Below are 47,933 nucleotides of genomic sequence, written 5' to 3'. Positions count from 1 at the left end.
ACTTCATTCAGACCAAGGCTGGCAATACCAAATGAATCATTACCAACTTTTATTAAAACAAAAAGGAATCAAACAAAGCATGTCAAGAAAAGGAAACTGCCTAGATAATGCAATTATTGAAAACTTCTTTGGAATATTAAAATCTGAAATGTTTTATACCCAAAAATTTAAATCAATAGAACAATTAAAAAAAGAAATTAATAAGTATATAATATATTACAATAACGAAAGAATTAAATCAAATTTAAACAAAATGAGCCCGATAAAATATCGAGCTCATTATTATCAAACTTAATTATAAATTTGTCTAAACTTTTGGGTGCAGTCTAATCGTTAAATCAGGCTTTTAAATTTTATGTAAATCGAGAATTAATAATCAACAATCTATAACTAACAATTATAATTTAGTCATATTAGTTGCTAAAGTCTCGATGAATTTGCTGATTGGTCCTTTGATCATCATTGCCATCATCGCGTTAAATTCACCTTCAAATTGCAATTGAACAGCACTTTCGGCATCTGAGATACTATCAATATTCGAAACCAAAGTAAAAGGAAGTTTATCGCTTGCAGCTCCCAAAACAATTTTGTTTGGTGCTACTTTTTCCTTCATTTTAAGTTTTATTTCCGGCATACCTTTCAATCCAAAAATAAAAGCATCTTCGCCAATTACTTCGAATTTAGCGATATTCTCCGGCATTAATTTTTCAAAATTCTTAACATCAGTCAATAAATCAAATAAATCTTGAGCTGATTTCTGAACAGTAACTTTTGGACTTTCTAAGTTCATATTTTATTTTTTTATAATATCTAAAATTATTTAACCGCAAAGGGCGCTAGTTTTTTTTCTAATCTTAAAACTTTGTAAAACCGCAAAGTTCGCAAAGCTTTCTTAAAATAAATTTTACAATTTTTAAATTCCAAAAAAAGAGCAAAGCGATTTTTGAGTAAAATCTAAAATCAGTCTTGTCCCCAAGTCGATGGAATTGCGTTCCATTCCTGCAAAGTTGATTGTTGCTCTTCGGTAATATATTGTTTTTGAACCGCTAATTCCAATAAGTTTTCGTAATTACTTAAGGTATACAAATCGATATTAGCATTTTTAAAGTTTTCTTCGGCCACACCAAAACCGTAAGTGAAAATCGCTGCCATACCTTTTATATTAGCACCTTCATTGCGTAAAGCTTCCACAGCCATTAAACTGCTGTTTCCAGTACTAATTAAATCTTCAACGACAACTACGTTTTGACCTTTTTGTAAAAAACCTTCAACTTGGTTCTGTCTTCCGTGTTTTTTTGCTTCAGGACGCACATATACAAATGGCAATCCAAGGCTTTCGGCAACAAGTATTCCAATACCAATGGCACCTGTAGCAACACCGGCAATGACATCTGGTTTTCCAAATTGTTTCTCAATATTTTTCGCAAATTCATCACGAACGTAATTTCGGATGATCGGAAATGAAAGAATTAACCTATTATCACAGTAAATAGGAGATTTCCAACCAGAAGCCCATGTAAAAGGATTTTCGGGATTCAATTTAATTGCATTTATTTGCAAAAGCAATTCGGCTGTTTTTTCGGCAGTATCTTTATTAAAAATCATAGTACAAATGTATAAAGTTTTTGTGAACGACAAACCACTTTTTTTGACAAATGAAATCTCAAGAGAGACTAATTTTCAATTATTCCTATTAGAGAGTATTGATATCGAGCAGCTTATAGTGAAAATATTCCAAAATAAAATTCAAAAGGCTTATTTATATCATCCTGACGAAAAGGAAATAATGAAAACATTAAAAGCTAAAATTCCTGTACAGAAAGCGGGAGGAGGCTTTGTGTACAATAAAAATGGCGAAGTTTTATTTATCTTCAGAAACGGAAAATGGGACTTACCAAAGGGAGGAATCGAGAAAGGTGAGGAGATTGAAGCCACTGCAATGCGTGAAGTCGAAGAAGAAACCGGTGTAAACAAACTCAGAATCACTAATAAACTTCAAAAGACCTACCATATTTTTAAACGCAACGGAAAATACAAACTCAAAATCACACATTGGTTTGAAATGTTTTCAGATTTTGAAGGAACTCCAGAAGGTCAAGCTGAGGAAGGTATCGAAAAAGTAGCCTGGCTAAACCCTGAACAAATCAAAGAAGCACTAAAAAACTCTTACGAAAACATTAAATTATTGTTTGAAGAAGAGAATGAGGTTAAAGTTGAGTAAAAGTTAGGACTATAAAAATAAGAACCTCAGGACTTAAAGATTATAAATTTGCTATTTTTGTTAATCTTTTAAAATTTAACAATTGTATTTTTCGTCCTTCTATCCCAATAAGATTATCTTCTTTAAAATCGTGAAGAACCCTTGCTAATGTTTCATTTACGGTACCAGCCATGTTTGCTAAATCTGCTCGGGATAACATAATAAAAACAATTTTTTCAGAATCGCGTATTTTGTATTTATTATGCAATATCAATAAACTAAGAGCAACTCGTTCTCTAACGGTTCTTTGTGATAAAACAGCCAAAAGATTGACCATTACACTAAATTCGTGGCTTAAGCTTTTTAATAATAATCTGGAGAATACAATAGAAATATTAAGTATATCCAAAAAATCCTCCTTAGAAATAAATGATACTAAGGTGTTTTCTATCGCAACTGTTGTGTCGCCATAAGCTTCTTCACTTAAAATAGCTGCATATCCAAAAAACTCGCCTGAATTGTAGAGATATACAATTTGTTCTCTACCGTCATTATCTGCTTTGTACTTTTTGACTTTACCATTTTTAACAAAAAAAATACCGGTAGGTAAGGTACCTTCCGTAAATATCGCTTCATTTTTTCGATATTTTTTATTTTTCATTACTTTCTCGAGCAAGTCCTTATCGCGTTTAGGAAGCTCATCTAGAAGATATTGATTGTTAAAAGTAAATTTTGAAATCATAAATTAATCAAAAATACATTATTTTTTTCATAGTGTTTAATACTTGATTTAAATCAAGTTTAAAGCGTGTTTTAATCGTTATATATTGTTTTCGAATAACTTAATTTTACTGAAAAACGATATATGTTTATACCTAAAAGCCTTTATTATACAGAAAATCACCTATGGTTACGACAAATAGGATTATGGGATTTTTATATTGGGATAACAGATTATGCGCAATATAAAATTGGTGAAATCCAGTTAATAGAACTAGAATTGAAAAACATTGCGATGCAAAAAGATATAATGCTTGGTATTATTCATGGAATAAACCAAAAAATAACTTTTATAGCTCCATTAGATTGTGAGATTCTGGCAATTAATCCTATATTGCAGGAAAATACATCAGTAATTAATAAAAAGCCTTATGAACATTGGTTTTTAAAGGTCAGAGTTAATATACATAAAGATTATTTTTTATCTAATCAAGAATACAAATATCTAATCAAGAATGATTTTTAAATCCTTAAAACAAAATATAGACATAGAAGACGATAAGTTTAATGAATTGTATCCTGTTCGGATTAAGAGATTATCAAAACGGCACTGGACACCAGTTGTCATTGCTAAAATTGCTGCAGATTATTTAGTTGATAAACCAAATCAAAAAATATTAGACATTGGAGCCGGAGTAGGTAAATTTTGTTTAGTGGGAGCAGCCACCACAAAAGGCATTTTTTACGGTGTTGAGCAAAGAGCATCTCTTACAAAATTATCGAAAAAAATAGCCGAAAAACATAATATTAATAATGTTGAATTTATTCATTCAAATATTACTGAAATTTCCTTTTCTGATTACGATGCATTTTACTTTTATAATTCTTTTTTTGAAAATATAGATACTTCATGTCCAATCGATAAAAAGATACTTCCTAAAAATGAATTGTTTCTTACCTATTCTAATTATGTCAGAGATCAACTCAATAAAACACCTAAAAACACTAGACTTGTTACCTATTGGAGTACCTGGGAAGAAATACCGGAAAGTTTTGATTTAAAATATACAGCTTGTGACGGGCTATTAAATTTCTGGAAAAAAAGATAATAAAGATCAAAGATGAGTTATTGATAATTTAATTAGAAATGATAATAAAACCTAATTCGTAATTTTCAGATTTGCATCTTTGCCACGGTTAAGGTTTTTGCAAAGGTCGGGCATCATTTTTTATTTTTAAAACACAGATCGTAAGCCTTGAAAATTTAAAATAATCTGGGCGTGCCACCATCCCGATAAGAGGGCAAATACTTTATGCATATACGCTCTCTTATCGGGATGCTGTCGGGCTATACGCACTACTTCGGTAGCTAGTTTCTATCCCAATGTTATTAAGTTAAGGGAAAATCCAATGGAACAATTTGTTAAGGACAATATCTCATCACTTTGTTTTTGTTCTATTGGAACATTTCATTGATAGGTACAATTAATACGGCGTTTTTTCACGTTCCGTAGGAACGTTTGATTTTATAAATAATAATTGGTAAAAACAGATACAGATTACATATACAATTTCTCAAACGTCCCAATGGGACGATGTTTCTCACGATGCATTTTTTTTTCTACTACCGATGAGATGTTCCAATGGAACACAATCTAAAATATCTTAACTTGATGACATTGGCTTCTATCCCTCACGCAAGCTACACTTTGTAGTTATTTTGTTTCAGGTAAATTTTTAATTATTCTTTTAAGCTCCTCAAATGCTTAATATAATTATCCAGTAAACTTTGAATTTGCTGAGCAGCAACAGGATTTGCCGAATGAACATTAAACCTTAGATTCACTAAATCAAGTCCCGATTGATAAACCAACCATTTTGCGGCAGCATATCCATCTTCGGCGATAACACCATTTTCATCCAATCCTAAATCATTGTCGAAGCTAATTAATTCCGGAAGTCCGTTTTTAAGTATTACGGTTTTAAAATCATGAAAATTCCGAACTATTACAAAATCTTCATCGGTCAGGTTTTTGTAAACCATTTTGACATCCCTAATGTCGTCAAGAAAAAGTTTGTATGTCATTATTTATATTTTCTTTGGAAGTATATTTTTATTTAAATTTATCAAGAGTTTCATCAATTAAAGACTCAACTTCTAAAAAGTTAGTAGAGAGTTCCAAAACATCTTCTTGAAAGTTTCCTAAATTCAATTTTACCCAGCCTTCCATTAATGTCAAAGGACCATGATTTGTGGTTACATTAGGCCAATTACTTTCATAATCTTTAAAGTCATTTCTAAATTCATCAGCAAATTTTCTGCTTTGGATCGTATAACCTTTTAATTTTCTCAATTTCAAAGCATGAATATTGTACATTATCCTTTGTTTTTCTAGTATACTATCATTTATCCACACCGAAAAAAAGATGCGTGATTCGGCAGTTAAAGCTTCTTGATGATTATTTGACCATGACTTCTTGTATAATTTTATAAAAACAGAATCCAGATAAATACCAACCGAAACCTCGATTGATTTCTCCTTCAAAAGCTTTTGATCAAGACGATTTGCCACTTTTTGAAATTCACCCAAATAGAAAGAAGTATCCATTACGTTTTAGTTTTTTGCATTTATTCTAAGTTTTAAATTTATCCAATTATTTCGAAATTATAGTGATAGATAGTTTCTTTTTTTTGATTTTAAGCGGTAGGTTGATGTTAATTGTTTTTATAGTTATTTATCAATGAATTTGCCTTATTTTTTTTACAACTATCTTTTAAAAAAGTTTGTATGAGAAAAATTTTGCGCTATTTTTGGTCAGAATTTTACCTAAAAAAAATAACTAACCAATAATCCGAAAACTACAGCATGAATTCATCATGAAGGAATCGAAAATAAAAATTAATTTACAAAAAGCGAAAAGGTTTAAAATACCAGAATCAAAACAATTCTCATTTTCCATTAGATTATCTTAATAAAAACACCAAAGTATGTTCAAAAAAATACAATTTGCAGCCATGCCAATATTCAAATATGCTGGTATATTGGCATTATTACTAGTAGTTGGTTATTCATGTTCAAATGAAGGCATAAACGAAGGTGATGTTAAACCATCAAGCAGTACCAAAGCAATTACTTCTTTTTCTTTTCTAAGTCCTGCAGTAACAGGAACAATTGATGAAAGTAAACATACCATTTCGCTTACCTTTCCTTCCGGAACAGATTTAACTAATTTGGCAGCTACTTTTACCACAACAGGAGCTAAAGTTACTGTAGGTGATGTTGCTCAAGTAAGTGGTACTACCAAAAACGATTTTAGCAAAGCCATAACTTATACCGTTACTGCAGAAGATGGCAGTAAACAAAATTATACAATAACCCCGCCTAATTCAGCTGATATACTTGGTTTTACTTTTGATGGTTCTAATGATGAAATATATTGGGAATTGTCAGGACTAAAAGAAGGAACAAATACAATTTACAATGCTCCGGAAGGTGTTGATTTTGTTACAGGATTTCCAATTTTGCCTGCTGGTGCAGAAATGACAGAATCAGGAAGCAATGAACAGAGCGACTATAATACAACAGGATTTAGTTTTACGATAACTGCTGCTGACGGAAAGACAAAAAAATCATATGTTATTAAAATACCTGCTTATAACAAAGATACAAATCCATACGGCATCTATACTCCAACACACCTTCTGGCACTAGATTCACATCTTTTGGATAACTTCAAAGTGATGAATGATATTACTATGCCTGCTGTTGATGGTACTGATGTATTGAGTCCGGACTATTCTAGCCAAGGTTGGACTCCTATTGGAGATTTTGAGAGCTTCAAAGGAACGATAGACGGAAATAATCACGTAATTAAGAATTTGACAATCAAACGAGACAGTCATGATGATGTTGCATTTATTTCTACCTTGGGCGCTAAAGGTGTTGTGAAAAATCTGGGTTTAACGGCAGTAAACATACTTGGTGGAGGTAATGTAGGCGCTTTGGTTGCCAATAACGTTGGAGGTACTATCACGCATTGTTATTCTACCGGAACAGTTAGTTCTGCAGGGTTTTCGGCTCAGAGACACGTAGGAGGTTTAGTTGGAATTAACAATGATGCTAGCGGAAAAGGTGGTAAACTTTTAAATAGTTATAGTACGGCTAATGTTTCAGGAAAAGATTCATTTGTTGGTGGTTTAGTGGGTTACAATTACCTTTGCGCAGTACAAAATTGCTACGCTACAGGTTCTGTAACCGGACCATACAAAAACGGAGGAGCTCTTATTGGAAAAAATGCTGATGAAATCACCAATTGTTACGCTACCGGAAAAGTAGACACAGGCGGAGGATTAGTTGGTTTAAATTTTAACTGGAGTTCAGCACCAGATTGTTTTTGGGATATTCAAACTACCGGACAATCGACTTCTGATGATGGTGGTAAAGCAGTTGGAAAAACAACAGCCGAAATGAAAGCAGGAACACCATATAGCAGTACCTGGACTTCTGCCAATTGGACATTTACTTCTGGAAAATACCCAACTTTAGTAGGAGTGGGAGGTCAATAAAAACCGCTTTTCTTTACAAAACAAATATCAAAACCTCGTAATCATTTGAATTACGAGGTTTTTGTTTTTACAGGAAGTACTTTTTAGAATATGTAGGGCGTGCCACCATCCCGACAAGAGGGCAAATTTCTTTGCGCATATACGCCCTCTTATCGGGATGCTGTCGGGCTATCAATACTGCTTCGGCAGTTTACTCCTATCCCTCACGCGAGCTACACTTTATGATTGGATTTTGTTTCAAGTTTCAGGTTTCAAGTTCTTTGCCAGCGCGAACTTCCCGCTCGTGAACGCATTCTAAATCATGATCGTTGAATTTTGAAAGTAGCTTTTTAGTGTTGAATATCAGTAAACTAGTATAAAATCAAGTCTGGAAAATTAAATTTTAATTTGTATTTTCGTTTACCTATTAGATTAATCCACTAAACACCCATTTTATGTCATTTCAAGGATATTTAAAAACTATAAAAGAAAAAACAGGCAATGGTCCCGCCGAATTTCGTGCACTCGCAGAACAAAAAAACTTCACACAAGACGGAAAACTCAAACCCGAAGTAAAAGCAACAGAGATTGTAAACTGGCTTAAAGCAGATTTTGAATTGGGTCAAGGTCACGCAATGGCAATTTATGCATTGCTAAAAGGCATTAAAGACGATAATAGCCAATAAAGATTTCAAGCACAGCTTTGCGATCTCAGCGTTTTCTAACCACATTTAAAATAAAAATCTTAGCGAACTCCGCGGTAAAAAATGCGGTTAAATTCATAAAACCCTATAAACAGGATATTGTAAATGCGCCTTTTCATAATAAACCGAATGTTTGTAAATCCAGTCTAATTGTGCAGCAGGATTTTTAGCAAACTCAGCGTCGTTTTGTTTTTTGGAATCTAATTCGGCTTTTAGAGTCGGATTCTCTTTTAGCAATTTTGCAGCAGTATCTTCAAAAATATATTCAGAGTAATGTTCTTTTTGCTGTAAAATAGGATCAAAGAAATTCCAATTAAAAAATGAATCAACACCTTCAGGTTCAAAAGCTTCAACTAAGTATTTTACGCCTTTTTGATTTGTTGGAACAAGGTAGTCACCTTTGGCGAAAGCCATTTTTACAACTTTAGAATTTATGCTTGTATTGTAGTGCAAATAATGTCCTTCGTAAGCATTTGAAACCGTTTTAAAATCGGCAATTTTATAGCTTTCAACCTCAATAATAGTATCGTTTTTGAGTTGAGAATAAGTAATATTGTTATTCTTCAGGAGCTCAATAATATTCCAATAACCACGCGGAATGATATAAGCAGAAGGTATAACAACCTCTTTTACTGATTTGAATTCTTTAATATAAGGTACGTCTTTTTTGTATGGTTTGCTTCGGTCATAATACAAACGATTTCCTGTCGTGGCTTCACTTTTTTTGTATCCGGCTTCATATCCTAAAAACGAAAACTTAGTTGCTTTTGTACTGTCCAATTCCCATTTTAAGGTATAAGGCTTTTTAGGCTGATATTGTTCCAGGTTTTTAATTCGGAGTTCTTTGATTTTTTGATAGTTAGCATCCGTAAAATCCAAAGTCGATTTGGTGTATTCGTAAGTCATTTTTACACGTTCGGCATATTTTTTCAGCATGTGTGTTTCAACCACAAAACCAATTGTATTAAACAACGAAGTATAACCTGTTGTATATCTTGGACTGTCTACAAACTGCCCAAAACCTTTGTCTGGAGTATCTTTAAAAGAATCTACATAAGGTGTTGTTTCAATTTTCTTTTGCTGTAAATCTTTTACCAAAGCCGGCATCATTTCGGTATTCATAAAATCGCCCAAAACAGTTCCTAATTTATTATGTTGCGTCATAATATAAGTTAGTTTATATTGATAATCAGATCCGTTACTTACGTGATTGTCAATAAAAACATCAGGATTTATTTTCTGAAAAATCTCTACAAAACTCTTTGTATTTCGAGTATCCGATTTCATTAAATCACGATTCAAATCATAGTTTCTGGCGTTTCCTCTAAAACCATAAATTTCCGGACCATCCTGATTTGCTCTCGTAGTCGAATTTCGATTCAAAGCTCCGCCAATATTGTAAACCGGAATCGTAACCAAAACCGTATTTTTAGGTGCTTTTAGTTTTCCAATTGCAAGATCTCTGTAGAATTGCATTGTCGCATCGATTCCGTCAGGTTCTCCGGCGTGGATTCCGTTATTGATAAAAAGTACCGCTTTGTTTTTCTGTATTTTCTCGAAATCAAATTCCTTTTCGGGATTATAAACCACCATATGCAATGGTTCACCGGAATCTGTCAAACCCATTTCCTTAATCTGAATCGTCGGAAAATCATTGGCAAGAAGTTTATAATACTTTATAGTTTCTTCATACGAAGCCGATTGATTTCCGTTTCCTTTCTCAAAAAAAGTGTCGTATTTTTTATTGTTTTGAGCGAAAGTAGCTATAGTGAAAAGTAAAAAGTAAAATGTGAAAAGTTTCATGTAGTTAATTTTAAAGCGAGATTCAAATATAATTATTTTGCGGTAATGCTGATTGAGATTAAAAAGTTTGCCACGAATTTCACGAATTGACTCGAATTAATTGGTGAAAATTAGTGTAATTCGTGGCAAAAAGATTTTATCGCATTTCAACCTGAAACTAGAAACAAAGAAAATCTGAAACAAATTCCTTGTTACAAATGTCTGGCAAGTTCGATAATTCCTTCTTCGAGTTGTTTTTCGTTTAGAGAAGCATATCCAAGTCGGAATCCGGAAATGGGTTTATCAAAACTGAATTTCTCCGGCGTTATTATTTTTATTCCTTTTAGAAGAAGTTTATCTGCAATTTCGAAAATATCTACATCAGAATTTGGAACAATCCAAAAAGCCAAACCGCCTTCTGGTTTAATAAAAGTAGTTTTGTCTTTCAGGTACTTATTGCAAATTGTTTCAAAATAATCTCGTTTCGCTTTATAAATAAGCGTCGTTCTTTTGAGATGTCTTTTTATTTCGCCTTCGTTTATGAGTTGCAAAACGGCTTCTTCCATAATATTATCACCCTGCACATCGATCATTTTTCTATGTTTGCCAACTTTCAAAATAGTTTCGGTATTGCTGACCAAATAACCGATTCGTAAAGCTGGTGCCACAATTTTGCTTAAAGTTCCAATGTAAATCATGTTTTGGGCATTGTTATAACTGGAAATTGGTAAAATTGGTCGCTGTCCAAAATGAAATTCGTTGTCATAATCATCTTCAATAATCGTAAAACCATATTGATTGGATAATTCTATGAGTTTTAATCTGCGTTTTAAACTTAAGGTAACTGTTGTTGGAAATTGATGATGTGGTGTAACATAAATGGCTTTTATATTGCTGAATTTCTTTAAATATACTTCGACCTCATCAATTAATAAACCTTCTTTATCAACATTTATGGGAAGTAATTTTGCTCCCGCATTTTCAAAAGTTTCCCAGGCAGGTTTATATCCGGGATTTTCAACCATTACATAATCATCTTTTGACAATAAACAATTTGAGGTTAAATACATTGCCATTTGACTTCCGCGCGTAATGCAAATTTCATTGGGAGTAATATTCATTCCTCTTTTAAAATTGAGCATTTGTGCGATCGCTTTTCTAAATTCCAGATTTCCAAATTCAGTGCTATACCCCATAATTTGCCAACGCGATTTCCGATTAAAAATCTGTCTGTAAGCTCTTGCCAGTTCATTCATTGGAGCTATTCGGCTATCAGGAATTCCATCATCAAAAACAATCAAAGGTTTTATTTCTTCTTCATGATACTTTGTTTTTTGCGGCTGATTTGTGCCTTTTACCGCAATTGGTAAAATGTCAGCAACAAAAGTTCCTTTTCTTTCCAATGTTATCAGCCAGCCTTCGGCGATAAGCACATCGAGAGCTTCAATGACCGTGTTTCGGTTCACTTTTAATAATTCGGCAAGTTGTCGGCTTCCGGGTAAAGCATTTCCACTATTGAGAATTCCCGTTTTGATAGCGTCAATAATAGCATCGGCAATTTGAAGGTAAATTGCTTTATCAGAGTTATTATTTAGCTGAATTTCTAATTTCCAAGGTCTTAACATCTGGACTATTTGTTTGTATTAAAACTGTATAGGTTTGATAGTCCAAAGTTAGGATAATTTTGGAGGGCAATAATGCAGAAAATTAAAAGATATTAAACTTATAGAAACTAAAAAACAATTTTTATCAAAAGACTTTCCCGAAATTTTTGTCAAACCAACTTTTGTGATGTCGGGAAAATTAATTCACAGAAATGTAGAAGCTGCGGGATTTCACAATCAATTCTCTACTGAAAGAAAGCATCCTGTTTTCTTTATTGATCTTTCAGGTAAAAATGTAAGCATGACTATTGGAGGTTTATTGCCAGATCAAATGATTAATAGACACAGACATACTCATGAAACGGAATTGTATGTTATCGAAGGGCATGGATATACTGAAGTTGAAGATAAAAAAGTAGAGTGGAAGGCGGGTGATGCGGTTTATATCCCGAGTTGGGCCTGGCACAGACATAAAAATTTAAGCAGTGAAGAATCGGCTAAATATATCGCATGCGAAAATACACCTCAACTCCAGAATTTGGGTGTTGCAGTATGAGAAGAAGAAAGAGATTTATAGTTGAAGAAGAAAGACATATGAAAGACACACTATTTAAAGGCATCATTTTTTATTAATTAGGATTCTCTACGTTTGTCAACACATTTAGAGTGAAAAAGTTAGCGTTCTCTGCTGTTGAATTTTAGATACAAGATATCAAACCTGAAAGCTGAAACAAACAAAACCTGAAACAATCAGTATTTTGACTACTTTTGCAAAATGAATAAAAAACACCATTCCAACAACATACTTTCGAATTTAGGAATTGAGACCCTAAACGAAATGCAAGAAGTAGCACAGGATGCTATTTTAAACGATAACAATGTTTTACTGCTTTCTCCAACAGGATCAGGAAAAACATTAGCTTTTTTGTTACCAGTTTTAGAATTATTACAGCCTGAAATACTTTCGGTTCAATGTTTAATTTTAGTGCCTTCGCGCGAATTAGGTTTGCAAATTGAGCAGGTTTGGAAAAAAATGGGAACGCAATACAAAGTAAATATTTGCTACGGAGGTCATTCAATTGATACTGAAATCAAGAATTTAAGTAATCCGCCTGCAGTTTTAATTGGAACTCCTGGAAGAATTGCAGATCATATTGACAGAGATACTTTTCGTACGGATAAAATTCAGACTTTGATTTTGGATGAATTTGACAAATCATTGCAATTGGGGTTCCATGAGCAAATGTCTTATATCATAGGAAAATTAACGAAGCTGAACAAACGTGTTTTGGTTTCGGCAACTTCAGATATTGAGATTCCAAGATATACGAGAGTAGTTAATCCTACTGTTTTGGATTTTATTCCTGAAGAAGAAGAAAAAGCAAATCTTTCGATGAAAATGGTTGTTTCGCCAGCCAAGGATAAACTAGAAAGTTTATTCAATTTGATATGTTCGTTGAAATCACAATCGGCTATTATTTTTTGTAATCACCGTGATGCGGCAGAACGAATCAGTGACACTCTAAACGAAAAAGGAATCTACTCAACTTATTATCACGGCGGAATGGATCAGGATGAACGTGAGCGCGCTTTGATTCAGTTTAGAAACGGAAGTATGAGTTACTTAATCACAACTGATTTGGCTGCTCGTGGTTTGGATATTCCGGAAATGAAACACGTAATACATTATCATTTGCCTCTTAAAGAAGATGAATTTACACATCGTAACGGTCGTACAGCACGTATGCAAGCATCTGGAACGGCTTATATTATTATTCACGAAAGTGAAAAGAAAATGGATTATATCGACTACGGAATGGAAGTTCTAAAGGTTGATAATGTAACGGCTTTACCAAAACCACCCGAATATCAAACCATTTATATTAGTGGCGGAAAGAAAACAAAATTGAATAAAATTGACATTGTTGGATTCTTTTCTCAAAAAGGGAAACTTGAAAAAGGTGACTTGGGTTTAATCGAAGTAAAAGATTTTATTTCGTTTGCTGCTGTCAGATTTAATAAAGTAAAAGACTTGCTTAAAAACATCAAAGACGAAAAAATGAAAGGCAAGAAATTCAAAATTGAAGTTGCCAGAAAAGTGGTGAAGAAAGAGGAGGAAAGATAGTTTTTTGTTTCCCGTTCTCTTTGATTCGCTATTTTTTGATCTGATTTTTTGTCAAAATTTTGATCTTCTACAAGGTTTAGATGCTAAATTTGTAGTAAAATATAGCTAGTTACGGTCCATTTTTAAGCTTTGATAGCGCTAAATTTGCTTCATATTTATAATGGATTTATGTGTTAAAGTTGATTTAATTTATTGTATTTCAGTGATTTGGTGAAGTGTTGTGCAGTGCTTAGGTCGATTTTGAACAACAATCGTGTTATAATGTTAATAAATTAACGATTAAGGTTTTAATTTATCATAATTTCTGCGTTTCTTGTGCTGGTAAATAATAAACCCCAAATTAATTATGAAAAGAATTATTACGATTGCCGTTTTATTGTTGAGTGTTGTCTCTTTCGCACAAATTAAAGTTCTGGAAACTGTTCCGGTGGAGAAGCTAGGAAAAGTAAATAACAACTATATTCAGAAAATTGGAGATGAATATACGGTTTACTACACAAGTATTCAAAACGATGATGAAGAAGGTTCAAGTTTGAGAAAATTTACGTTTAAAAACGTTAATAACGATTACGCAAGTCTTTACAATATTATCATGAATGGTTTTGGTGCAAGCCCATTATATGATATTAAATTAGAATTACCAAACAATTATATCTGGTTGCATTACACAGGAAGTGTTCTTCCAGAAAAAGCGACAGTTCAGTTTATGGTTGCCAGTAAAGAGGCTTCTTCTGCAACAAGTAGTATCTCTGAGCCATTTGTAAAAGATCAGATCAATAAATTATTCCAAAAATAATTTACTTTAAGTATAAAACTAAAAAAGGCTATTCAGATTTTGAATAGCCTTTTTTGTTTTGTTTCAAGTTTGTTTGTTTCAGGTTTCAGGTTTTCTTTTGTGAAGTTAAAAAAAGCTTTGAACCTTTGTCCCTTTGAACCTTTGTAACTTAAAGAAAAACTATATTTTCTTCACGTATTGTGTGATAATTACAATTTGCTGACCATCTACTTTTCCTTCAATATATTCGGCGTTTTCGTGGTCTAAACGGATGTTACGTACTGCCGTTCCTTGTTTGGCAACCATACTTGATCCTTTTACTTTTAGATCTTTGATTAAAACTACAGAATCTCCATGTTCTAAAATTACACCATTACTATCACGATGAATGATTTTGTTTTCGTCATCTTCGCCTTCACCAGTTGCTTGTGCCCAAGCCAATGTATCTTCGTCTAAATACATCATGTCTAGTAATTCCTGAGGCCATCCCGCAGAACGCAAGCGACTTAACATTCTCCAGGCAACCACTTGCACGGCAATATTTTCATTCCACATACTGTCATTCAAACATCTCCAGTGATTTAAATCGACATTGTCCGGGTTTTCAATTTGGTCAACACATGTACTGCATGCCATTACACTTTCGTCAAGACCACCTTTTTGAGTTGGTAATACTTGATATACTTTTAGGTTTTCCTCAGCGCCACAAAGTTCACATTTAGATCCGCTACGTTTGTTTAATTCTCTTTCGATGCTCATTATTTCTGTTTATTTAAAATGCGAAATTACTTATAATTGCTTTCGCTTGCAAGTTTATGTTTTTATGTTTTTTTTGGCCCGCAGATTTTACGGGTTGAACGGATTAGCACTGATTTTTATATAGTAAATAGTGGTCTATTTATAGTCTAATGACAACGATTTTAGAATATTCCGTTTTAGGGAATATTAAAGTACCGCCCAATTTTACATTTTCTTAGGAATCAATAAAATCAATGTTCTTACTATTATATAATTCAGGATGTTCTATTTCTTTTTCGAAATTAGATTTGTTTTGGCTAATTGATTTGTTAAATGAAATTAAAAGAAGAATTAGAATTACTTTTTTTAATGAGAAATGATGGATTTTAGTAAAATGCTTATATCTCATTTTATTTCTTCACCCTTACCGAATCCGGAACCAACATTTCATATTCACCGCCATTTCGCAATACATCACGAACAATACTTGAGCTTATGTAAGATGTTCTTGCAGCGGTTAATAAAAATACTGTTTCGATTTTCGAAAGTCTTCTGTTGGTGTGTGCAATGGCTTTTTCGAATTCGAAATCGGCGGGATTGCGTAAACCTCTTAAAATGAAATTGGCTTTTTGTTTTTTTGCTAAATCTATTGTCAAACCTTCATAAGTTATAACGGAGATTTTTGGTTCGTCTTTGAAGGTTTCTTCAATAAAACGCTTTCTTTCTTCAAGAGAAAACATGTATTTTTTTTCGGCATTTACACCAATTGCAATTACAATTTCATCAAATAGAGAAACTCCTCTTTTGATAATGTCTTCGTGACCTAGGGTAATTGGGTCAAATGATCCAGGGAATATGGCTTTTCGCATTTTTTTTCTTTTTGAGGTTCTAAGTCTCTGAGTTTCTAAGTTCCTAAGGTTTTATTTTTTTTGTCATTTCTGTAAAAGTCACTTATTTCGGTAACAATGTGTTTTCAGATTGCGGGACTTCTCCCGAAGCCTCGGGATCGCTCAGTCTGGCAATTTTTGGGTGTTTAAAAAAATAAGGTTCTGAGATCTTAGTAACTTAGAATCTCAGTCCCGAAACTTCGGGATAGTAGCTTTACAAAAGCGCCAGCTCAATTGCATTTGTGAATAAATCTTCGAGAGATATTCCGGCTGCTTTGGCTTGTTGTGGAATTAAACTTTCGGTTGTTAATCCCGGAATGGTGTTCATTTCCAGCATGTGTGGCTCATTATTTACGATGATGAATTCGCTTCTTGAGAATCCTTTCATTTTTAAAACTTCGTAAGCACGTTTTGCAGTTTCACTCACTTTTTGAGTCAGTTCGTCTGAAATTCTTGCCGGCGTTATTTCTTGTGATTTTCCTTCGTATTTGGCTTCGTAATCAAAGAAATCATTGTCTGAAACAATTTCGGTGATTGGTAAAACTTTGATTTCACCTTTATAATTAATTACCCCAACAGAAACTTCGGTTCCGTCAAGGAAGCTCTCGATGATGATTTCGTTATCTTCTTTATAGGCAACTTCGATTGCGATTGGCAATTCTGCCTCGGTTTTTACTTTTGAGATTCCAAATGAGGAACCTGCTTTGTTTGGTTTCACGAAACATGGCAAACCTACTTTTTTAACAATCTCTGCAGTATTGATAACATCACCTTTGTTTAGGTAATAGGAGATTGCTGTTTTGATTCCGTATGGTTTTAAAACTGATAATAAATCACGTTTATTAAAGGTAAGCGCCGCTTGATAATAATCGCAAGACGATTGTGGAATTCCTAATAATTCAAAATATGCCTGCATTAAACCATCTTCTCCCGGAGTTCCGTGAATGGCATTGAAAACACAATCGAAAGTGATTTTTTCTCCGTTTACCGTAACCGAGAAATCATTTCTGTCGATTGGAAATTCGGCATCATTTGAGTCTACATAAACCCATTTTTCTTTGAAAATATGAATGCGGAATCCGTTGTATTTTGTTTTGTCAAGATATTGGTGAACGACGTTTCCTGAGATAAGAGAAATTTTATATTCACTTGAATACCCGCCCATGATGATGGCTATGTTTTTCATTGATTTGATGTTTAATCGTTTATTTGTGTATTTGTTTAATCGTTTTTTTTTTTTTGCCACGAATTGCACTAATTTTCGCTAATTTCCATTTTACTTGTCATTTCGACGAAGGAGAAATCACATAAAGTAATTACGTTTGCTGCGTCAATTCAGTGCGTTGCTCTCTGAATGTGATTTACTTCGTCTATTCGCTCTTGCTCGAGTCTCCTTCGTCGAAATGACACAAATTGCAGAAATACAATCTTCTTGTGAAAACTAAAAGCCCTAGCCCTGATGGGAGCGACATCCTTTTTCTGGCTTCTTTTGCCAGGAAAAGATACAGCAGACAGCAGGAAATAGCTCCTGAAAATTGCCCATAGACTTCGCTCAGGATAACAATCAGGTTACTTTCTTGTTTAAAACAAAATTATCATTTTTTTTGAAACGAAATAGCTTTATCTTTGCCACAACTAAAAATTAATTTATGAGTTTACGTAAGTATTTAACAAGCCGAGTGTTTTTTCTGCAACTATTAGCAGCGATTGCTATTATTGCTGTTTTGGGTTATTTGTTTATGCATTGGCTGACTTTTACAACTGATCATGGTCATGAAATTGCTGTTCCGAATTTGGCTAAATTGACTGAAGAACAAGTTGAGTCAAAATTGGACGAATTGGACTTGGATTATGTGCTTTTGGATAGTGTTGATTACCGAAGTGAATTCCCTAAATACAGTGTTGTTGAGCAAGATCCGTTGCCGGGAACAATGGTAAAAGTAGGAAGAAAAATATATATTAAAATTAATGCTTCAGGATTTTCATCGGTTAAAATTCCTGATTTAATCGAGAAAACATATCGTGAGGCGGTTCCAACTTTGAAGGCTTTAGGTCTTGAAGCGGGAACAATTACGTATATTCCGAATCTTGGGAAAGATATGGTTTTGGAGATGCGTTATAAAGGTAGAAACTTAAAAGTAGGTGACCGCGTGCTGAAGGCTTCTAAAATCGACTTGGTTTTAGGTGACGGAAAAGCAAGTTATGTAGATGAAAGTCAGGCCACAGATAGTTTAGCTGCACCAGCTACTGAAACCCCAAAAGATGAACAATAATATTGAAAATTTAGATCTGGAAGACGAATTATTCGAACATTTTAGATTTGAAGTCCCTAAAGGTCAAGCGTTTTTGCGTATTGACAAATATTTAATGAATTTGATTCAGAATGCGACGCGAAATAAAATTCAGAACGCCGCTACTGAAGGAAACATTTTTGTAAATGATATTCCGGTAAAATCAAATTATAAAGTAAAACCGTTTGATGTTGTGACGGTTATGTTATCACATCCGCCGTTTGAAAATCATATTCTTCCAGAAGATCTTCCGTTGAATATTGTGTATGAAGATGATGCTCTTTTATTGATTAATAAAGAGCCGGGAATGGTTGTGCATCCTGGTCACGGAAATTATACAGGAACATTGGTGAATGCTTTGGCGCATCATTTTGATAATTTGCCAATGAATAGCAGCGAACGTCCAGGTTTGGTTCATAGAATCGATAAGGATACGTCCGGACTTCTTGTGGTTGCTAAAACGGAAGCGGCAATGACGCATTTGGCGAAACAATTTGAAGCTAAAACTTCTGAACGTGAGTATATTGCTCTTGTTTGGGGAAATGTTGCCGAAGAAGAAGGAACAATCGAAGGAAATCTTGCAAGACACTTAAAAGATCGCATGCAAATGGCGGTTTTTGCTGATCCTGAAATAGGAAAACCTGCTATTACGCATTATAAAGTGTTGGAACGTTTTGGTTATGTGACTTTGATTTCTTGTAAATTAGAAACGGGACGAACACACCAAATTCGTGCACACATGAAACATATTGGTCATCCTTTATTTAATGATGAACGCTACGGTGGGCATTTGATTTTGAAAGGAACGACTTTTACGAAATACAAACAGTTTATAGACAATTGTTTTAAGGCTTTGCCACGTCAGGCTTTGCATGCTAAAACACTTGGTTTTGTGCATCCAACAACGGGCGAAATGATGCGTTTTGATACTGAATTACCTCAGGATTTTCAAGATTGTATCGAGAAATGGCGTAATTATGGCAAGTCTCATAATATGGAAGATGATGAGAGTTAATTAGATAATTTGTCAATTAGAAAATTAGATAATTTCTTATAATTAAAAAGCTCCTTTCGGAGCTTTTTTTGTTTACCAGTAGTTTTTTTTATTTGCCATTAAGAGATTAAATTAGATTAAGGCTTGTGCGCTTAATTTTTCTTAATCTCTTAATGGTTCAAATAGATTTTTATTGAAGCGTTTTAATTGTTAGGTCGATTATTTTGGCTTCGCCGTTGGTCAAGAAACCTAGTTTGCCTTGCTGGCTTAGAGTGCTTTTTTCGAGGGAACATTCTAATGTGGTTTCGTTATTTACTGAAAAATACAATTGATTGTTTGCAACTCTGATTTTTATAGAATACCATTTGTTGTTTTCTAATTTCATTGGTTTGGTAAATAAACTTGGCCCGCCTCGTTTGCCGTATTCGTCGCTGTTTTTGTTGTAAACACCTTTTCCAATCACAATATTCTGATCGATTTGATACAGATAAGTTCTGATGTATTTTTCCTGATCGATGTTGAGCATAACTTCGAATAAGGATTCTTTGGTCATGTTTACTTTAAACTCGATTTCATAGTTTTTAGGAAGTTGTTTTTTAGATTCTATAACTCCCCAATGCATTGGACCTCCGTTTCCTGTTAAGGTATCTTTTTCCAGAAGCCATTCTTTTGAGTCGAAATTCCAATCTGATTTTAGTTTAGAAACTTTAGTTGTTTTGTATTCTTTTTTGGCTGTTGAAATTGTGGATGAACACGAAATCATTATTAGTGATGAAACTACTAATGTGATATATTTAATTTTCATTTTTTTGTTTTAATTTAGCTCAGAGTGGTATTTTATTTTACCGATTGATCCTGTTGGATTTGGTAAAAGTTCAAAAACCGAAGTAGGAGCAAGGCCAGATTCTATGCGATGTGAAACGTACAAAATACTAACGTTTGTTTCTTGTTTAATGGTATTAATAAGCTGAATTACCAAATCTACATTTTCGTCGTCTAAACCTTCTACAGGTTCATCGAGAATTAATAATGGCGGATGTTTTAAAACGGCGCGAACAATCAATGCGACTCTTTGCTGACCAATTGAAAGATCTATAAAACGTTTTTTTCTTAAACTGGTCATCTCAACTACTTCAAGCCATTGCGCTACGCTTTGTTTTTGTAAAGTGGTTGGTTCGTTGTATAATCCGATGGAGTCGAAGAATCCGGATAGAATCATTTGTTCGAGCGTATGACCTTTTTGAAACAAGTCAGTCATAGAAGTGGTGAAAATTCCGATTTGCTTTTTGATATCCCAAACGCTTTCGCCAGTTCCCTTTTTTCTTCCGAATAAAAATAAATCCTGACCAAACCCTTTTGGATTATCGCCTGTAATTAGTGATAGAATCGTACTTTTTCCGGAACCGTTTGGACCAATTAATTGCCAGAATTCGCCTTGTTTTATGGTCCATGAAATTTGATCTACAATTTTCCGATCATCATAACTTACTGACACATTATTCATTTTGATTAATACACTTTCGTGAAAGGTATGCGGTTCCAGAGCTTTTGGAATTGCAGCGGTATTTAGCGTTTTAAAATGATTTTCGGTTTTTGAAATTGGATGTAATTCAAATGAATTGTCTTTGATCTGCGCTTTATTCGGAACAAAATCCAGAACATCAACAACACGATTTACCAATTGAATAATGGCAATATTGTCTGTTAATTTCTCCAGAGATTGTGCCAAAACAATTCGTGAAGCCTGATCTAAATGATCAAACGGATTGTCGAAAATAATAAAATCTGGATTTTGATTGATGCAGTATTTCAGAAATTCTTTTTTGCGTTCGCCAGACGAAAAAGTTCTTAATTGTCTGTGCGATTCCGGAGAGGCTTCTACAATGTCATATTGATATTCTTTTTCGATGAATTTCTCGATTGAAATATCCGAAAACAGAATTCCTTTTTGGTTGTTAAAAATGGCTAATTCTCCTGTGGCTTCACCAGAAAGTAAAGTGTCAATAAAAGCTTTTTTGTTTACCTGATTCGATAAAAGTATATCCCAATGCTGCATTTTGTATTATTTATTTTTAAACTGTTGTCTGTATTCTTAACACATAGAAACATAGCTTTGGTAAATTTAAAAATATGCATTTCACTTATTTAAATGCATATAGCTATGTGTTGTTTTTTTGCCACAAATTGCCCGAATTTGCCCTAATTTTTCGTCAATATTAAGAAAAATAATTTGTGATAATTTGTGCAATTGGTGGCAACTTTTTTTTCACAGATTAAAATGATTAATCCCTTTAATCTGTGGCAAATAAATTTTTAAGATTATCTACGCGTTATTTTTTTAGTTTATTCTATTTTTTTTGTAGCCATTTCACGATCGTTACGTGACCATTCGCTCCAGGAGCCTATATAAAGTTTTGGAATTTCAATTCCGGCATAATCCATTGCTAATAAGGTGTGACAAGCAGTCACGCCTGAACCGCAATGAACGATTACATTTTCTGGTTTTGTATTTTCTAATATCTTACCGTATTTTTTAGATAATTCTTCGGCAGTTTTATAAAATCCATCTTCATTTAGGTTTTCGCTAAACGGAACATTTATTGCGCCCGGAATATGTCCTGCAATTAAATCCAGTGGTTCTGTTAAGCCATCAAAACGATTTTTGTCTCTAACATCAATTACAATGTTTTGATCGTTATTTCGGGCTTTTTCGACTTCTTCAATATTGGCTAGAAGTAATTTCCACTCGGATATTGGATAATTTTCGGTTACATCGAAAATTTCAGTTTCTGAACTTATCGGATAACCTGTTTTTATTGCTGCCTGCAAACCTCCGTTTAAAACCTGAACTTTTTCGTGACCAATTGCTCTTAACATCCACCAAAATCTGGCTGCGGCATTTGATCCGTTTTTATCATCATAAATAATAACATGACTTAAAGGAGAAATTCCGAGTTTTGAAAGTACTCCTGAGAATTTTTCGAAAGAAGGTAAAGGATGCCTTCCGCCATTTGCAGGATCAGTTTCAACGCTTGCCAGATCTTTATTCAAATCGATATAGCGAGCGCTTTTTAAATGCTCGTTTTTATAATTTTCTTCGGCATTGATTCCGGCTCTGGCATCAATTAAAATAAAATCAGAATTATCTTTTAGTTTTAATAACTCTTCGGGACTTATAAGTGGAGTAAGTTTAGTTGACATTTTATTTATCTTTTTATACTTATTATGAATTATTTTAAACTTTATTAATCGGCGAAAGCCTGACCATAAAAAATTAAAAAGGTATTGTTTGTTTTGTTGTATCGTAAACAATCCCAATTGTTGTAAACAGCGCTTGTAGCAAAGCAAAGTGTATTAGCGAGATTTGTTTTTGATGCATTTTTTGCAAAGCATCCGTCTTTTAATATAAAATCTTGGTCTTTTGAGATATCGGTAATTTTAACAGGTTTGTATTCTAAATACGATTCGGTACTTTTTGCAAGATATTCTTCATTACTAACTAAGAATTCATTTGCAAATTGATAATCTAATGTCCCAAAAGAATAGAAATTGCAATCTGCATTTTTTAAGCCGTTAACAACTTTTATATCTTTATATAATTCAGCATATGTATTAGTTGTTCCATTATAAAGCAAAATCGAAATTTTTAGATTCTTTTTGTCATACACTATAAAAACAAAGTCGTTGCTGTTTTCCTGAAATAAACTTCCTTTTGCTGTAGAAAGCAATTCGTAATCAGGATTTGTTTGGAAAAAAGATTGTTGTTCTTTGTTTATTTTTTGAATCAATTTATTATGAATATCTAAAAATATATTTTTTTCTGAAAGACGTTTTAAGCTTTCTTTTTCTTTGCTTATTTGGTCAGCGTCTTCAGGATTATCATAGGTTGAAATTTGATATTGAATTGAATCAACCGGTTTAGTTTTTAAATTGTTGTCTTTTGTAACTTCTTTTTTAGTGTTTTCTGCATGAGTTACTTTATTATCCCCTTGTTTTGAGTTGCAGGAAATTAGTAATAGTGTAAAAATAACTAAGACAATTTTATTTCTCATTGAATTATATTTTCTCGGCATTAGTTTTAAAAGTTCTTTAAGATTTATAATTGGGGGAAGTTTTGACATTTAAATATTTTTATTTTTTAGAATTTCCTAACCAAAGCAATGCATTCAAAATTAATTGGCTTTGTACTTTGTTCTCAAAAGTGTACGAAAGTGTTTTGTTGGTTCCATGTTCATAATCAATATCATTATGTCCCATATTTACGTAAAGCATTTTGTAGTTTTTATTGGTCCAAACCACAGGATAATAACCGCTATACCAGATTTCATGTGCTTTTGGTCCGGTTCCTAGCGGAAAACTGCTTTCGTCGATAGCCAAAAGAATTTTAATATCCGGATTTTTGGTCAAATCATTGCTCCATCTGTACCATTCATTTGGTGCCGAAGAGAATGTTTTGGGGATATTTTTCGTAACCGGATGTTGATTTTCAACTCTTAAAACTGCCGATGTTGGTCGCCAGGTATTGCTTCCATACTCGCCGGAACCTAGAAAAGCATTGTGATACCAATTCCAGTTTTGAGGATAATCAGAATCGTTTAGGGCAAATGCCGAAAAGTGAAATCCGATAAAACCACCGCCATTTTCCATATATTTCTGAAAAGTTTCTCGTTGACTTGGTGTTTCAGGTCTTGTATCTAAGAATAAAACAACTTGATATTTTGCCAGAAACTTAGCGTTTAGATTGTCCCAATTGTTCGTCGAATCGTATTCAAAGTGATTTTCTTCTGCCAGTTTAGGAAACCATTTATTGGCTTCATGAACAAAACTTATATGTGCCTGATCGTTTTTTGCAGTATAAAAAGCAATTACTTTAAATTTGGATTTGCTTTTTTTCGACTGAGAATATCCTCCCAGAACACAACCTGAAAAAAAGATAATTAAAATACCCTTAGTGGTAAATAAACAAGTTTTTTGACTAAAAATCGACATCGAATGTGGTTTGATTAATCAGGAATTTTTTCGATTAATATTTCATCTCCTGATTTGTCATAATAGGTACAAGTCATTTCAATAATATCTACCCTCCATTTTGCTATTCCGCATTGTGCGGCGTGATTACAAAAAGTCAAATAATCAGTTTGTCCATCCTGATGCATAACCAGAAATTCAATAAAACGTTCTTTATTGGCAATTGATTCTACTTTGATTTCATCGTATTTTTCATCAGCAGTAACATTGTAATTGTTTACGCCATAATACTCAACATGTCCATCATGAACAAATGTATCGTAACCTTTTACGCCCAAAATAATTAAGTCTTGTATATAATTTGGAAAATCGGCACCGCTTTTTACTTTTGAATGTGCTTCTTTGATTTGTTCGATTGTAAACATATATTTTAGTTTTAGATTATTAAAAGAGTTTGCCACGAATTTCACCAATTTTCACTAATTTTTTATGCTCGCAAATAATAATTTCTGCTAATTGGTGAAATTCGTGGCGAAAAAAAAATAATTCGTGACAGAAAAAATTACTGTTTCAAAAATACAATTAATGGTTTTATAAATTTCATTTCGGGCAGATTTTGAATTTAAGGATTATAAAATTACCGTTAAGCATCTTTAAATGCAAAAAATACTGTCTTAAAGTTATCAGAAAAAAGAAGAGATAAGATAATAGAGTTATTTCTGACTTTTTATTGTTGAGTTTTTACCTAATAGTGTATTATATTTTGTAAATTTAATATTACTTAAGGTCTTGATTGTGAAAATATTGCATTTTGACGAGTAATGCTGTACTTCAAAGAACTTCTTTTATTAACAGGAAAATTGTCTGTAAATTTAGAGGTAGAATGTTATTAGCTAAAAATTGGTATTATGAAAAAAACGATACTTTTGCTCTTGCTTACGGTTCCCTTATTTGCCCAGGAAGTCAATACTTTTGATTTTGCTGTTATAAACTCTACGTTAATTTCGCCTAATATCGATCTTGATAAAGGCAGGAGTGTTATTGCGGCCAATAAGGATGAGTATTCGTCTTATTTTCAGTACGCATTTAATATGTGTGATGATGATATTATTTTGGGTGCCGGAATTGATAAATCTGAAATTGATCGAACTTATATTGGTTATATAGGTAAAATATGCAATAAGTTTAGAGCTACAATTGCTATTGGTTATGTGGATTCACGGAGTGATTATCAGGGAACTTTTACCGGATTTAGTGTTTCGTATCATTTTGGCGAAAACACTTTTGTAGGTGCAAGTCTGGAGAACTTACATTCTACTAGTGTTGATTATGAAACCGATGAAAGTTTTGATTACTATAAAAAACTAGTTCCAAAAGCCTTTGCGAGCTATGAAATTATTCCGCATGTTATCGCCTTTGGGCAATTGAGCAGCAGGGTCAATGATATTGCTTTGAAATACCAAGTTAATCGATTTTCGGTTGGCGGATTTTATTCCGGACATGGAGTTGAGGGGGTTTTCGGAACATTTAATATTGGCAGGTTTGCAGTTTCTTGCAGTACTACTTTTGATAAGGTGAATTTTGGTTTGAAATTTCAGTAAGTAAATGGCGTATGGATTTTACGGATTATCGCCGTTTTTTGTTTTTGTTTTACTTGAAAATCGTTTTTTAATTCTTTTTAAGAATCTGCTTTGTCGTTTTTGATTGTGATTACACGTTGAGGGTATGGAATATCGATTTTGGCCTCGTCAAAACGTTTTTTAATGCTTTGGAGTAAATCGCAATACATTACAAAACCATCTGTTGAATTTTTAGCCCAAGCCCAGGCTTTTAAATTAACACTTGAATCTGCAAGTGCGACTACTCTTGCTGTGACTAGTGGTGCTTTTTGTTTTTTACTTTCGGCATTTCGGGTATCGATAAAAAGTGGATGCTTGGCAATTTCGTCCTGCATGATTTCTAATGCTTTTTCGATATTAGATTCATAACCAATTCCAATTTCTATGATTTTGCAGCATTTTGTATCATGCATATTTGTGTTTACAATAATCTGATTGCTTATTACGGAATTTGGAATTATGATTCGGTTGTTTTCAGCATCTTTCAAAACAACTTGTCTTAAATTGATGTCTTCAACGGTACCCACAAAGTTGTTGATGGTGATTTTATCATTGATACGGAAGGGTTTAAAAATGACCAGAAAAATTCCGCTTACAATATTACTCAAAGCTTGTTGAGACGCTAAACCCGCTACTAACGAAATAACTCCGGCACCCGCCAAAAAGGAATGCCCAATAATTTTGAATTCAGGAATTTGTATTAATGCAAAGGCGAAACCTAAAATGTAAATTACCGTTATAACTAAATGCTTTAAAAATCTAAATCCTGTTGCATCATATTCTTTATCGGTTAATTTTCGATACAAAAAATAGCGAAGTACTTTATCTGTAACTGCGCCAAGAACGATTGTTACAAGTGCAATTATGGCAATAATGATAGCTATTCTAAAGTCTTTTATGTAATCGATCATATGTTTTGAATTTTAAAAAATCCAAAAAACATATTTTTTAAATTATAGTTTTTTGGATTTCATAAAGTTAAGAAAAATGAAGTTTGTTTTTATAGCCCAACAAAGTCATCACTTTTTGGGAATATGCTCAAAGCTTCAATAGCAATTTCTGGCGTTGGTGAAGCTAGTTTACGTAATTTGGTATCCATCCATGCACCGTCAACGGTAATTACTGCACAAAGTGTATCGTCTTCTCTTCTAAATTCGTGAATGATTGACCAGCGTGAAGCATCAGGTTTCATTTTTGAAGTTTTGGTATGAAGGAATATTTTGTCTGAAAGTTTCAGTTCTTTTCTAAAGATGCATTCTTCTCTAAATAAAACAGGTCCAAAACCTTGTGTTTGCATCACTTTTAATGTCAAGCCAAGTTCTTCGAGGATTTCGATACGATGCTGCGCACCAAAATCGTAATAAGCGCTATGACGAACGTGAAAATTTGGGTCAAGATCTGACCAGCGAAAAGAAATTTCTTTAATAAATGAAGCCATTTTTTTATTTTTTATAAAAATCGAAATTACGAATAAAAATATAAAAGCTGCTTTTTTAAAAAGTTAAAGTCTTAGTAATATTCATTTTCAAATGGAGCAAAGTCCTGTAGTTTTGGCAAGGGTCTTATGAGGATTTTTTTCTTGGTATTTGTTTTCGGAAAATTCTCTTCGCCATAAGGTTCTGTGGTTTTAATGCGGATTCCGGTTGAAAGATTAAAATCAATTGTCCCCATAGTTCCCTGTCCGTCAGAATATACTTCGGAGAAACCTATAAGTTCAAAATTTCCGTTCTGATATCTGAATTTGTGTTCAAAATTTCCACGAATAAGTTCATTTTGAATGCTTAAAATCCCTTTGATTACATCTATTTTATAAAAAGAGTTACCATTATAATAACCATTTCTTCCATCAGGATATTGAGCGTCAATTGCTTTAGTTGTGGATACAATTTTTTTGAAACTACCATTGGCTTCAGCAAAATAAATTTCGAGTTTATAAGGCGCAGTTTTACTTAAAGTATCTTGTAAAACCTGAACATAATCTACTAAACCATCTTTGTTGAGATCGCCTTTTACTTTTGTAATTGTTTTATTGAAATTGTCTTTTTGAGCGAAAAGAATTGCCGAAAAAAACAGAAAGAATAGGGTAATAAATTTAGTCATTATAAGTTTTCTTTAGATAATTGAAGGTTTGCAAGATTTGTTCCATCGGAACACTTCATTGGTAGAAAAAAAACGCATCGTGAGAAATATCGTCCCATTGGGACGTTTGAGAAATTGTATATTTGATCTGTATATGTTTTTATTTTTTATAAAATCAAACGTTCCTACGGAACGTTAAAAAAAGGCCGTATTTATTGGGTTACCGATGAGGTGTTCCGATGGAACAAAAAACAAATATAACCATGTCTTAGATAATGACCTTGAAATTTATTTATTTTCTAATAATCAAACTGATGTGATCTTGTTCTTAACAACATTGTTCTATTGGATTTTTTCTTAACTTATTGACATTAGGTACTAGCCCTGATGGAAGCGGTGTCCTTTTTATCCGCTTTTTTTGCGGATGAAAAGATATAGCGGACAGCAGGAAATAGTTCCTGAAAAATAGTATTATCTAATCAAATTAATGTTTTTGATTATTGTGGCTTTGTCAGCCGGAGAATTGGTGATTTGCAATGCTTTTTCGAAATTTCCGATGGCTTTTTTGTTGTCAATATCAGTATAAAGATTGCCTAATAAGGAGTAATAAAAAGGATTATTGGTCAGGTTTAGTTTTTCGGCTTCGATGATGGCTTCTTTTTTGCCATTGGTTTTGGCAAGGGCAAAAGTTCTGTTTAAAGCTGCGATAGGGGAATATTCTAAAATGAGCAAACGATTATAAAGCTGAAGTATATTTTGCCATTTTTCGGACGTGTCTTCTTTTTGTGTGTGCCAATAGGCGATACCGGCTTCAAGATGGTATTTTGAAAGGTTGGTTCCTGTTGATGCTTTAACTAAATAAAGTTGTCCTTTTTCTATTAATTCCTGATTCCAAAGTGTTTCGTCCTGATCCTGATACAGAATAGTTTCTCCATTTTCGTTGGTCCTGGCATCAAATCTAGAACTGTGAAAACACATTAGAGAAAGTAAAGCGTTTACGGCAGGTAAATTGGTTGTTGGATTTTCGATTAATAAAAAGGTTAATCGCATGGCTTCTGCACAAAGATCTTTTCGCAGAATCGTATTCTGTGAGGTGGAATAATAACCTTCGGAAAATAATAAATATAGCGTTGTCAGAACGGTTTCTAATCTATTGTTGATTTCAGAAATCGTTGGTTGTTCAATTTTTATATTGGCTTCTTTGAGTTTTTCTTTGGCGCGATTAATTCTTTTGTAAATGACTTCTTTATTGGTTAGAAAGCCGTCTGCAATTTCCTGAATTCCAAATCCGCAGAGTAAGTTTAAAGCTAATGCAATTTGTGCTTCGGTTGAATTTGCAGGATTACAAACTGTAAATATCATTGCCAATTGACTGTCATTTATGTTTTTAACAGACAAGTCAATTTCAATTTCTTCCGATTTATTTGCGGTATGTTTTATCTCGACAGAAAGTTTCTGCTCAAAAACGGAATTTCGTTTGAGATAATTTTTGGTTTTGTTTTTGGCAACAGTATATAGCCATGCGGTTGGGTTTTCTGGGATTCCTTTTACGCTCCATAATTCGGTTGCGGCAAGAAATGTATCGCTTGTAATGTCTTCGGCGATCTCGATATTATCGATTCCAAATAAATAACAGAGTACCGAAACTATTTTTCGGTACTCTGTTCTGAATAAATTGGGTAAAAGCTGGCTTTCTTCCATAGTTTTTATTAAAGTGCTATCAGGATAAAAGTTGATTTAGAATTTAATACGTTCCTGTAACAGCCATGCGTATTTCAACATTTCCGCCTAATTCAAGTATTGGGCATCCGTTTGCAATTGCAACAGCTTCGTCATAATCTGCGGCTTTGATCATGATTAATCCGCCAATTGCTTCTTTGATTTCGGCATAAGGTCCGTTGATTACATTTTTGTTTGTTGTAACGATTTTTCCTTCGCCATCCCAGCGTTGCAATGGTTTTGCCAGTTTATCCTGCGCTGCGATTCCGCCAAGCCAATCTTGCCATAATTTTAGTGAATCCTGCAATTCTTGTGGTGAAGGCTGTGTTTCTTTTGTGATATAATCTCTACGAAATATTAATACAAATTCGTTCATGATGCTATTTTTTTAAATGTTATAAATTTTGTTTTTAATTAACCAAATAATCCTACTTTGTAAGTTCCTGGTTCGTTTGGAAAAGCAAGATTAATACGGTTCCAGGTATTAATGCTTGTGATTGCTAAAGTTAAATCAATTAATTCTTGTTCTGAAAATTCTTTAGCAGTTTCATTGTAAACCGCATCTGTAACATCGCACGCTGTTAGAGCTTCTGCCCATGCAAATGCTGCTCTTTCGCGGTTGCTGTAGTATGAGGTTTCTCTCCATGCGCTTAATCCGTATAAACGTTGTTCGGTTTCGCCTTTGTGTCTTGCATCTTTATAATGCATGTCTAAGCAATATGCACATTTGTTGATTTGTGAAACTCTAAAAAGCACTAGTTCTATAAGTGATTGCTCTATTGGAGATTTTTTTAAATATGCGCCAACAGGATAAAGTGTTTTGATTGCGTCTTGTCCTTTTACGTGAATGTTAATTCGATTTTCCATTTTGTTTAAATTTAATGTTTATAAATGTTGTTATAATGGAATAACAATCGAAGTTTCAGAATTGGACAAATTATTTTACTTTTTTTAAAATTATTTTAGATTTTATTTCTAAAAGCTTGTTAGGTCTTGTAAATGTTGAGGTTTTTGTAAATGTTTTTTTTAAAAATTAAAGCCTAATGGAATAAATGGACGAAAGAAAAGATTCTTTATTCCGGTTTTGGATTACTCACGCCTGTTTTTTTGACAATCCAAGGGAGTGTAAGTCCTTGTCCTACGATTGTTAAGAGTACAACCATGACGGAAATAAATATTATCGAGTTTCTTTCCGGAAAAGGAGTTCCGTCCGGAAGAAATTTGGGTAAACCCAAAGCGATGGCTAGAGAAACAATACCGCGCATTCCTGACCAACTGATAATAAGACTGTTTTTGGTATCTAGTAAAGCATGTTCGCTAACTTTTCGCTTCTTTTTGTCATTGTTTTGAAATGCTTTTTGCAAATTTGTTTTTTGAAAAAATATCCTCACCATTCTCGTTAATAATGCAACTATGGTGATAATCGCTGCATAACCAATATAAGGCAGAATCATATCGTTATCTATATCTTTAAGAATATATCTGAAATTGAGTCCGATCAGGATAAAGATTAATCCGTTTAGGATAAAAATAATGACGTCCCAAAGGTTTTTTGAATTGTTTTTCAAGCTTTCCGGAAAGATTTTTTTACTGAAACGAGAAATAGCTAATCCTAAAAACACAACGGCAATTACGCCGGAAACATGTAAATGTTCTGCTATTAAATAGGTTACAAATGGCATTAATAACATAAAGCTAACAGTTACATTTATATTTTTGCGGACTTTTGTAAGGATGTAAGCTAAGATTTTGCCCATGACAAAACCTACTAAGAATCCGCCTCCTAATAAGAGTACGAATTGAAGTGTTGCTTTCCAGATTATAAAGGCTGATCCCATTACGGTCGCAACTGCAAAGCGATAGGCAACTAATGCTGAGGCATCGTTAATGAGGCTTTCGCCTTCGAGTATGGTTATTGTTTTTTCGGGTATTCCAAGGCCTTTTGTCACGCTTACTGCGGCAACGGCATCTGTAGCAGAAAGTATGGCTCCAAGTGTAAAGGATAAGGACCAGGTCATACCGGGAATCATATAATGTGAAACAACGGCAATCCAGAATGTGGTAAGAAAAACAAGTGGTATCGCTAATGTACTAATTGTGCTAAGATTGGTCTTAAAGTGTTTTGGCGAAATATTAAACGAAGCATCATATAATAATGGCGGCAGGAAAATCAGGAAAATGATTTCGGGATTAATTTCTATCTCTGTCATTGTGGGAATAAATCCAATTGCGATTCCAACGATTACAAGGAGAATCGGGTAGGGCAATTTGGCTTTATCAGCAAAAGCAGATAAACCGATTACAATGAAGAGTATAAAAATAATGATGCTGTAGTTTTCCATTTTTTGGATTTAGAAAAAAGCTAATTTACTTAATCCAGTTATCATTTTTGATTAATGACTTTACTGTGTTGTTTTACACCAAACCATTGTTGGTAAATTTTATTTTAATTATATTAAATATAACTAAAAATAAGTGAAATAAGAGGCAAAGCAATTATTCCTGCTGCAATATACCAAACTGAACGTTTCGAAATTCCACCAAAAATTATACAAATTCCAACGTGTATAAATAACATAAACCCAATCATGCTGTCTGGTAAATCAGAACTAAATCCTATAAATAGGTAAGTAATAAAAATGAAAATATTAATTAATAAAATAGCTAATGTCGACAATGTTTTTTTCGACTCGTTTTCATTTGAGTTTTCCATGTTCTTTGTTTAAATTTAAATTTTCTAGTTTGTACAAAATTACCTCTAACGTCCTGCTAATATGATATCTTTTATGATTTTTCTCCCTGTGTCATATTTTGATTTAATAGGAAAAGGAAGTTTTTTCATCATTTCGTCTTTCTTAAATCTGCCGCTTGGGTTATTTTTTTAATCTTGTTTTAGTTTTTCTATCATTTATTTAATTGCAAAATATTGATTTTACGTTTATGGACTTGGTGTTTTATTTAGGTTAAATTGCAGCTGGCTATTATAATAAACTTTATAAAATATAGGTTTTAATTAATTGCTAATTTATATATTTCAGTCTTTAATTTAAAATATTGAAGACATTAAAATATTAGATTAAGATAATTTTCTGATGAAACTGAGTGCCTAGCCCTGATGGGAGGGAAAATCCTTTTGTTCCGGTCCCGAGGCTTCGGGAGGAACAAAAGATTTGGAAGGACAGCAGGAAATAGCTCCTGATAATGACACGTAAAGTACTGATATGCCACGAATGTCAGTCTTAAAAAATGTCATGTTGTCAGATGATTAATGTCGTGCCAATATTAAAACTGACAATTTACTTTGGTTTTTTATATTGGCACAAAGATTGACTTATGCCACCTGAGTTATAAAATGTATATCAAAAATTAAATATATAAAAAATGGGTAAAATAATCGGAATTGACTTAGGTACGACGAACTCTTGTGTTTCTGTAATGGAAGGTAACGAAGCAGTTGTTATCCCTAACGCAGAAGGAAAAAGAACAACTCCATCTATCATCGCTTTTGTTGAAGGTGGCGAAATTAAAGTGGGTGATCCTGCTAAAAGACAAGCAGTAACGAATCCTACAAAAACGATTGCTTCTATTAAACGTTTTATGGGACACACTTTTGCTGAAACTCAAGAAGAGGCAAAAAGAGTTCCTTACAGTGTTGTAAAAGGTGACAACAATACTCCACGTGTGGATATTGATGGTCGTTTATACACTGCTCAAGAATTGTCAGCAATGACACTTCAAAAAATGAAAAAAACTGCTGAAGACTATTTAGGTCAAACTGTAACTGAAGCGGTTATTACTGTTCCTGCTTACTTTAACGATGCACAACGTCAGGCTACTAAAGAAGCTGGTGAAATTGCTGGTCTTAAAGTTATGCGTATCATCAATGAGCCAACTGCAGCTGCACTTGCTTACGGATTAGATAAAAAAGGAACTGATCAAAAAATTGCTGTTTACGATTTAGGTGGAGGTACTTTTGATATCTCTGTTCTTGAATTAGGAGACGGTGTATTTGAAGTATTATCTACAAATGGTGATACTCACTTAGGTGGAGATGATTTTGACCAGGTTATTATTGACTGGTTAGCTGACGAATTCAAATCTGAAGAAGGAATTGATTTACGTTTAGATCCAATGTCATTGCAACGTTTGAAAGAAGCTGCTGAGAAAGCTAAGATTGAATTATCATCTTCTGCTGAAACTGAAATCAACTTACCTTACGTAACTGCTACTGCTTCTGGACCAAAACACTTAGTGAAAAAATTAACTAGAGCTAAATTTGAGCAATTATCTGATACTTTAGTAAAACGTTCTATGGAGCCAGTTGCTAAAGCATTAAAAGATGCAGGTTTATCTACATCTGATATCGACGAAGTAATCCTTGTTGGAGGTTCTACTCGTATGCCAAGAATTGCTGACGAAGTTGAAAAATTCTTTGGTAAAAAAGCATCTAAAGGAGTTAATCCTGATGAAGTTGTTGCTATTGGAGCTGCTATTCAAGGTGGAGTTTTATCTGGAGATGTAAAAGATGTATTGTTACTTGACGTAACTCCTCTTTCTTTAGGTATCGAAACTATGGGTGGTGTAATGACTATCTTAATTGAGGCTAACACAACTATCCCAACTAAAAAATCTCAAGTATTCTCTACTGCTTCTGATTCTCAACCATCTGTTGAGCTTCACGTTTTACAAGGAGCTAGAGCAATGGCTGTTGATAATAAAACTATTGGTCGTTTCCACTTAGATGGTATTCCACCAGCACCAAGAGGAGTTCCTCAAATCGAAGTTGCTTTTGACATCGATGCTAATGGTATCATCAAAGTAACTGCTACTGACAAAGGAACAGGTAAATCTCATGATATTCGTATCGAAGCTTCTTCTGGATTAACTTCTGAAGAAATCGAGAAAATGAAGCAAGATGCTGAAGCTAATGCTGAATCTGATAAAATTGCAAGAGAAAGAGCTGAAAAATTGAACGAAGCTGACGGAATGATCTTCCAAACTGAGTCTCAATTGAAAGAGTTAGGAAGCAAATTAGCTGACGACCACAAAGTTGCTGTAGAGTACGCTTTAACTGAATTGAGAATGGCTCACCAATCTCAAGACATTCCAGCTATTCAAACTGCTCTTGACAACATCAATGCAGCTTGGAAAACAGCTACAGAAGCTATGTATGCTCAAGGTGAACAAGGTCAACAAGCAGCTCCACAACAAGAGCAATCGCAAGGTGACAATGTTGAAGACGTTGAATTCGAAGAAGTCAAATAAGTACTGATTAATATCAGTTAATAATAAGTGCTAAAGCGCTGTAAACGTAATGTTTACAGCGCTTTTTCTTTTTTATTCTTTTTTGTTTCTGCTGTTTTTTAATCATTTTTTATCATATATTTGTATCATATTTGTACCGGCACTTAAAAGGAGACAAAGTGGGACTTATGTACCCTTATGGTACCTTAATGGGAGACAAAGACTATGAAAAGATCTGATAAACAATGTCTTAATTGTGGGAAAGAATTCCTGCCTAAAACCGTGACTTCTGTTTACTGCTCGCATGTATGCAGTAAAAAAGCATACAAACAGAAGATGATACGGCTTAAAAAGGAAGTGGGGATCAAAGCGCTGGTAGATAAAATACCTCAGAACAGGGCATTTATTTCTGTCGCGGAAGCTGGCATGCTTTTTGGCATTCCCAATAAGTCCCTTTACCGGCTTGTCGGTCAGGGAAAAATTCCTTCAGTTAATCTGGGGACTCGCCTTATAAGAATAGACCGCAGAGTTATGGAAGAGATGTTCGGCCCTGCAAGCATCCTGCAGCAGGCTGAAAGCCCACCGAAGAAAAAATTATACAGCCTTGAAAAAGAGGACTGCTATTGCATCGGTGAAATAGCCCAGAGATTTCAGATATCTGAAGGTTCTGTCTACAGCCACATCAGGAAATATTCAATCCCGACCAGACAGATTGGAAAGCATGTATATGCCCCAAAAAGCGAAATTGACAACTTGTATAACGGAAATGATTTCATATGAAGCAATTAGCAAAAACCAAGGTGACTGTGCGCCTGCGAAAAGCAGAAGACCGAAAGGAATGGTATGTTTACATAGAAAGCTATCCTGTTGAGGTTTCCGGAAAGAAAACGCCACAGAGAATCCGTGAATATTTAAACAGAACCGTAAAAACCGTGGAGTGGGACAAGCAGAGAACCGCCCGTACAGATGCGCAGGGCATAAAATCCTATAAGCCCAGACGCAGCGATAACGGAATAATAATCACCAAAAGCGAAACCGACCGTGAAATTATGCTCTATGCTGACGCAGTGCGTAAAATCAGGCAGAAAGAATACGATAATACAGATCTGTACAGTGATGCTGAGAACCTGCTGGCTGAACAGAAAGAAAAAGCAAAAGAGGATTTTATCAAATACATTGCTGCTACGGCGGCTAAAAGACACGACCGAAGTTCAAAATCCATTATGATCAATTGGGAGCGGACCAGAGAGTTTTTAAAAAGCTATTCCAAAGGCAGGCTGATGTTTTCCCAGATTGACGGCCGAATGGCGGAAGATTTTAAGCTGTATCTGCTGGCTGCGCCGCTCGGAGGAGGCAAAAAAGGAATACTTTCCCGTAACACTGCAGCAAGGTATTTTTCCATATTTAAAGCCGCTTTGAAACAGGCTTTTATTGATGGATATCTAACCGTTGATTTATCTTCAAAAGTAAGAGGCATACCTGAGCAGGAATCAAGGCGCGAATATCTTACCATTAAAGAATTGAACGCGCTGGCCGAAACGCCCTGTGAAAAAGATGTCCTTAAAAGAGCCGCGCTTTTCTCAGCGCTTACCGGTCTGCGGCATTCCGACATTCAGAAGCTCCGCTGGAAAGAGATAAGCCTGGAAGACGGCAGGGCTAAGCTGCATTTCACGCAGAAAAAGACAAGGGGTGTCGAATATATGCCTATTTCCCAGCAGGCTTTAGATCTCTGCGGAGAACCGAGGCTTCCCGGGCAGCTTGTTTTTGAGGATCTGCCGGACCCGTCGTGGATTTCACGCCCTCTGAAAAAATGGGTTGAATCTGCAGAAATTAAAAAAAACATTACCTTCCACTGCTTCCGCCATACATTTGCAACGCTGCAGCTGTCCAGCGGTACAGACATCTATACGGTCAGCAAAATGCTGGGTCATACCAACGTAAAAACTACTCAAATCTACGCCAAAGTAATAGATGAGAAGAAAAACAGAGCTTCGCAGGCAATACAATTGGAATCTTTAAAGAAAAGAGCGCAATGAAAATAAAGTACTTCGAATATATCACAGTTTACCTGTCTGTTTTTTTAGTCTGCGTCTTTGTCGGTGTAATCGGAAGACTGGTGCTACTGGAAAAAGGTGCCGATGAATATACGGCCGGCGTTTTCTTTTGGATCAGCACTGGATTTGGAGTTTTAATGTTTGCAATTCTAAGTTTATTTCTAAACGATTTGGCTGAGAGATTGGTGAATCGTTTTTTGAAGGCAAAAAAAAATGAATCGCCTGAAAGCCGCATTCCAAATGAAAACCTTAAAAAAATAGAAGAGGAGTTGCAGGATGCTTTAATTAAGCCCGAAATGCCTGAAAATAGAAATGCAGCCATCGATATTCAGCAGTTAAGGGAGCAGCAGCAAAATACAATCAAAAATCAAAAACAAGCCAGAATTGATATTACCATCCGTTATGCACGGCAGGAGTTTGCGCTGTACTTGTCGGATGATGATTTGAAGCAATTGGGCAGGAATATAATCATATATGCTGAAGGCATAAATTTTGAAAAGATTAAACCGGTAAAAGTTAAAGATCTGTCCAATCTGGATCTGTATCATTTTGGCTGGAATATCTGGAATTGTTTTAAAGTCAGCAGACAAGACGGAGCCGCACAATTTTTAAAGCTGACTTTTGCTGACGCTTTAAAAGATGTTGAAGAGAAAAGCATTAAAACGCATCTCAAAGATGATGAACAGAAAGGTCTTATAAAGATTATGGAAGATTTTACTGGTTTTTAAATGCCAATAACTATAAAGCACTGTGTTTTTCAAGTGTTTTTGCTGTGAAGAAGGACACAGCAGAAACACTTTTTTCATTTGCACCATAACTGTTAAAAACGATAGCTATGGACACAAACGAAATCTCTTTTGAGAACCTGCCCAAAGCAGTAGCACACTTAGTGAAAGAAATTGCCGAGATTAAACTTATGATTCAGAATGTACAGGTATATGAATCGAAAGAAAAAAGTATTCCTATTGGTATTGAAGAAGTAAGCCGACTAATAGGGAAAGCAAAGCCTACAATTTACGCTCTTGTAAGGCAGAGAAAAATACCTTGCTATAAATATGGTAAAAAACTGTATTTTTTTGAAGAAGAACTTTTAGAATGGATCTCTAAAGGGAAAAAGAAAACAATACAGGAAATCGAATCAGAAGTATTGAAATATAATCATAATCGAAATAAATAGATGGATAATAGCCCGTAAGAATACTTATGTCACTCTAGTAGATCATCAAAAAGCATTTAATACAAAGCAATATGTTATCTGTAAATGAATTTGAACAAAAAAATCCTGAAAAATCTAAATTTTTCAGGATTTTACTTTTTATAGTGATCTCTACTGGACAAATTTCTATAAATTTTATGGAAGATTTGAAAAGATTGGCTTACTACTAATTTGGTTTGGATGTCCTGTTGAGGATTGAACTTTTATACATCAATAGTTATTTACAGCAAGTTTCAGGATCAAATTTGCTAACTTATTTGGGTATTTCTGATACAGTGCGAAAATTGTTTGCAAAAGCTAATAACGTCTATGAAAGATTGATCTTATATGTTTTTTCAATTTGAGAAGAAGCGTGTGTCGGTGAAAGCTGTCCAATTTGAAATACTTTTTCAATAAAGTCAATACTTTCATCCACGCAAGTATTTTCATTTTTCAAGTGGCTTGCAAAGTGGTTTGTTATTTTTTGAATAATCCTGGCGCTGATTAAATCAACCTGAGCGACATCAAAATTGCTTGTTTTCTTTCTCTGAAAAGCCAATTCACTTGCCGCAATATCATTTAGTTTAGCTTTTAACGCATGGATAGTTGGCGCATATTTTCGACTATTTATCCATGTATTGAATTCTAATTTCATATCCTCAATAATAGCTTCTGCAGCAGGAATATGTTGCTTTCTTCTCTCAAGCGTATCATCTGTAACCTGAGACAAATAATCGAGATGTATTAAAGTTATTCCTGGAATTTGCGCTACATCTGGATTTACATTTCGTGGAATCGATAAGTCTAAAATCAGTAAGGGTTTCTTTCTGTTAAGTAGTGCTTTGTCTATAGTTGGATTTTGTGCACCTGTTGCGACTATGAGCACATCTGTCTGTTTTATTTCTTCTTGTAAATTCAGAAAATCCTTTACAATAACGTTTAGTTTTCCAGCTAATTCTATGGCCTTGTTCTTTGTTCTGTTTATAAGGGTAATATGGGTATTCTTTGTATGTTTTACTAAATTTCCGCACGTATTCCTGCCAATTTTCCCTGTTCCGAATAGTAAGATATTTTTATTTCTAATATCTTCTACATTTCTGATAATATATTGAACAGCTGCAAATGAAACAGATGTGGCACCCGATGAAATTTCAGTATCTGTTTTGACTTTTTTGCTAGCCTGTATAACCGCGTTTATTAAACGATCCAGGAATGTATTGATTAAGTCCTCGCGTTTGCTATTATTAAAAGCGATTTTAATTTGACTAACGATTTCAAAATCACCTAAAATCTGGCTATCCAACCCTGTTCCAACTCGAAACATATGGTTCACAGCTTCCTGATTCTTGTATATATAAGCAACTTGCTGAAATTCTTCTACCGAACCTTTGCTGTTCTCACAAAGTAGTTTGATTAATTCATATGGATGATTGGCAAAACCATATATTTCGGTTCTGTTACAAGTAGAAGTGACAATTAATGATTTGATCCCTTCTGCCTTTGCTTGCAGCAAAACATCAGATTGTGCTTTACTATCCAAACTAAACTTCCCTCTAATTGTTGCATCTGCTTTTTTATAACTTAAGCCTAAAGCATAAAAAGTGGTATTTTTGGACATGCTATATTTTTCCATATTATCCTTTTCTTAAAGTTCAAAAAATTATTAATAGGTTATTGTAAAGAACACGCTGAAACTTCCTTTAATCCTTAAGAATAATGGATTCACACATAATTGCATTATAAGTTGCCAGCAGGATTTAAATATAAAACGCTACCTGAAAAACAGGTAGCGTTTAAGAGAAATTATTTTTGAACTATTGGAGTTCTAAGTGATTCTAAGACCGCAACAATATCTGTATAAAGCTCTGTATTTGAAGCCACACCATTTGCATTTGCAGCTGCTCCTACATATCCTTCAAATTTTGTATAATCCGCAGTACTTGATTTTGTCCCCATACGAGGATTTTTCGCAGGATCGTGCGCAGCTACCATATTCAAACCAGAATAGGTATTTACGGCATTTGTACCACCAGTGTTAAACGAAAAGAAATCAGTCAGATTGTCTGATAGTTTAGCAATATTTGTAGACTGGGTAGTTCCTGTTTCGGCTAATACCGGGGCAAAATGCGCTTGTAGATTCCCCGCTGCATTCGACTGAACATCGGCAACAATTAATCCTATAGTTGAATTTACCACCTTGCGGAAACTCAAACGCCCCTGCTCAATCATTTGGCCAGCGTTATCTGGATCTGAAACCATTTTAGTTCCCCCTAATCTTTCGTAAATAGATGCCTTTACAGGAGGAGTTACCGGGGCGTCATCATCATTACTACTGCACGAAGCCAGGGTTGCAGAAGCTGCGAGTAATACACTAAGTGTAATTTTGGAATAAATTTTCATAATAAAAATATTAAAGGTTAATTAAAAAAACGGTTTAGTTTTTGAGACAATCTGTAGCTCAAACTATTTTGATTCACTGGACAAACTTCTTTGTCAGCCAAATTTTCTGGTAAAATATAACGCTGAGCATCATAATGTCCTATGGCTATCAACTGGTCAAATACTTTTTTAGAGTTCGTGATCTTGTTGTTATGAAAGTAAACAACCACATTTCTTTTTACGATTATAGAATCAGAGGTTAATCCCTTGATAGATCTCAAGTCTGAACATATTTGTTTGGCTTGCACCGAATCTATATTTGTTTTAAAATCGATTCGGCTTACCTGCAGATTTGGGCTTTCATAAACAGCAGGCTTAGCGGTAATAATGTGGAATAGAAAAATGGCAAAAAATAGTACCAAAATGATCAATCCCGTCCAAAGGCCTTTTTTAATAAATTTGTTAATTTTCATAAAGCTGATTTTTAAAATGATTTTAGGTTTTCTAGATCATATACGAACCCTTTTTTGGCTTGGTTTTATTTAAATCGATAAAATAGTAGTTTAGATTTATTTTAAATAACAACACGCTGAATTACAGAGTATTTTAGAAAACTCTCGCCAAATTAAACCCAAAGAAAATATCGCCCTTGGTCCAGTCTCCCGTAGTTCTTCCAAGATATCCGGCTTCATCAATGGCTTGAGAACTGGTAAAATGCATTTGAAAAACGTGTCCGCCGGTTTCCAGGTCAAAACCAATGGATAATGGATTTTTATAAATAGAATTTGACGCCCTGTTTAAGTGTGCCGCATAATCCATATTCAATGACCAGCGTTTTGCAAACTTGTATCTACCACCAAAGCCAATGGCATATTGTGAATTGCTCTGTTCGGGGTCGAGCACAAAATTTTCATGGAAAAATGATGGAACTATTTCTAAAGATAATTTTTCAGAGAATTTTCTGGAAATTAAAAGCTGGGCTACATAGGTGAGCCTATTTTTAAATTCAAGTTTAGGATATAGACTTTCCTTTAGCGTGTTGTTGATAGACAAACTATTAAACCCTGCAATAGTCACCGGAAATCCGCCTTTTATTTGCGGCAATAACATATATTTTGTTGCAAAGTCATAAGCAAATTCACTTCTGGCGGCACTTATATTAATCCCCGGGGTCAATCCGTATATAAATTTTATTTGTGTGTTGGCGTTATCCAGTCCATAGAATCCCTCAAAGCCGTCTTTTATAGAACCAAATCGGTGTGCTACAACAAAATACAAATCTCCTTTTGCCGCCAGTTTTGTCGATTCGAGATTGACAATCTTCAGGGCTTTAAATGCAGATGCCACCTTTTCTTTTGTGATTGGCGCTTCAACTCCGGATAATAGGTCGTCTTGCGAATAGGTTAGTAATGGAAATAAAAACAATAATAGAAAGAGCTTTTTCATGTGGTTAATTTTAATTGTTATTTGTTTTGGTGTATAAGGGAGGATTGATCTATTTTAAATTCTTGTAAGAGCTCATCATATCCTAAAAACCGTCCTTTAATTTTTAGCATTCTGCCAATTGCAATGTCTTTGGGCAAACTGTCTTTGAAGGTTGCAAATATCTTTTCGTCAATAACGATTCCCTTACTCGCGGGTTCAACAGCTGTTACAATTGCAGTTACTTCAATTGTTTTGTCCTGGTATTTGACAGTAGCAAGGCTGTCATTGAAAGTAAATTCTTTTTCGAGTCCTTTAACCGTTACAGTATAATCTGCAGTTTCTGATTCGATATTCCTATGACCTTTGTAACTGTAGAGGTAAATTGAGATCCCGGTTATCAGGAAGAGAGGAATAATAATAAGTATTTTTTTTCTCATGGCTGGTTTTTAGTATTTGGATTATCTACGTTAAAAAATACCTATTGGATTTAAATGATCAAATATGACTGTTATTAAATCTGTATGATCCATTTCACCGTATATGATTTCAAAATGCTTTAAATATTAAAATCATTAGCCTTTCTAAAACTAAAAACCAATCCCATGAATTTAAAAACTCGTTTGCTTATTCCATCATTTGCTTTACTACTAGTAAGTTGTACAGATGATAATCCCAGTACTTTAATTGACACTCCACCAATTACCGGCGTTGCCACATACAATCAGAATGTGAAATCCATCATTGATAATAATTGTGTTGTCTGCCATGCAGCTGTTCCCAAAAATGGGGCACCTATGTCCCTGGTTACTTATGACCAGGTTAAAAATGCGGTCTTAAATCGCGGGCTGCTCAACCGGATTTCTTTAGAAAATGGAAATAGTTCATTAATGCCACAGGGAGGGCCAAGATTGCCTCAAACCACAATTGATGTTATTAAAAAATGGGAACAAGATGGATTATTAGAGCAATAATCCATAGTAAAAAACATGAAAAAAATCATAGTAATGCCAATGCTATTGGCTTCGTTCCTTGTTTTTTCGCAGGAAAAAATATTAACTAAATCATCAACAATCACTTTTGAAGCTTCGGTCCCGTCTTTTCAGCCGGTTTTAGGAACCAATACCAATGTAACTTTTGTTTTAAATCCGTCAACAGGTGAAATTGCATCCTTAGCCCTGATAAAAGGATTTCAGTTTGAAATGCCTTTGATGGTAGAACATTTCAATGAAAATTACATGGAGACCGATAAATATCCAAAAGCTATTTTTAGAGGAAAAATAGAAAAGTTTGATTTGAATAATTTAACTGAAGATTATAAAGATTACCTAATAAAAGGAAATTTAGAACTTCATGGGAAATCAAGAGATATAAATGCCAGTGCAAAAATCACAAGGACAGGTTCCCGAATTACCATTATTTCAGATTTTGCTGTTAATGCTAGTGATTTTGGCATTCCAATTCCATCGCTTATCAAGTATAAACTTGATGATAGAGTAAAAGTTCAAATTATTGCTGTTTTAAAATAAGGAAAACCAAAAAAGATTTTTAAACTAACATAATATAAAAGAAAACCATGAAAAAAAATATACTCTTTGCAATGCTTTATGTTTGCGCTATTGGTCTCGCGCAAGAAAAAATGATCAGTAAAGCAGGTAAAATAACTTTTGAAGCATCTGTAGCTTCTTTTGAAGAAGTAAAGGCAATGAATACTAACGTCACTTTTGTCTTAAATCCTAAAACAGGGGAAATTGCAGCTTTAGCCCTAATGAAAGGATTTCGCTTTAAAGTAGCCTTAATGGAAGAACATTTTAATGAAAATTATATGGAGAGCGATCAGTATCCAAAAGCAACATTCAAAGGAAAAATAGAGGCCTTTGACCTGGATAACCTTAGCGCAAATCCTAAAGATTTTATCATAAAAGGTAAATTAGAACTTCACGGAAAATTGAAAGACATAAACATCCAGGCAAAGGTAAGCAAGTCAATATCAGGAATTAGTATTCTATCAAATTTTACCGTAATAGCCAGTGATTTTAATATAGAAATTCCAAGTCTGGTTAAAGGTAAGCTATCCAATAAGGTTAACATCTTAATCGATGCAGTTTTAAAATAAAAGATCTAAGATGAAAGAAGAAATAAAAGTTGAAGAGGACTTTACTATTGTCTGTTTTCAGAATGACAGTTCAGAACCTTTTTTTACGCGCTGTCAATTAAACAGTGCTCTAATACAGTTTCATTTCGTACTGAAGGGTAATGCCAAATTTTCGTCCAATGATGTTAATTATGATTTGGAATTGAATGAAGAAAAATCATTGCTGTTGTACAATGCACAATGGGATTTGCCAGTTCATTTAGAGCTTTCTCCAAATTCGTGGGTCATTTCTGTTATTGTTTCGATTAACAAATTTCATGCGCTGTTTTCTGTTGACACAAGTTTAATTACTTTTTTAAGTCCTGAGAATAAAGTTAAAAATTATTACAAAAAAGCAAATATCAGTCCGTCAATGGCAATTGTTTTAAGTCAGCTTTTTCATTATAACCTTCATCCCTCTATAAAAAAACTTTATTATAAAGGAAAAGGATATGAATTGCTAAGTCTGTATTTTAACCGAAACGAAGATCCAAATGCAGAACAATGTCCATTTTTGATTGATGGCGATAATGTTTTAAAAATAAGAAAAGCAAAAGAAATCATTATTGAGAATATGGCTGAACCACCTGGTTTACAGGAATTGGCTGATGAAATTGGCCTGAATTTGAAGAAACTAAAAATGGGTTTCAAACAAATTTATGGCGATACTGTATATGGCTTTCTATTTGATTATAAAATGGATTTCGCCAGAAAGCTACTGGATAGTGGCTCTTATAACGTAAATGAAGTGGGCTTGAAGATAGGTTACAGTACCGGAAGCCACTTCATTGCGGGATTCAAGAAAAAATTTGCCACAACTCCGAAAAAATATCTGATGTCGATTAATACGAATTTTTAAAAAACATCGGTTATTATAGATTAAAGCAAAATGCTTAAAGCCCAGTGCTTAAAACTTAAAGAAAAATAATGAAAGGAGTATTATTAGTAAATTTAGGATCACCGGAAAGTCCAACACCAAAAGATGTAAAACCGTATTTAGACGAATTTTTAATGGATAAATACGTGATCGATGTTCCGTATTTGTTGAGAGCTTTTTTAGTTCGTGGTATTATCCTAAGAAAAAGACCGGAAGAATCAGCACATGCCTATGCTAAAATCTGGTGGGATGAAGGTTCTCCGTTAGTGGTGCTGTCTGAAAGAATGCAGAAAAAAGTACAGCCTTTGGTAAATGTTCCGGTTTCTTTGGCAATGCGTTACGGAACTATGACTATCGAAAAAGGACTGCAAGAATTGCACGATAAAGGAGTTACCGAAGTGATGCTTTTCCCACTTTATCCGCAATATGCAATGGCTTCGACTTTAACCATTTTAGTTAAAGTGGAAGAAATCCGCAAGAAGAAATTCCCACACATGACCTTTACTGATGTTCCTGCGTTTTACAACAAACCAGATTACATCAAGAATTTAGCCGATTCGATTCAGAAACACTTAGTTGGTTTTGATTACGATCATTTATTATTCTCGTATCACGGAATTCCGGAGCGTCATATTCGAAAAACAGATGTAACCAAATCACATTGTAAAATTGATGGTTCTTGTTGTAACACGCCTTCGGCGGCACACGATTTCTGTTATCGTCATCAATGTTATGAAACTACAAGACAAGTTGTAAAACTACTAGGACTGCCTGCTGATAAATACAGTTTGACTTTTCAATCGCGTTTAACGGGGGATAAATGGCTAGAGCCTTATACTGATGTTGAAATTGATAAAATGCCAGCAAAAGGAATTAAGAAATTAGCAGTTGTAACACCAGCTTTCGTATCGGATTGTTTAGAAACTCTGGAAGAAATCGCCATGCGTGCCAAAGAAGATTTTGAAGCACAAGGAGGTGAGGAATTCTTAGCGGTTCCGTGTTTGAATGATGATGATAAATGGAGTCACACAGTGAGTAATTGGATTAATGATTGGGCTAAATAAGTCTAAATTAATAGCATAGAATATTACATTTACTATTTGTAGTTTTTTTAAATCACTACATTCATATCACTCTATTTGTATTAGTTTAGTACGCTAAATAACTTTAAATTTGGAAGATTTGAATTAAGTTTACCTCGTTAATCACTTTTGATTATTAATTTATTTAATTAAATACAAGGAGTAAAAAAATAGATTTTTTCCTGTTTTAGATTATCTAATTTTTTTGCTTAATCCTGGAAGAATAGTTAGTAATCAGGACACTTGTTTATCGCACTTATTTTTATTATTTTTAATAAGTATTTAAGATTATATTTCTCAGCTGATTATATATTTGCTAAATATTAGATTAAAAAAATATGGGATATGAAAAGTTAACATTAAAAGAAAGGCAATTTTATTTAGCAAAATTTGAAGGGATTTTAGCTTCTAAAAAATTATTTCTAAAAAAAGATTTTTCTCTCCCTGAACTTGCCTCGGAAAGTGATATCCCACTTCATATTATTTCGTATTTAATTAATTCGGAAATTAAACTTCATTTCAAAGATTATATAAATTTGATGAGAATTGAATATTTCAAAGAAAAAATTAATTGTACTCAATGGAATGATTTAACACTTGAAAAAATGATTTTGGCTTCAGGTTTTAAGTCAAGAACGACCTGTTATAGAGCATTTTTAAAACATGTTGGAATAACCCCATTAAAATATTTAGAATCTAAGAAGATAGCATTTAATCATCAAAAAACTTCAGAAATATTTTTTTTAAACGTTCCCAGTACAATTTATTATAGATATTTGGAAAAACTAGAGAGTACTATAACTTCAAAAAAACTCTTTTTAAAAAATGATTTTACCTTACCAAATCTTGCAGAGGAAACGGGCATTCAACTCTCTACTCTTTCTTATTTGATTAATTCAGGAATTAACAGTCGCTTTAATGATTATATAAACTTGAAAAGAATCGAATATTTTAAGGAAAAAATAACGGAGCCTGAGTGGAAAGGCTTTACAATTGATGAGATGGGTAAAGCTTCTGGATTTAGATCTCGTACTACATGTTATAGAGCATTTTTAAAACATATAGGTATGACTCCATATGAGTATGTGAAGGGACAAAAAGAGGGTAGTGTATTAGATTAGGTGTTTTTACATATTAGCAATTTAACTACCTGAAAGAGAATACAGATTTGTAATTTTTGAATAGTAAAAGAGACGACCATCAGGTCGTCTCTTCTGTTTTTAATATTTTAAAAAGTCTTAAAATGCTTTTGTTGTACCTTAGTGTATCAAATTAGGTCATGAAAATAAAATGTAGTTTTTGCAATGGTAAATGCATAAAGAATGGATTTCAATCCAACGGAAACCAAAGATATAAATGCTGTGTGTGTCAAAAGCGACAACAGTCTGACTATGGTTATAATGCATACAAAAGTAATATCAATCAAAATATAATTTTGTTCACCAAAGAAGGTTTAGGGATAAGAAGTACTGCACGATTATTAAAAATTTCAACGACAACATTGTTGAAAAGAATTTTGTTAATTGCCGGAAAAATTAATCAACCTATTACAAGCAAAGGTAAAACTTATGAAGTTGATGAAATGTGTACTTATATTAGCCATAAGCGAAATTTTATCTGGCTGGTTTATGCATTGGACAAGAATTCTAAAACAGTTGTGAGTTTTAATGTTGGCAAACGAACCAACAAAACTCTAAGCCGAGTTCTGGATACTTTAAAACTATCCGAAGCTAAAAAGATATTTACGGACAGACTTAAAAATTACAGGTATCTGATTGATGAGAAACTACATTCG

General features: G+C 33.8%; 53 protein-coding genes. 24 read left to right on the top strand and 29 right to left on the bottom strand.

What is annotated here, in order from left to right:
* On the top strand, window positions 1-295 hold a 295-nt coding region (locus CHB81_RS24390), incomplete at its 5' end, for an IS3 family transposase (protein ID WP_141130455.1).
* Between the two features lie 102 nt (window positions 296-397).
* Here the strand turns inward: CHB81_RS24390 and CHB81_RS24385 are convergent.
* Together CHB81_RS24385 and pyrE are read right to left on the bottom strand one after the other, a co-directional pair.
* Complete coding sequence (locus CHB81_RS24385; RefSeq protein ID WP_089354432.1) at window positions 398-790, bottom strand: orotate phosphoribosyltransferase; 393 nt, start codon at window positions 788-790, stop codon at window positions 398-400.
* 170 nt (window positions 791-960) lie between these two features.
* On the bottom strand, window positions 961-1,605 hold the full coding sequence (pyrE, locus tag CHB81_RS24380; protein ID WP_089354431.1) for an orotate phosphoribosyltransferase: 645 nt from the start codon (window positions 1,603-1,605) through the stop codon (window positions 961-963).
* A 7-nt stretch (window positions 1,606-1,612) separates the two neighbouring features.
* On the opposite strand from pyrE, the gene CHB81_RS24375 reads away from it, so the two are divergent.
* Window positions 1,613-2,221 carry an NUDIX hydrolase gene (locus CHB81_RS24375; protein WP_089354430.1) on the top strand — a complete coding sequence of 203 codons (609 nt, stop codon included), beginning with the start codon at window positions 1,613-1,615 and terminating at the stop codon, window positions 2,219-2,221.
* Between the two features lie 40 nt (window positions 2,222-2,261).
* Here CHB81_RS24375 and CHB81_RS24370 read toward each other — a convergent pair whose 3' ends face one another.
* A complete protein-coding gene (locus tag CHB81_RS24370; protein ID WP_089354429.1) occupies window positions 2,262-2,942 on the bottom strand; it encodes a Crp/Fnr family transcriptional regulator in 681 nt (226 codons plus the stop codon).
* A gap of 123 nt (window positions 2,943-3,065) precedes the next feature.
* On the opposite strand from CHB81_RS24370, the gene CHB81_RS24365 reads away from it, so the two are divergent.
* Both CHB81_RS24365 and CHB81_RS24360 read left to right on the top strand, forming a co-directional pair.
* Window positions 3,066-3,446, top strand: a complete 381-nt coding sequence (locus tag CHB81_RS24365; protein ID WP_089354428.1) for a glycine cleavage system protein H — start codon at window positions 3,066-3,068, stop codon at window positions 3,444-3,446.
* Window positions 3,436-4,029 carry a class I SAM-dependent methyltransferase gene (locus CHB81_RS24360; protein WP_089354427.1) on the top strand — a complete coding sequence of 198 codons (594 nt, stop codon included), beginning with the start codon at window positions 3,436-3,438 and terminating at the stop codon, window positions 4,027-4,029. Before CHB81_RS24365 ends, CHB81_RS24360 begins: the two co-directional genes overlap by 11 nt.
* A 632-nt stretch (window positions 4,030-4,661) precedes the next feature.
* Here the strand turns inward: CHB81_RS24360 and CHB81_RS24355 are convergent.
* Window positions 4,662-5,006 carry a cyclic-phosphate processing receiver domain-containing protein gene (locus CHB81_RS24355; protein ID WP_089354426.1) on the bottom strand — a complete coding sequence of 115 codons (345 nt, stop codon included), beginning with the start codon at window positions 5,004-5,006 and terminating at the stop codon, window positions 4,662-4,664.
* Window positions 5,007-5,034: 28 nt separating this feature from the next.
* Window positions 5,035-5,529 (bottom strand): hypothetical protein, encoded by a 495-nt coding sequence (locus CHB81_RS24350; protein ID WP_089354425.1) that lies wholly within the window; start codon window positions 5,527-5,529, stop codon window positions 5,035-5,037.
* Between the two features lie 380 nt (window positions 5,530-5,909).
* On the opposite strand from CHB81_RS24350, the gene CHB81_RS24345 reads away from it, so the two are divergent.
* Both CHB81_RS24345 and CHB81_RS24340 read left to right on the top strand, forming a co-directional pair.
* Complete coding sequence (locus tag CHB81_RS24345; protein WP_089354424.1) at window positions 5,910-7,487, top strand: GLUG motif-containing protein; 1,578 nt, start codon at window positions 5,910-5,912, stop codon at window positions 7,485-7,487.
* 434 nt (window positions 7,488-7,921) lie between these two features.
* Window positions 7,922-8,152, top strand: a complete 231-nt coding sequence (locus CHB81_RS24340; RefSeq protein WP_089354423.1) for a DUF4287 domain-containing protein — start codon at window positions 7,922-7,924, stop codon at window positions 8,150-8,152.
* 93 nt (window positions 8,153-8,245) lie between these two features.
* On the opposite strand, the gene CHB81_RS24335 is transcribed toward CHB81_RS24340, so the two are convergent.
* Both CHB81_RS24335 and CHB81_RS24330 read right to left on the bottom strand, forming a co-directional pair.
* Window positions 8,246-9,973, bottom strand: coding sequence for a M14 family metallopeptidase (locus CHB81_RS24335; RefSeq protein ID WP_089354422.1), 1,728 nt, complete (start codon window positions 9,971-9,973; stop codon window positions 8,246-8,248).
* A gap of 191 nt (window positions 9,974-10,164) precedes the next feature.
* A complete protein-coding gene (locus tag CHB81_RS24330) occupies window positions 10,165-11,577 on the bottom strand; it encodes a PLP-dependent aminotransferase family protein (protein ID WP_089354421.1) in 1,413 nt (470 codons plus the stop codon).
* Between the two features lie 166 nt (window positions 11,578-11,743).
* Here CHB81_RS24330 and CHB81_RS24325 point away from each other — a divergent pair, with 166 nt between their 5' ends.
* From CHB81_RS24325 to CHB81_RS24315, 3 genes are all read left to right on the top strand, one after another.
* The gene (locus tag CHB81_RS24325; RefSeq protein ID WP_089354420.1) at window positions 11,744-12,112 is read left to right on the top strand and encodes a cupin domain-containing protein; all 369 of its coding nucleotides are present in this window, start codon (window positions 11,744-11,746) and stop codon (window positions 12,110-12,112) included.
* A 219-nt stretch (window positions 12,113-12,331) separates the two neighbouring features.
* Window positions 12,332-13,681 (top strand): DEAD/DEAH box helicase, encoded by a 1,350-nt coding sequence (locus CHB81_RS24320; RefSeq protein ID WP_089354419.1) that lies wholly within the window; start codon window positions 12,332-12,334, stop codon window positions 13,679-13,681.
* A 346-nt stretch (window positions 13,682-14,027) separates the two neighbouring features.
* Entirely contained in the window at window positions 14,028-14,477 is a 450-nt protein-coding gene (locus CHB81_RS24315) for a hypothetical protein (RefSeq protein WP_089354418.1), read from the top strand.
* Between the two features lie 159 nt (window positions 14,478-14,636).
* Here the strand turns inward: CHB81_RS24315 and CHB81_RS24310 are convergent, their stop codons facing one another.
* From CHB81_RS24310 to CHB81_RS24300, 3 genes are all read right to left on the bottom strand, one after another.
* Window positions 14,637-15,215 (bottom strand): alkylphosphonate utilization protein, encoded by a 579-nt coding sequence (locus CHB81_RS24310; RefSeq protein WP_089354417.1) that lies wholly within the window; start codon window positions 15,213-15,215, stop codon window positions 14,637-14,639.
* A 389-nt stretch (window positions 15,216-15,604) separates the two neighbouring features.
* A complete protein-coding gene (gene coaD / locus CHB81_RS24305) occupies window positions 15,605-16,063 on the bottom strand; it encodes a pantetheine-phosphate adenylyltransferase (RefSeq protein ID WP_089354416.1) in 459 nt (152 codons plus the stop codon).
* A gap of 232 nt (window positions 16,064-16,295) precedes the next feature.
* Window positions 16,296-17,267 carry a D-alanine--D-alanine ligase gene (locus CHB81_RS24300; protein ID WP_089354433.1) on the bottom strand — a complete coding sequence of 324 codons (972 nt, stop codon included), beginning with the start codon at window positions 17,265-17,267 and terminating at the stop codon, window positions 16,296-16,298.
* Window positions 17,268-17,730: 463 nt separating this feature from the next.
* Between CHB81_RS24300 and CHB81_RS24295 the strand changes: the two genes are divergently transcribed.
* Together CHB81_RS24295 and CHB81_RS24290 are read left to right on the top strand one after the other, a co-directional pair.
* A complete protein-coding gene (locus CHB81_RS24295; RefSeq protein WP_089354415.1) occupies window positions 17,731-18,354 on the top strand; it encodes a PASTA domain-containing protein in 624 nt (207 codons plus the stop codon).
* Window positions 18,344-19,387, top strand: a complete 1,044-nt coding sequence (locus tag CHB81_RS24290) for an RluA family pseudouridine synthase (RefSeq protein ID WP_089354414.1) — start codon at window positions 18,344-18,346, stop codon at window positions 19,385-19,387. Before CHB81_RS24295 ends, CHB81_RS24290 begins: the two co-directional genes overlap by 11 nt.
* Window positions 19,388-19,556: 169 nt before the next feature.
* Here the strand turns inward: CHB81_RS24290 and CHB81_RS24285 are convergent, their stop codons facing one another.
* The 6 genes from CHB81_RS24285 to CHB81_RS24260 form a co-directional block, all read right to left on the bottom strand.
* Window positions 19,557-20,171, bottom strand: a complete 615-nt coding sequence (locus CHB81_RS24285) for a hypothetical protein (RefSeq protein WP_089354413.1) — start codon at window positions 20,169-20,171, stop codon at window positions 19,557-19,559.
* A gap of 9 nt (window positions 20,172-20,180) precedes the next feature.
* Complete coding sequence (locus CHB81_RS24280) at window positions 20,181-21,422, bottom strand: ATP-binding cassette domain-containing protein (RefSeq protein ID WP_089354412.1); 1,242 nt, start codon at window positions 21,420-21,422, stop codon at window positions 20,181-20,183.
* A gap of 287 nt (window positions 21,423-21,709) precedes the next feature.
* Window positions 21,710-22,567 (bottom strand): sulfurtransferase, encoded by an 858-nt coding sequence (locus tag CHB81_RS24275; protein ID WP_089354411.1) that lies wholly within the window; start codon window positions 22,565-22,567, stop codon window positions 21,710-21,712.
* 44 nt (window positions 22,568-22,611) lie between these two features.
* Window positions 22,612-23,418 carry a hypothetical protein gene (locus CHB81_RS24270; protein WP_141130454.1) on the bottom strand — a complete coding sequence of 269 codons (807 nt, stop codon included), beginning with the start codon at window positions 23,416-23,418 and terminating at the stop codon, window positions 22,612-22,614.
* A 79-nt stretch (window positions 23,419-23,497) separates the two neighbouring features.
* Complete coding sequence (locus CHB81_RS24265; RefSeq protein WP_089354409.1) at window positions 23,498-24,355, bottom strand: ThuA domain-containing protein; 858 nt, start codon at window positions 24,353-24,355, stop codon at window positions 23,498-23,500.
* A 14-nt stretch (window positions 24,356-24,369) separates the two neighbouring features.
* Window positions 24,370-24,759 carry a DUF1398 domain-containing protein gene (locus CHB81_RS24260; RefSeq protein ID WP_089354408.1) on the bottom strand — a complete coding sequence of 130 codons (390 nt, stop codon included), beginning with the start codon at window positions 24,757-24,759 and terminating at the stop codon, window positions 24,370-24,372.
* 483 nt (window positions 24,760-25,242) lie between these two features.
* Between CHB81_RS24260 and CHB81_RS24255 the strand changes: the two genes are divergently transcribed.
* Complete coding sequence (locus CHB81_RS24255; RefSeq protein WP_089354407.1) at window positions 25,243-25,935, top strand: hypothetical protein; 693 nt, start codon at window positions 25,243-25,245, stop codon at window positions 25,933-25,935.
* A 77-nt stretch (window positions 25,936-26,012) separates the two neighbouring features.
* Here CHB81_RS24255 and CHB81_RS24250 read toward each other — a convergent pair whose 3' ends face one another.
* The 8 genes from CHB81_RS24250 to CHB81_RS24215 all read right to left on the bottom strand — a co-directional run bounded on the left by CHB81_RS24250 (window position 26,013) and on the right by CHB81_RS24215 (window position 32,464).
* Window positions 26,013-26,864, bottom strand: coding sequence for a mechanosensitive ion channel family protein (locus tag CHB81_RS24250; RefSeq protein ID WP_089354406.1), 852 nt, complete (start codon window positions 26,862-26,864; stop codon window positions 26,013-26,015).
* Between the two features lie 89 nt (window positions 26,865-26,953).
* A complete protein-coding gene (locus CHB81_RS24245; protein WP_089354405.1) occupies window positions 26,954-27,391 on the bottom strand; it encodes a thioesterase family protein in 438 nt (145 codons plus the stop codon).
* A gap of 71 nt (window positions 27,392-27,462) precedes the next feature.
* On the bottom strand, window positions 27,463-28,053 hold the full coding sequence (locus tag CHB81_RS24240) for a hypothetical protein (RefSeq protein WP_089354404.1): 591 nt from the start codon (window positions 28,051-28,053) through the stop codon (window positions 27,463-27,465).
* 450 nt (window positions 28,054-28,503) lie between these two features.
* A complete protein-coding gene (locus tag CHB81_RS24235) occupies window positions 28,504-29,733 on the bottom strand; it encodes an RNA polymerase sigma factor (protein ID WP_089354403.1) in 1,230 nt (409 codons plus the stop codon).
* Between the two features lie 43 nt (window positions 29,734-29,776).
* Window positions 29,777-30,127: a YciI family protein gene (locus CHB81_RS24230; protein ID WP_089354402.1), complete on the bottom strand. Its 351-nt coding sequence runs from the start codon at window positions 30,125-30,127 to the stop codon at window positions 29,777-29,779.
* A 38-nt stretch (window positions 30,128-30,165) separates the two neighbouring features.
* On the bottom strand, window positions 30,166-30,618 hold the full coding sequence (locus CHB81_RS24225; RefSeq protein WP_089354401.1) for a carboxymuconolactone decarboxylase family protein: 453 nt from the start codon (window positions 30,616-30,618) through the stop codon (window positions 30,166-30,168).
* A 206-nt stretch (window positions 30,619-30,824) separates the two neighbouring features.
* Complete coding sequence (locus CHB81_RS24220; RefSeq protein ID WP_089354400.1) at window positions 30,825-32,093, bottom strand: Na+/H+ antiporter; 1,269 nt, start codon at window positions 32,091-32,093, stop codon at window positions 30,825-30,827.
* 113 nt (window positions 32,094-32,206) lie between these two features.
* Window positions 32,207-32,464, bottom strand: a complete 258-nt coding sequence (locus CHB81_RS24215) for a hypothetical protein (protein WP_089354399.1) — start codon at window positions 32,462-32,464, stop codon at window positions 32,207-32,209.
* Between the two features lie 668 nt (window positions 32,465-33,132).
* On the opposite strand from CHB81_RS24215, the gene dnaK reads away from it, so the two are divergent.
* The 5 genes from dnaK to CHB81_RS24190 all read left to right on the top strand — a co-directional run bounded on the left by dnaK (window position 33,133) and on the right by CHB81_RS24190 (window position 38,226).
* On the top strand, window positions 33,133-35,016 hold the full coding sequence (gene dnaK, locus CHB81_RS24210; protein WP_089354398.1) for a molecular chaperone DnaK: 1,884 nt from the start codon (window positions 33,133-33,135) through the stop codon (window positions 35,014-35,016).
* 204 nt (window positions 35,017-35,220) lie between these two features.
* Window positions 35,221-35,775 carry a helix-turn-helix domain-containing protein gene (locus tag CHB81_RS24205; protein WP_056251057.1) on the top strand — a complete coding sequence of 185 codons (555 nt, stop codon included), beginning with the start codon at window positions 35,221-35,223 and terminating at the stop codon, window positions 35,773-35,775.
* The gene (locus CHB81_RS24200) at window positions 35,772-37,031 is read left to right on the top strand and encodes a site-specific integrase (RefSeq protein ID WP_089354397.1); all 1,260 of its coding nucleotides are present in this window, start codon (window positions 35,772-35,774) and stop codon (window positions 37,029-37,031) included. Before CHB81_RS24205 ends, CHB81_RS24200 begins: the two co-directional genes overlap by 4 nt.
* Window positions 37,028-37,777: a hypothetical protein gene (locus CHB81_RS24195; protein ID WP_089354396.1), complete on the top strand. Its 750-nt coding sequence runs from the start codon at window positions 37,028-37,030 to the stop codon at window positions 37,775-37,777. Before CHB81_RS24200 ends, CHB81_RS24195 begins: the two co-directional genes overlap by 4 nt.
* 107 nt (window positions 37,778-37,884) lie before the next feature.
* Window positions 37,885-38,226 carry a helix-turn-helix domain-containing protein gene (locus CHB81_RS24190; protein ID WP_089354395.1) on the top strand — a complete coding sequence of 114 codons (342 nt, stop codon included), beginning with the start codon at window positions 37,885-37,887 and terminating at the stop codon, window positions 38,224-38,226.
* A 346-nt stretch (window positions 38,227-38,572) separates the two neighbouring features.
* On the opposite strand, the gene hemA is transcribed toward CHB81_RS24190, so the two are convergent.
* From hemA to CHB81_RS24165, 5 genes are all read right to left on the bottom strand, one after another.
* The gene (hemA, locus tag CHB81_RS24185) at window positions 38,573-39,877 is read right to left on the bottom strand and encodes a glutamyl-tRNA reductase (protein ID WP_089354394.1); all 1,305 of its coding nucleotides are present in this window, start codon (window positions 39,875-39,877) and stop codon (window positions 38,573-38,575) included.
* Between the two features lie 170 nt (window positions 39,878-40,047).
* On the bottom strand, window positions 40,048-40,644 hold the full coding sequence (locus tag CHB81_RS24180) for a hypothetical protein (RefSeq protein ID WP_035688600.1): 597 nt from the start codon (window positions 40,642-40,644) through the stop codon (window positions 40,048-40,050).
* Between the two features lie 17 nt (window positions 40,645-40,661).
* Window positions 40,662-41,096, bottom strand: a complete 435-nt coding sequence (locus CHB81_RS24175) for a hypothetical protein (RefSeq protein WP_089354393.1) — start codon at window positions 41,094-41,096, stop codon at window positions 40,662-40,664.
* A 133-nt stretch (window positions 41,097-41,229) separates the two neighbouring features.
* Window positions 41,230-42,069 carry a DUF5777 family beta-barrel protein gene (locus tag CHB81_RS24170; RefSeq protein WP_089354392.1) on the bottom strand — a complete coding sequence of 280 codons (840 nt, stop codon included), beginning with the start codon at window positions 42,067-42,069 and terminating at the stop codon, window positions 41,230-41,232.
* A 17-nt stretch (window positions 42,070-42,086) separates the two neighbouring features.
* Window positions 42,087-42,485 carry a hypothetical protein gene (locus CHB81_RS24165; protein WP_089354391.1) on the bottom strand — a complete coding sequence of 133 codons (399 nt, stop codon included), beginning with the start codon at window positions 42,483-42,485 and terminating at the stop codon, window positions 42,087-42,089.
* Window positions 42,486-42,650: 165 nt separating this feature from the next.
* Between CHB81_RS24165 and CHB81_RS24160 the strand changes: the two genes are divergently transcribed.
* The 7 genes from CHB81_RS24160 to CHB81_RS24130 all read left to right on the top strand — a co-directional run.
* Entirely contained in the window at window positions 42,651-43,019 is a 369-nt protein-coding gene (locus CHB81_RS24160) for a hypothetical protein (protein WP_035688608.1), read from the top strand.
* A 15-nt stretch (window positions 43,020-43,034) separates the two neighbouring features.
* Window positions 43,035-43,574, top strand: coding sequence for a YceI family protein (locus tag CHB81_RS24155; RefSeq protein ID WP_089354390.1), 540 nt, complete (start codon window positions 43,035-43,037; stop codon window positions 43,572-43,574).
* 47 nt (window positions 43,575-43,621) lie between these two features.
* Window positions 43,622-44,161, top strand: a complete 540-nt coding sequence (locus CHB81_RS24150; protein ID WP_089354389.1) for a YceI family protein — start codon at window positions 43,622-43,624, stop codon at window positions 44,159-44,161.
* A gap of 10 nt (window positions 44,162-44,171) precedes the next feature.
* The gene (locus CHB81_RS24145) at window positions 44,172-45,038 is read left to right on the top strand and encodes a helix-turn-helix transcriptional regulator (RefSeq protein WP_089354388.1); all 867 of its coding nucleotides are present in this window, start codon (window positions 44,172-44,174) and stop codon (window positions 45,036-45,038) included.
* A 68-nt stretch (window positions 45,039-45,106) separates the two neighbouring features.
* Window positions 45,107-46,120: a ferrochelatase gene (gene hemH, locus CHB81_RS24140; RefSeq protein WP_089354387.1), complete on the top strand. Its 1,014-nt coding sequence runs from the start codon at window positions 45,107-45,109 to the stop codon at window positions 46,118-46,120.
* A gap of 356 nt (window positions 46,121-46,476) precedes the next feature.
* Window positions 46,477-47,259, top strand: coding sequence for an AraC family transcriptional regulator (locus tag CHB81_RS24135; RefSeq protein WP_089354386.1), 783 nt, complete (start codon window positions 46,477-46,479; stop codon window positions 47,257-47,259).
* 158 nt (window positions 47,260-47,417) lie between these two features.
* Window positions 47,418-47,933, top strand: a 516-nt coding sequence (locus CHB81_RS24130; RefSeq protein ID WP_089354385.1) for an IS1 family transposase, incomplete at its 3' end; no start/stop codon positions are given.

It is taken from the genome of Flavobacterium sp. ov086 (assembly GCF_900187965.1).
Classification (GTDB): domain Bacteria; phylum Bacteroidota; class Bacteroidia; order Flavobacteriales; family Flavobacteriaceae; genus Flavobacterium.
This window is presented reverse-complemented; position numbering and strand designations above follow the sequence as displayed.

What these genes read in the sequence shown, in the direction of transcription:
- CHB81_RS24385 (WP_089354432.1), bottom strand. Translation starts at nt 790, where the DNA reads ATGAACTTAGAAAGTCCAAAAGTTACTGTTCAGAAATCAGCTCAAGAT.
- pyrE (WP_089354431.1), bottom strand. Translation starts at nt 1,605, where the DNA reads ATGATTTTTAATAAAGATACTGCCGAAAAAACAGCCGAATTGCTTTTG.
- CHB81_RS24375 (WP_089354430.1), top strand. Translation starts at nt 1,613, where the DNA reads ATGTATAAAGTTTTTGTGAACGACAAACCACTTTTTTTGACAAATGAA.
- CHB81_RS24370 (WP_089354429.1), bottom strand. Translation starts at nt 2,942, where the DNA reads ATGATTTCAAAATTTACTTTTAACAATCAATATCTTCTAGATGAGCTT.
- CHB81_RS24365 (WP_089354428.1), top strand. Translation starts at nt 3,066, where the DNA reads ATGTTTATACCTAAAAGCCTTTATTATACAGAAAATCACCTATGGTTA.
- CHB81_RS24360 (WP_089354427.1), top strand. Translation starts at nt 3,436, where the DNA reads ATGATTTTTAAATCCTTAAAACAAAATATAGACATAGAAGACGATAAG.
- CHB81_RS24355 (WP_089354426.1), bottom strand. Translation starts at nt 5,006, where the DNA reads ATGACATACAAACTTTTTCTTGACGACATTAGGGATGTCAAAATGGTT.
- CHB81_RS24350 (WP_089354425.1), bottom strand. Translation starts at nt 5,529, where the DNA reads ATGGATACTTCTTTCTATTTGGGTGAATTTCAAAAAGTGGCAAATCGT.
- CHB81_RS24345 (WP_089354424.1), top strand. Translation starts at nt 5,910, where the DNA reads ATGTTCAAAAAAATACAATTTGCAGCCATGCCAATATTCAAATATGCT.
- CHB81_RS24340 (WP_089354423.1), top strand. Translation starts at nt 7,922, where the DNA reads ATGTCATTTCAAGGATATTTAAAAACTATAAAAGAAAAAACAGGCAAT.
- CHB81_RS24335 (WP_089354422.1), bottom strand. Translation starts at nt 9,973, where the DNA reads ATGAAACTTTTCACATTTTACTTTTTACTTTTCACTATAGCTACTTTC.
- CHB81_RS24330 (WP_089354421.1), bottom strand. Translation starts at nt 11,577, where the DNA reads ATGTTAAGACCTTGGAAATTAGAAATTCAGCTAAATAATAACTCTGAT.
- CHB81_RS24325 (WP_089354420.1), top strand. Translation starts at nt 11,744, where the DNA reads ATGTCGGGAAAATTAATTCACAGAAATGTAGAAGCTGCGGGATTTCAC.
- CHB81_RS24320 (WP_089354419.1), top strand. Translation starts at nt 12,332, where the DNA reads ATGAATAAAAAACACCATTCCAACAACATACTTTCGAATTTAGGAATT.
- CHB81_RS24315 (WP_089354418.1), top strand. Translation starts at nt 14,028, where the DNA reads ATGAAAAGAATTATTACGATTGCCGTTTTATTGTTGAGTGTTGTCTCT.
- CHB81_RS24310 (WP_089354417.1), bottom strand. Translation starts at nt 15,215, where the DNA reads ATGAGCATCGAAAGAGAATTAAACAAACGTAGCGGATCTAAATGTGAA.
- coaD (WP_089354416.1), bottom strand. Translation starts at nt 16,063, where the DNA reads ATGCGAAAAGCCATATTCCCTGGATCATTTGACCCAATTACCCTAGGT.
- CHB81_RS24300 (WP_089354433.1), bottom strand. Translation starts at nt 17,267, where the DNA reads ATGAAAAACATAGCCATCATCATGGGCGGGTATTCAAGTGAATATAAA.
- CHB81_RS24295 (WP_089354415.1), top strand. Translation starts at nt 17,731, where the DNA reads ATGAGTTTACGTAAGTATTTAACAAGCCGAGTGTTTTTTCTGCAACTA.
- CHB81_RS24290 (WP_089354414.1), top strand. Translation starts at nt 18,344, where the DNA reads ATGAACAATAATATTGAAAATTTAGATCTGGAAGACGAATTATTCGAA.
- CHB81_RS24285 (WP_089354413.1), bottom strand. Translation starts at nt 20,171, where the DNA reads ATGAAAATTAAATATATCACATTAGTAGTTTCATCACTAATAATGATT.
- CHB81_RS24280 (WP_089354412.1), bottom strand. Translation starts at nt 21,422, where the DNA reads ATGCAGCATTGGGATATACTTTTATCGAATCAGGTAAACAAAAAAGCT.
- CHB81_RS24275 (WP_089354411.1), bottom strand. Translation starts at nt 22,567, where the DNA reads ATGTCAACTAAACTTACTCCACTTATAAGTCCCGAAGAGTTATTAAAA.
- CHB81_RS24270 (WP_141130454.1), bottom strand. Translation starts at nt 23,418, where the DNA reads ATGAGAAATAAAATTGTCTTAGTTATTTTTACACTATTACTAATTTCC.
- CHB81_RS24265 (WP_089354409.1), bottom strand. Translation starts at nt 24,355, where the DNA reads ATGTCGATTTTTAGTCAAAAAACTTGTTTATTTACCACTAAGGGTATT.
- CHB81_RS24260 (WP_089354408.1), bottom strand. Translation starts at nt 24,759, where the DNA reads ATGTTTACAATCGAACAAATCAAAGAAGCACATTCAAAAGTAAAAAGC.
- CHB81_RS24255 (WP_089354407.1), top strand. Translation starts at nt 25,243, where the DNA reads ATGAAAAAAACGATACTTTTGCTCTTGCTTACGGTTCCCTTATTTGCC.
- CHB81_RS24250 (WP_089354406.1), bottom strand. Translation starts at nt 26,864, where the DNA reads ATGATCGATTACATAAAAGACTTTAGAATAGCTATCATTATTGCCATA.
- CHB81_RS24245 (WP_089354405.1), bottom strand. Translation starts at nt 27,391, where the DNA reads ATGGCTTCATTTATTAAAGAAATTTCTTTTCGCTGGTCAGATCTTGAC.
- CHB81_RS24240 (WP_089354404.1), bottom strand. Translation starts at nt 28,053, where the DNA reads ATGACTAAATTTATTACCCTATTCTTTCTGTTTTTTTCGGCAATTCTT.
- CHB81_RS24235 (WP_089354403.1), bottom strand. Translation starts at nt 29,733, where the DNA reads ATGGAAGAAAGCCAGCTTTTACCCAATTTATTCAGAACAGAGTACCGA.
- CHB81_RS24230 (WP_089354402.1), bottom strand. Translation starts at nt 30,127, where the DNA reads ATGAACGAATTTGTATTAATATTTCGTAGAGATTATATCACAAAAGAA.
- CHB81_RS24225 (WP_089354401.1), bottom strand. Translation starts at nt 30,618, where the DNA reads ATGGAAAATCGAATTAACATTCACGTAAAAGGACAAGACGCAATCAAA.
- CHB81_RS24220 (WP_089354400.1), bottom strand. Translation starts at nt 32,093, where the DNA reads ATGGAAAACTACAGCATCATTATTTTTATACTCTTCATTGTAATCGGT.
- CHB81_RS24215 (WP_089354399.1), bottom strand. Translation starts at nt 32,464, where the DNA reads ATGGAAAACTCAAATGAAAACGAGTCGAAAAAAACATTGTCGACATTA.
- dnaK (WP_089354398.1), top strand. Translation starts at nt 33,133, where the DNA reads ATGGGTAAAATAATCGGAATTGACTTAGGTACGACGAACTCTTGTGTT.
- CHB81_RS24205 (WP_056251057.1), top strand. Translation starts at nt 35,221, where the DNA reads ATGAAAAGATCTGATAAACAATGTCTTAATTGTGGGAAAGAATTCCTG.
- CHB81_RS24200 (WP_089354397.1), top strand. Translation starts at nt 35,772, where the DNA reads ATGAAGCAATTAGCAAAAACCAAGGTGACTGTGCGCCTGCGAAAAGCA.
- CHB81_RS24195 (WP_089354396.1), top strand. Translation starts at nt 37,028, where the DNA reads ATGAAAATAAAGTACTTCGAATATATCACAGTTTACCTGTCTGTTTTT.
- CHB81_RS24190 (WP_089354395.1), top strand. Translation starts at nt 37,885, where the DNA reads ATGGACACAAACGAAATCTCTTTTGAGAACCTGCCCAAAGCAGTAGCA.
- hemA (WP_089354394.1), bottom strand. Translation starts at nt 39,877, where the DNA reads ATGGAAAAATATAGCATGTCCAAAAATACCACTTTTTATGCTTTAGGC.
- CHB81_RS24180 (WP_035688600.1), bottom strand. Translation starts at nt 40,644, where the DNA reads ATGAAAATTTATTCCAAAATTACACTTAGTGTATTACTCGCAGCTTCT.
- CHB81_RS24175 (WP_089354393.1), bottom strand. Translation starts at nt 41,096, where the DNA reads ATGAAAATTAACAAATTTATTAAAAAAGGCCTTTGGACGGGATTGATC.
- CHB81_RS24170 (WP_089354392.1), bottom strand. Translation starts at nt 42,069, where the DNA reads ATGAAAAAGCTCTTTCTATTATTGTTTTTATTTCCATTACTAACCTAT.
- CHB81_RS24165 (WP_089354391.1), bottom strand. Translation starts at nt 42,485, where the DNA reads ATGAGAAAAAAAATACTTATTATTATTCCTCTCTTCCTGATAACCGGG.
- CHB81_RS24160 (WP_035688608.1), top strand. Translation starts at nt 42,651, where the DNA reads ATGAATTTAAAAACTCGTTTGCTTATTCCATCATTTGCTTTACTACTA.
- CHB81_RS24155 (WP_089354390.1), top strand. Translation starts at nt 43,035, where the DNA reads ATGAAAAAAATCATAGTAATGCCAATGCTATTGGCTTCGTTCCTTGTT.
- CHB81_RS24150 (WP_089354389.1), top strand. Translation starts at nt 43,622, where the DNA reads ATGAAAAAAAATATACTCTTTGCAATGCTTTATGTTTGCGCTATTGGT.
- CHB81_RS24145 (WP_089354388.1), top strand. Translation starts at nt 44,172, where the DNA reads ATGAAAGAAGAAATAAAAGTTGAAGAGGACTTTACTATTGTCTGTTTT.
- hemH (WP_089354387.1), top strand. Translation starts at nt 45,107, where the DNA reads ATGAAAGGAGTATTATTAGTAAATTTAGGATCACCGGAAAGTCCAACA.
- CHB81_RS24135 (WP_089354386.1), top strand. Translation starts at nt 46,477, where the DNA reads ATGGGATATGAAAAGTTAACATTAAAAGAAAGGCAATTTTATTTAGCA.